This window comes from Streptomyces physcomitrii (genome assembly GCF_012273655.1).
Classification (GTDB): Bacteria; Actinomycetota; Actinomycetes; order Streptomycetales; family Streptomycetaceae; genus Streptomyces; species Streptomyces physcomitrii.
The window spans coordinates 99,246-155,847 of the sequence record NZ_JAAWWP010000014.1; the positions used below are offsets into that span (position 1 = coordinate 99,246).

General features: G+C 74.4%; 50 protein-coding genes and 1 pseudogene (2 of these 51 only partly in view). 24 read left to right on the forward strand and 27 right to left on the reverse strand.

Going from position 1 to position 56,602, the window contains the following annotated elements; translation table 11 throughout:
• The 4 genes from HFV08_RS21750 to HFV08_RS21765 form a co-directional block, all read right to left on the reverse strand.
• Positions 1-188, reverse strand: partial view of a hypothetical protein gene (locus HFV08_RS21750; protein ID WP_168541588.1) — the 5' portion only. The gene continues 136 nt to the left of window position 1, outside the view; only the first 188 of its 324 coding nucleotides appear in the window; its start codon is at positions 186-188; its stop codon lies beyond the left edge, outside the window.
• A gap of 107 nt (positions 189-295) precedes the next feature.
• Positions 296-1,030 (reverse strand): SDR family oxidoreductase, encoded by a 735-nt coding sequence (locus tag HFV08_RS21755; protein ID WP_168541590.1) that lies wholly within the window; start codon positions 1,028-1,030, stop codon positions 296-298.
• A 121-nt stretch (positions 1,031-1,151) separates the two neighbouring features.
• Positions 1,152-2,669 (reverse strand): FAD-dependent monooxygenase, encoded by a 1,518-nt coding sequence (locus HFV08_RS21760; protein ID WP_312885775.1) that lies wholly within the window; start codon positions 2,667-2,669, stop codon positions 1,152-1,154.
• A gap of 278 nt (positions 2,670-2,947) precedes the next feature.
• Complete coding sequence (locus HFV08_RS21765) at positions 2,948-3,724, reverse strand: alpha/beta fold hydrolase (RefSeq protein ID WP_168541592.1); 777 nt, start codon at positions 3,722-3,724, stop codon at positions 2,948-2,950.
• A 301-nt stretch (positions 3,725-4,025) separates the two neighbouring features.
• Here HFV08_RS21765 and HFV08_RS21770 point away from each other — a divergent pair, with 301 nt between their 5' ends.
• The 4 genes from HFV08_RS21770 to snpA all read left to right on the forward strand — a co-directional run bounded on the left by HFV08_RS21770 (position 4,026) and on the right by snpA (position 7,844).
• Positions 4,026-5,543, forward strand: a complete 1,518-nt coding sequence (locus HFV08_RS21770; RefSeq protein ID WP_312885776.1) for an FAD-dependent monooxygenase — start codon at positions 4,026-4,028, stop codon at positions 5,541-5,543.
• A 151-nt stretch (positions 5,544-5,694) separates the two neighbouring features.
• The gene (locus HFV08_RS21775) at positions 5,695-6,528 is read left to right on the forward strand and encodes an SDR family NAD(P)-dependent oxidoreductase (RefSeq protein WP_168541596.1); all 834 of its coding nucleotides are present in this window, start codon (positions 5,695-5,697) and stop codon (positions 6,526-6,528) included.
• A gap of 26 nt (positions 6,529-6,554) precedes the next feature.
• Positions 6,555-6,929, forward strand: a complete 375-nt coding sequence (locus HFV08_RS21780; protein WP_168541698.1) for a MerR family transcriptional regulator — start codon at positions 6,555-6,557, stop codon at positions 6,927-6,929.
• A gap of 255 nt (positions 6,930-7,184) precedes the next feature.
• On the forward strand, positions 7,185-7,844 hold the full coding sequence (gene snpA / locus HFV08_RS21785; protein WP_168541598.1) for a snapalysin: 660 nt from the start codon (positions 7,185-7,187) through the stop codon (positions 7,842-7,844).
• Between the two features lie 113 nt (positions 7,845-7,957).
• On the opposite strand, the gene HFV08_RS21790 is transcribed toward snpA, so the two are convergent.
• Complete coding sequence (locus tag HFV08_RS21790; protein WP_168541600.1) at positions 7,958-8,662, reverse strand: alpha/beta fold hydrolase; 705 nt, start codon at positions 8,660-8,662, stop codon at positions 7,958-7,960.
• 52 nt (positions 8,663-8,714) lie between these two features.
• Positions 8,715-8,864: a hypothetical protein gene (locus HFV08_RS21795; RefSeq protein ID WP_168541602.1), complete on the reverse strand. Its 150-nt coding sequence runs from the start codon at positions 8,862-8,864 to the stop codon at positions 8,715-8,717.
• 338 nt (positions 8,865-9,202) lie between these two features.
• Between HFV08_RS21795 and HFV08_RS32145 the strand changes: the two genes are divergently transcribed.
• Together HFV08_RS32145 and HFV08_RS21805 are read left to right on the forward strand one after the other, a co-directional pair.
• On the forward strand, positions 9,203-10,048 hold the full coding sequence (locus tag HFV08_RS32145) for a universal stress protein (protein ID WP_168541604.1): 846 nt from the start codon (positions 9,203-9,205) through the stop codon (positions 10,046-10,048).
• Between the two features lie 358 nt (positions 10,049-10,406).
• A complete protein-coding gene (locus tag HFV08_RS21805; protein WP_168541606.1) occupies positions 10,407-10,859 on the forward strand; it encodes a VOC family protein in 453 nt (150 codons plus the stop codon).
• Positions 10,860-10,938: 79 nt separating this feature from the next.
• On the opposite strand, the gene HFV08_RS21810 is transcribed toward HFV08_RS21805, so the two are convergent.
• Positions 10,939-12,177 (reverse strand): MFS transporter, encoded by a 1,239-nt coding sequence (locus HFV08_RS21810; protein WP_168541608.1) that lies wholly within the window; start codon positions 12,175-12,177, stop codon positions 10,939-10,941.
• Positions 12,178-12,277: 100 nt separating this feature from the next.
• Between HFV08_RS21810 and HFV08_RS21815 the strand changes: the two genes are divergently transcribed.
• The 3 genes from HFV08_RS21815 to HFV08_RS21825 all read left to right on the forward strand — a co-directional run bounded on the left by HFV08_RS21815 (position 12,278) and on the right by HFV08_RS21825 (position 14,484).
• Entirely contained in the window at positions 12,278-13,255 is a 978-nt protein-coding gene (locus tag HFV08_RS21815; protein ID WP_168541610.1) for a LysR family transcriptional regulator, read from the forward strand.
• Positions 13,256-13,355: 100 nt separating this feature from the next.
• The gene (locus HFV08_RS21820; RefSeq protein ID WP_168541612.1) at positions 13,356-14,093 is read left to right on the forward strand and encodes a class I SAM-dependent methyltransferase; all 738 of its coding nucleotides are present in this window, start codon (positions 13,356-13,358) and stop codon (positions 14,091-14,093) included.
• Between the two features lie 175 nt (positions 14,094-14,268).
• On the forward strand, positions 14,269-14,484 hold the full coding sequence (locus HFV08_RS21825) for a hypothetical protein (RefSeq protein WP_168541526.1): 216 nt from the start codon (positions 14,269-14,271) through the stop codon (positions 14,482-14,484).
• 101 nt (positions 14,485-14,585) lie between these two features.
• Here HFV08_RS21825 and HFV08_RS21830 read toward each other — a convergent pair whose 3' ends face one another.
• The 3 genes from HFV08_RS21830 to HFV08_RS21840 all read right to left on the reverse strand — a co-directional run bounded on the left by HFV08_RS21830 (position 14,586) and on the right by HFV08_RS21840 (position 18,150).
• On the reverse strand, positions 14,586-16,100 hold the full coding sequence (locus tag HFV08_RS21830) for an FG-GAP repeat domain-containing protein (protein WP_168541614.1): 1,515 nt from the start codon (positions 16,098-16,100) through the stop codon (positions 14,586-14,588).
• A 149-nt stretch (positions 16,101-16,249) separates the two neighbouring features.
• A complete protein-coding gene (locus HFV08_RS21835) occupies positions 16,250-17,014 on the reverse strand; it encodes a YqjF family protein (protein ID WP_376770688.1) in 765 nt (254 codons plus the stop codon).
• A 146-nt stretch (positions 17,015-17,160) separates the two neighbouring features.
• Entirely contained in the window at positions 17,161-18,150 is a 990-nt protein-coding gene (locus tag HFV08_RS21840; RefSeq protein WP_168541616.1) for a LysR family transcriptional regulator, read from the reverse strand.
• Between the two features lie 71 nt (positions 18,151-18,221).
• Between HFV08_RS21840 and HFV08_RS21845 the strand changes: the two genes are divergently transcribed.
• Positions 18,222-19,484, forward strand: coding sequence for a TDT family transporter (locus HFV08_RS21845; RefSeq protein ID WP_168541618.1), 1,263 nt, complete (start codon positions 18,222-18,224; stop codon positions 19,482-19,484).
• Here the strand turns inward: HFV08_RS21845 and HFV08_RS21850 are convergent.
• From HFV08_RS21850 to HFV08_RS21860, 3 genes are all read right to left on the reverse strand, one after another.
• Positions 19,460-20,455 carry a helix-turn-helix domain-containing protein gene (locus HFV08_RS21850; RefSeq protein ID WP_168541620.1) on the reverse strand — a complete coding sequence of 332 codons (996 nt, stop codon included), beginning with the start codon at positions 20,453-20,455 and terminating at the stop codon, positions 19,460-19,462. The genes HFV08_RS21845 and HFV08_RS21850 overlap by 25 nt on opposite strands.
• Positions 20,456-20,587: 132 nt before the next feature.
• A complete protein-coding gene (locus HFV08_RS21855; protein WP_312885777.1) occupies positions 20,588-21,610 on the reverse strand; it encodes an SMP-30/gluconolactonase/LRE family protein in 1,023 nt (340 codons plus the stop codon).
• Positions 21,611-21,748: 138 nt separating this feature from the next.
• The gene (locus tag HFV08_RS21860; protein WP_168541624.1) at positions 21,749-22,171 is read right to left on the reverse strand and encodes an ATP-binding protein; all 423 of its coding nucleotides are present in this window, start codon (positions 22,169-22,171) and stop codon (positions 21,749-21,751) included.
• 336 nt (positions 22,172-22,507) lie between these two features.
• On the opposite strand from HFV08_RS21860, the gene gntA reads away from it, so the two are divergent.
• On the forward strand, positions 22,508-23,164 hold the full coding sequence (gene gntA / locus HFV08_RS21865) for a guanitoxin biosynthesis heme-dependent pre-guanitoxin N-hydroxylase GntA (protein ID WP_168541626.1): 657 nt from the start codon (positions 22,508-22,510) through the stop codon (positions 23,162-23,164).
• Positions 23,165-23,221: 57 nt separating this feature from the next.
• On the opposite strand, the gene phzG is transcribed toward gntA, so the two are convergent.
• The 5 genes from phzG to xylA all read right to left on the reverse strand — a co-directional run bounded on the left by phzG (position 23,222) and on the right by xylA (position 29,613).
• Positions 23,222-23,866: a phenazine biosynthesis FMN-dependent oxidase PhzG gene (phzG, locus tag HFV08_RS21870; protein ID WP_168541628.1), complete on the reverse strand. Its 645-nt coding sequence runs from the start codon at positions 23,864-23,866 to the stop codon at positions 23,222-23,224.
• 42 nt (positions 23,867-23,908) lie between these two features.
• On the reverse strand, positions 23,909-24,745 hold the full coding sequence (locus HFV08_RS21875) for a PhzF family protein (protein WP_168541630.1): 837 nt from the start codon (positions 24,743-24,745) through the stop codon (positions 23,909-23,911).
• 53 nt (positions 24,746-24,798) lie between these two features.
• The gene (locus tag HFV08_RS21880) at positions 24,799-25,971 is read right to left on the reverse strand and encodes a 3-deoxy-7-phosphoheptulonate synthase (protein ID WP_168541632.1); all 1,173 of its coding nucleotides are present in this window, start codon (positions 25,969-25,971) and stop codon (positions 24,799-24,801) included.
• 450 nt (positions 25,972-26,421) lie between these two features.
• Positions 26,422-28,242, reverse strand: a complete 1,821-nt coding sequence (locus HFV08_RS21885; protein ID WP_168541634.1) for a pectate lyase-like domain-containing protein — start codon at positions 28,240-28,242, stop codon at positions 26,422-26,424.
• A 195-nt stretch (positions 28,243-28,437) separates the two neighbouring features.
• Positions 28,438-29,613 (reverse strand): xylose isomerase, encoded by a 1,176-nt coding sequence (gene xylA, locus HFV08_RS21890; protein WP_168541636.1) that lies wholly within the window; start codon positions 29,611-29,613, stop codon positions 28,438-28,440.
• Positions 29,614-29,791: 178 nt separating this feature from the next.
• Here xylA and HFV08_RS21895 point away from each other — a divergent pair, with 178 nt between their 5' ends.
• Complete coding sequence (locus HFV08_RS21895) at positions 29,792-30,985, forward strand: ROK family transcriptional regulator (protein WP_168541638.1); 1,194 nt, start codon at positions 29,792-29,794, stop codon at positions 30,983-30,985.
• A 241-nt stretch (positions 30,986-31,226) separates the two neighbouring features.
• Here the strand turns inward: HFV08_RS21895 and HFV08_RS21900 are convergent, their stop codons facing one another.
• A complete protein-coding gene (locus HFV08_RS21900) occupies positions 31,227-31,412 on the reverse strand; it encodes a hypothetical protein (protein ID WP_168541640.1) in 186 nt (61 codons plus the stop codon).
• A 164-nt stretch (positions 31,413-31,576) separates the two neighbouring features.
• Complete coding sequence (locus HFV08_RS21905; protein ID WP_168541642.1) at positions 31,577-32,416, reverse strand: GntR family transcriptional regulator; 840 nt, start codon at positions 32,414-32,416, stop codon at positions 31,577-31,579.
• Between the two features lie 527 nt (positions 32,417-32,943).
• Between HFV08_RS21905 and HFV08_RS21910 the strand changes: the two are divergent.
• From HFV08_RS21910 to HFV08_RS21945, 8 genes and pseudogenes are all read left to right on the forward strand, one after another.
• Positions 32,944-33,747: pseudogene (locus HFV08_RS21910) on the forward strand (glycoside hydrolase family 16 protein); the annotation flags it as partial.
• Between the two features lie 271 nt (positions 33,748-34,018).
• Entirely contained in the window at positions 34,019-35,284 is a 1,266-nt protein-coding gene (locus HFV08_RS21915) for an extracellular solute-binding protein (RefSeq protein WP_168541644.1), read from the forward strand.
• A gap of 48 nt (positions 35,285-35,332) precedes the next feature.
• Entirely contained in the window at positions 35,333-36,319 is a 987-nt protein-coding gene (locus tag HFV08_RS21920) for a carbohydrate ABC transporter permease (RefSeq protein WP_376770689.1), read from the forward strand.
• An 80-nt stretch (positions 36,320-36,399) separates the two neighbouring features.
• On the forward strand, positions 36,400-37,218 hold the full coding sequence (locus HFV08_RS21925; protein ID WP_168541704.1) for a carbohydrate ABC transporter permease: 819 nt from the start codon (positions 36,400-36,402) through the stop codon (positions 37,216-37,218).
• A gap of 44 nt (positions 37,219-37,262) precedes the next feature.
• The gene (locus HFV08_RS21930) at positions 37,263-38,819 is read left to right on the forward strand and encodes a beta-N-acetylhexosaminidase (RefSeq protein WP_168541646.1); all 1,557 of its coding nucleotides are present in this window, start codon (positions 37,263-37,265) and stop codon (positions 38,817-38,819) included.
• Positions 38,820-38,854: 35 nt separating this feature from the next.
• Positions 38,855-40,024, forward strand: coding sequence for a lactonase family protein (locus tag HFV08_RS21935; protein ID WP_168541648.1), 1,170 nt, complete (start codon positions 38,855-38,857; stop codon positions 40,022-40,024).
• Between the two features lie 142 nt (positions 40,025-40,166).
• Entirely contained in the window at positions 40,167-41,213 is a 1,047-nt protein-coding gene (locus tag HFV08_RS21940) for a hypothetical protein (protein ID WP_210430633.1), read from the forward strand.
• A 171-nt stretch (positions 41,214-41,384) separates the two neighbouring features.
• A complete protein-coding gene (locus HFV08_RS21945; protein ID WP_168541650.1) occupies positions 41,385-42,368 on the forward strand; it encodes an AfsA-related hotdog domain-containing protein in 984 nt (327 codons plus the stop codon).
• A 24-nt stretch (positions 42,369-42,392) separates the two neighbouring features.
• Here HFV08_RS21945 and HFV08_RS21950 read toward each other — a convergent pair whose 3' ends face one another.
• Genes HFV08_RS21950 through HFV08_RS21965 form a run of 4 tightly spaced genes read right to left on the reverse strand, consistent with a single transcriptional unit; the run spans position 42,393 to position 47,086 of the window.
• Positions 42,393-43,235, reverse strand: coding sequence for a 4'-phosphopantetheinyl transferase family protein (locus tag HFV08_RS21950; protein ID WP_312885778.1), 843 nt, complete (start codon positions 43,233-43,235; stop codon positions 42,393-42,395).
• Positions 43,229-43,519: an acyl carrier protein gene (locus HFV08_RS21955; protein ID WP_168541652.1), complete on the reverse strand. Its 291-nt coding sequence runs from the start codon at positions 43,517-43,519 to the stop codon at positions 43,229-43,231. The genes HFV08_RS21950 and HFV08_RS21955 overlap by 7 nt, the downstream gene beginning before the upstream one ends.
• A gap of 31 nt (positions 43,520-43,550) precedes the next feature.
• Positions 43,551-45,263, reverse strand: a complete 1,713-nt coding sequence (locus tag HFV08_RS21960) for an acyl-CoA dehydrogenase family protein (protein ID WP_168541654.1) — start codon at positions 45,261-45,263, stop codon at positions 43,551-43,553.
• Positions 45,257-47,086, reverse strand: a complete 1,830-nt coding sequence (locus HFV08_RS21965; RefSeq protein WP_168541656.1) for a fatty acyl-AMP ligase — start codon at positions 47,084-47,086, stop codon at positions 45,257-45,259. Before HFV08_RS21965 ends, HFV08_RS21960 begins: the two co-directional genes overlap by 7 nt.
• 288 nt (positions 47,087-47,374) lie before the next feature.
• On the opposite strand from HFV08_RS21965, the gene HFV08_RS21970 reads away from it, so the two are divergent.
• The 4 genes from HFV08_RS21970 to HFV08_RS21985 all read left to right on the forward strand — a co-directional run bounded on the left by HFV08_RS21970 (position 47,375) and on the right by HFV08_RS21985 (position 51,172).
• A complete protein-coding gene (locus tag HFV08_RS21970) occupies positions 47,375-49,939 on the forward strand; it encodes an AfsR/SARP family transcriptional regulator (RefSeq protein ID WP_168541658.1) in 2,565 nt (854 codons plus the stop codon).
• Positions 49,940-50,184: 245 nt separating this feature from the next.
• Positions 50,185-50,364 carry a DUF6400 family protein gene (locus tag HFV08_RS21975; RefSeq protein ID WP_052482967.1) on the forward strand — a complete coding sequence of 60 codons (180 nt, stop codon included), beginning with the start codon at positions 50,185-50,187 and terminating at the stop codon, positions 50,362-50,364.
• Positions 50,361-50,585: a hypothetical protein gene (locus tag HFV08_RS21980; RefSeq protein ID WP_168541660.1), complete on the forward strand. Its 225-nt coding sequence runs from the start codon at positions 50,361-50,363 to the stop codon at positions 50,583-50,585. The genes HFV08_RS21975 and HFV08_RS21980 overlap by 4 nt, the downstream gene beginning before the upstream one ends.
• Before the next feature lie 362 nt (positions 50,586-50,947).
• On the forward strand, positions 50,948-51,172 hold the full coding sequence (locus HFV08_RS21985; RefSeq protein WP_210430635.1) for a DUF5988 family protein: 225 nt from the start codon (positions 50,948-50,950) through the stop codon (positions 51,170-51,172).
• A 52-nt stretch (positions 51,173-51,224) separates the two neighbouring features.
• Here HFV08_RS21985 and HFV08_RS21990 read toward each other — a convergent pair whose 3' ends face one another.
• From HFV08_RS21990 to HFV08_RS32395, 3 genes are all read right to left on the reverse strand, one after another.
• The gene (locus HFV08_RS21990; protein ID WP_168541662.1) at positions 51,225-53,015 is read right to left on the reverse strand and encodes a condensation domain-containing protein; all 1,791 of its coding nucleotides are present in this window, start codon (positions 53,013-53,015) and stop codon (positions 51,225-51,227) included.
• A gap of 147 nt (positions 53,016-53,162) precedes the next feature.
• Complete coding sequence (locus HFV08_RS21995) at positions 53,163-53,924, reverse strand: thioesterase II family protein (protein WP_168541664.1); 762 nt, start codon at positions 53,922-53,924, stop codon at positions 53,163-53,165.
• Between the two features lie 227 nt (positions 53,925-54,151).
• On the reverse strand, positions 54,152-56,602 hold the 3' portion of the coding sequence (locus HFV08_RS32395) for a helix-turn-helix transcriptional regulator (protein ID WP_168541666.1). It continues 273 nt past the right edge of the window; the window shows 2,451 of its 2,724 coding nt (coding positions 274-2,724); its start codon lies beyond the right edge, outside the window; its stop codon occupies positions 54,152-54,154.

Here is a 56,602-nt window from a genome sequence, read left to right on the forward strand (position 1 = left end):
GGCACCTCCCGCTCCCACACCATCACCGCACCCCACCGGTTGCCCACCGGATCGGCCACCCACAGCTTGAGGCACAGTCCCTCGACCCGCTCCCAGGACGCGGCCCCCTCCGCCTCCAGCGAGTCCCGCAGGGCGGAGAGGGTCTGGCCCGACCCGTCCAGATCCCACCAGACGACGACAGCTCTCACAGTCCCGGCACCTCCACGCTCCGACGGGCGAGAGCACTCGGCTCCCCTTGCCTACGCCTCGGGGACCTCACGCCCTGCCGCCCCCGCACCCCCGCGGCTCCACGCCGTCACCAAGGAACCGTGCCGTTGTCGTCCTGCGAGGTGCCGGTCGGGCCGTCGGGGCCGAGCGTCGCCAGGCGGACCGCGATACGGGCGCCCTCCTCGACCGTGCGGTGCCCGCGATGCCCGTTGATGTCCGTGGCCGTGAACCCGGGGTTCGCCGAATTCACCTTGATCCCCGTGCCTCGCAACTCCTTCGCGTAGGCGACCGTCAGGGCGTTCAGCGCCGTCTTCGAGGACTGATACGTCATCAGGTTGTAGCCGCGGAAAGGGGATTGCTCATCCGCGTTCAGCGTGAGCGAACCCGCGTCGCTCGACAGGTTCACGATGCGGCCCGCGGGAGAGCGACGGAGCAGCGGCAGCATCGCGTTGGTCACCGTGACCACGCCGAAGACATTGGTCTCGAAGACCTCCCGCATGTCCTCGCCGCCCGCCTCGCTCGGCGGACCGCTGAAACTCCCCACGATTCCGGCGTTGTTGACCAGCACGTCCAGCCGCCCGTACTCCCGCTCCACCCACTTCGCGAGCGCGGCCACCGACACGGGGTCGGTCACGTCCAGCCGCACCGCCCGCACCCGCAGACCCGCGGCGGCCAACTCCCCCTCGGCCCGTTTGCCCCGCACCTCCGCCCGCGCCCCGAGGAGGCACTCCACCCCGAACCCCGCGAGCTGCCGCACCACCTCCAGCCCGATCCCCTTGTTCGCCCCCGTCACCAGGGCAACTCGCCCATCCGACACGCTCATCACCCCTCATCGCCACGGACCACAGACCCCACACACCCGCACACCCGCACACCGTGCCCATCGCGTCGGCCGCACCGGAGTCGGCAGCCGCCGCACCCCTCAGCCGACGTCGCGCCCGGCCTCAGGCCGCGGCCGGGACTCCGAACCACCGGGCAAGGGCCTCGGTCAGCCCCTCCAGGGGCTCTCCCTCCCGGCCCACCCAGGCCACGTATCCGTCCGGGCGCACCAGGACCGCCCCCACGCCCGCGAACAACTCCCGCGCGGCCGTGTCCGTGCACCGGACGGCAACGGTGTCCACCCGGTCCGCCCAGTCAGCACCCCCGGTCGCGGTGGAGCCGGTGAAGTCGAGGAGGACGCCCCGCGCCCGGTGCAGCAGGGTGAACGCCTCGACCGGCGTACCGTCCGGGCCGGTCAACTGCCGTGCGGGCAGGCGCCGTCCGAGCAGGGGATGGTCGCCCGGCCCGACCTCGTAGCGGATGTCCAGGCCCGTCACCATGCCGATCAGGTGGGTCCGTACCTCCTCGTACGCGGTCAGCTCCTCGAAGACCTCGCGCATCGGGTCCATCGCATCGTCCGAGAGGTAGAGGGTGCGCTGCGCCAAGGTGTTGGTGAGCACCCGTGCGCCCACCGGATGCCGTTCCTCGTGATAGCTGTCGAGGAGGCCCCCCGGCGCCCAGCCCTGCACCTCGGCCGCCAGCTTCCATCCGAGGTTCACCGCGTCCTGCACCCCGGCGCTCATGCCCTGGCCGCCGATCGGCAGATGCACATGGGCCGCGTCCCCCGCGAGCAGCACCCGCCCCCGCCGGTACGTCACCGCCTGGCGGCTCGCATCCGTGAACCGCCCGACCCACAGCGGCCGTCCCGCGCTGATGTCCTCACCGGTCAACCGCAGCCAGGCCTCCGCCACTTCCTCGAAGGACGGGCGGACGACCTCGCGCTGCGGTACCGCGGCACGGTCGTAGTAGGTCACCCTGAAGCGCTCGGGGCCCTGCTGGAAGCAGAGGACCATTCCGCCGGCTACGCGTTCGCCGTTGGGGCGGGGGCGCACCCGTACGCCCTCCACCTCGGCGAAGGACATCTCCACGCCCGCGTCCGAACCGGGGAATTCCACCCCGGCCCGTTTGCGCACCAGGCTTCTGCCTCCGTCGCATCCGACCACAAAAGCCCCGCGCACCCGGACCTGAGCGCCCTCCGCGGAACGCGCCTCGACCACCACCCCCTTGTCCTCCTCGGTGAATTCCGTGACCTCCCACCCGCGGCGTATGCGCGCCCCGAGTTCCTCGGCCCATTTCTCCAGGACCGCCACCGTCAAGGACTGGGGTACGGCCTTCGCCCCGTACGAACCGCCTTCCACCTCGCGGTAGTCGAGGCCGACCCCGCCGAAATGCCCCATGTCGATCGTGCCGAATCCCCCGAAACGGGGCAGCAGGCCCCGCTGGTCGAAGACCTCGATCGTCCGGGCGGTGAACCCCAGCGCGCGCGACTGGTCGACCGGTACGGCCTCGCGTTCCAGCACCACGCAGTCCACGCCGCCCAGCCGCAGCTCCCCGGCGAGCATCAGCCCGACCGGGCCCGCGCCCACGATGACCACGTCGGTCTCCCACACACCCGAGCCATCGCGCTCGCCGAACTCACCCACACCGATCAGCCCTTCCCACACACCGCAACGCGACCCCAACCCCACGACGGGGAAGGGAAGAAACCCGGGAATTGGTAACCAACAGACGACAGAAGAAGCAGACCACAGAAGACGGAGGAACAGAGGAATAGAGAGACCGCAGAGCGCGGAGGAAGGTCAGGAGAGAACAAGGCGAAAGGAGGCGGGCGGCATGAGAAGCGGGAGAGCGGAGGTTCAGGGAGCCGCTCTCCCGGGAATTGCTGCCGTGCCGGACCGGACGCCCCGCCGCGGAGAGCGGATCAGTCCGTGTAGAACTCGATCAGCGCCGGGCACAGCACCTCGGGCGGTACGCGATGCCAGACCCCGGGCAGTTCCAGATGCCGGCCCCGCCCGAGCGCCTTCGCCGTCTCCTGGGAGGCCGCCCGCAGCCAGTCGCCGGTCTGCGTACTGCTGACCACCAGCGTCTCCACCTGCGTCCGGGCCAGCCGTTCGACCGGCAGGCGTCCGTCGCCGCAGACCGCCGTGTCGTAGGGCAGGGTGTGCGCCACCGCCTCGTTCGCCGCCCACATCGGCGAGTTCTTCCACTCCTCGACCATCTCGGGGGTGAAACCCACCAGTTCGAGCAGGAACATCTCGGCGGCGTCACCATGGCGCCCCTGCTCCAGCAGGCTGTCCAGGCGTTCCGCGAAACCCGGCGGGGGGCCCACATGGCCCGCCACCCGGTACGGCGGTTCCAGCAGCGCCAGTTTCCTCATCGGCGCGCCCACCATCGCCGCTTCCAGGGTCAGCAGGGCACCGCTCGATCCCCCGAAGACGAAAGGCTCGCCGCCCGCCGCCTCCATCACGGCGGCCAGGTCCTCCACCTCGCGCTCCACCGCGTATTTCTCGGCGTCACCGCTTTCCCCGCGGCCCCGGCGGTCATAGGCAAAGGTCGTGAAATTCGCCTCCAGTTCGGTGACGATCGAATCGAAGATGTGATGGTCCCGGAATCCGCCGCCGAGCAGCACCAAGGGAGGGCCTTCTCCCTTTCGCTCGTAAGCAATGGCGGTCCCGTCCGCCGACACCACATGTTCCATCACAACCCCCTCGACATCGAAAACCACACCCCGAATCCAGCCCCCACAACCAAGCAACCCACCCGCCCCGCCGTCAACGCGTACCCGGACCGCACACCGAGCCGCGCCACCTGCCCGTTCAACCGCGGAAACACCGCACTCGCACGGGCGCACCCGACCGGCTACCCTCACGAAAAATCCGCCCCACCCCGCCCGCCGCAGCACACCGCACCGCTCAATTCACGTCACACCGAACCGAATTGACCGGTGCCCGCAGTCGCGCACCTCAGGCAGAATTCACTTCACACGGGAGAGCCGCAACGTGGAGAATCGCGTCATCATCGTCGGGGCCGGGCCCGTCGGACTCATGCTCGCCGGGGAAATCCGCCTCGGCGGGGCGGACGTCGTCGTCTACGACAAGCTTCCGGCACCGTCGGGGGAATCGCGGGCGCTCGGATTCACCAAACGCGTCGCCGAGATATTCGACCAGCGCGGACTCCTCAGCCGTCTCGGCACCATCCGCTGGGGCCAGAACGGGCACTTCGGCGGTGTGGGCATCGACCTCAGCGCGCTGGCGGAGAACCACCGGGGCGTGCTGGGTCTGCCCCAGTCGCGTACCGAGGAGCTGCTGACCGAGTGGATCACCGGACTCGGCGTCACCATCCGGCGCGGCTACGCGGCGACGCGCCTCACCGAGGACCCCGACCACGTCACCGTCCACTTCGACGGACCGGAGGGCGCCTTCGAGGACACCGCCGCGTACGTGGTCGGCTGCGACGGCGGCGGCAGCACCATCCGCACCGCGGCCGGCATCAAGGCTCCCGGCTGGGAGGCGACCCGGGGCATGTTCATGGCCGACATCACCGGCGCCGAGGTCGGCCAGCGCCCCACCGGGCAGCGCATTCCCGGCGGCAACATGATCCTCTCCGTCAGCCTCGGCGACGGGTACTACCGCATCCTCATCCACGACAAGTCGCTCCCGCCCCGGCTGGAGCGGCCCCTCACCTACGAGGATGTCGCCGACGCCTGGCAGCGCATGACCGGCGAGTCCCTGCACCACGCGCAGGCACGGTGGATCTGCCACTTCGACAACGCGGCCGGGCTCGCCACCCACTACCGCAAGGACCGGGTGCTGCTCGCCGGGGACGCCGCGCACCACACGCCGCCGCTCGCGGGCTGGGGGCTGAGCGCCGGTATCCAGGACGCCGCCAACCTCGGCTGGAAGCTCGCGGCAGTGCTCGGCGGCCGGGCCCCGGAGACCCTGCTCGACAGCTACCACGCCGAACGCCACCCCATCGGGCAGCAGTTGCTCCGCGACACCCACGCCGCCTCCACGCTCTACCTGACCGGCGACGAACTCGAACCCCTGCGCGCCACCCTGCGGGAGCTGCTCGCCTACCCGGAGGCCGCGCACCATCTGGCCGGTCACGTCAGCGGGTTGACCGTCCGCTACGACATGGAGACCGGCCAGGAGCAGCCGCATCCCCTCCTCGGCTGCCGCATCGACCCCGGGACCGAGTTCACCCTGGAGGACGGCACCCGTACCCGGATCGCCGAACTGCTGCTCGACGGCAGGCCGCTGCACCTCACCGCGCCCGGCTCCGCCTCGGCGCAACAGCTTCCCGACGGGTGGGCGGACCGCGTCACCGCGGTCTCCGCCACGCACACTCCGGGCGAGGGCAGCTCGGCCGCGCCGCTTCCCGAGACCCTTCTCATCCGGCCCGACGGCTACCTCGCCTGGGCACCGCCCGCCACCGGAACCACCGACGGGCAGGCGGACGCGGAGGGCCTCGGCAGGGCGCTGACCCGCTGGTTCGGACCGGCGTCCGTCAGGGCCTGAACCACCGGGCGGGGCGGGCATGTCGAGCCCATCGGGCTCACCGTCTGCCCCGCCCTCCGCTCGTACCACCGTCACCGAAGAGCCGAGGTGGACGACACCGGCGACACGGACTTGACCCTGTCACTGGCGGCAGGGTCGGACCCTCTTCGCCATGGGACACCACAGCGGCGTACGAGATGACGGTGGCAGGCAGCGGCACGGGGACGGGGAGCAGCGCGGCGGTGAGGACGGCGGTCGCGGTCCGCGGGGCGGCCGGACCGTTCTCGTCACCGGGGGCGGAACCGGGATCGGGCGGGCCACCGCCCTTGCCTTCGCGGCCGAAGGGGCGGAGGTCGTCGTGGTGGGGCGGCGCCTCGGCCCGCTCCGGGAGACCTCGGCGGCCGATCCCCGGATCACCGCCCTGGCCGGGGACCTCACCGTCGAGGGGGAGCCCGAGCGGATCGTCCGCCGGGTCCTGGAGACGCACGGGCGGCTCGACGTCCTGGTCAACAACGCCGCCGTCGTCCGCGGTGGCCCTCTCGGCTCGCTCGGTGCGGAGACGATCGGCCCCCAGCTCGCGACCAATCTGGTGGCGCCCGTCCTGCTGACCGGGGCCGCGCTGCCCGCCCTGGAGGCCTCCGGCGGGGTGATCGTCAACGTCAGCACATCGGTGGACCGGCGGGCCTGGCCCGGCAGCTCCGTCTACGCGGCGACCAAGGCGGCACTGGAATCGCTCACCCGCAGCTGGGCGGTCGAACTGGCGCCCCGGGGTGTCCGGGTGGTGGCGGTGGCCCCCGGCGCCGTCGACACCCCGATCGGCGACCATCAAGGGCTCAGCGCCGAGCGGCAGGCGGCGGTGCGCGCGTGGCAGCTGGCGCACACCCCGCTGGGCCGGATCGGGCGGCCGGCGGAGGTGGCCTGGGCGATCACCCGACTCGCCGGTGCGGGGGCCTCGTTCGTGACCGGAGCGGTGCTCGCGGTGGACGGGGGTGCCGTGGTGGCGTGATAGGCATGGCGGCCGGAGGTGGGCGGATGCGGATCGGCGAACTGGCGGCTGCCGCGGGGACCACGGCACGGGCCCTGCGCCACTACGAGCAGGCCGGGCTGCTCTCCTCGACGCGCGCCGCCAACGGCTACCGGCACTACGCGGACTCGGCGGTGGTCCGGGTCCGCAATATCCGCTACTTTCTGGCCGCGGGGCTGACCCTGGAGGATGTCCGGGTCTTCCTGCCCTGCCTGGACGGTGATGTCGCCGCGGCGCGTCCCAGCGGCCGCGGGCTGGAAGTCGCCCGGGAGCGGCTCGCCGTGCTCGACGCCCGGCTGTCCGCCCAGACCGAGATCCGCGACCGGCTGGCGGGGGCCCTGCGCCAGGCGGAGGCGGCCGGAGTGCAAGGGGCGGGTTCCTGACGCCCGGGTGAGAGGGCGGGCCCGGTCCCGGCTTCCGCGTGACGGATGCCTCCCCGGGACCTGCCTCCCGACCGTTGCCCGTGACGGCTCGTCTCGCCAACTCGCGCGCCAACTGCCGTGCAGGGCAAGCCCGTTGACCCAGGGGGATAGCCGGCCCCTATCCCCCTTTGGCATCATCCGGCGGCTTCGCTCCTCCATGACACTCCTTGTGCCAACCGTTCTCGCCCCCACAGAACGAGTAGGAGTCCCCCCACCATGAAGCTTTCCCGTCGTTTCGTCTCCGCTTCCGCCGGTATCGCGCTGACCGCCGGTGCCCTCGCCGCCTTCGGTGCCGCCCCCGCCGGTGCCGCCCAGGCGCCGACCGCCACCACCTCGGCCGCCGCCTACCAGGGCTCGAAGGCGGAGGCGAAGGCGAACACGGCCTTCTTCGAGGCCGTGATGAAGTCGGTCGCCGAGAAGCGCGCCGAGAACCCGGGCATCAAGGCCGTCACCGTCACCTACGACGCCTCAGGCGCCCCCGCCTTCGCCGAGCAGATCGCCGACTCCGTGGGCATCTGGAACAGCGCCGTCGCCAACGTCCAGCTCCAGGAAGGTTCCAACGCCGACTTCGAGTACCGCGAGGGCAACGACCCCCGCGGCTCGTACGCCTCGACCGACGGCCATGGCAGCGGGTACATCTTCCTCGACTACGCGCAGAACGAGGAGTACGACTCCACGCGCGTCACCGCCCACGAGACCGGTCACGTCCTCGGCCTCCCCGACACCTACGACGGCCCGTGCAGCCAGCTGATGTCCGGTCACGGCCCCGGGACCTCCTGCACCAACTCGCAGCCCGACTCCGCCGAGCGCGCCAAGGTCGAGCAGCTGTGGGCCAACGGCTTCGAGAAGGCGCTGCACAAGAGCGCCGCCCGCTGACCCGAGGGTCGCCGACTCCCGTACCGTGCCGGGCCGTTCAGGAAGAACCTGGGCGGCCCGGCGCCGTTTCTCCGCCTCTCTGCGGTACGCCCCCTCCCCGTGGCCCCGGGCCCTCAGGCCGCCGGTGCCGAGTGCAGCAGGATCTGGGCCAGCTCCCCGGGCCGGGAGAACATCGGCCAGTGGCCGGTGTCGAGTTCGACCAGCTCCCAGTGCGGGCTGGTCAGCAGGGCGGCCACGGTCGGATTCGGCTCGGGGCCGTCCAGCAGGCACTTGAGGTAGGTGGCGGGGAGTTCGCCGAGCGGGCGGTCGAGGACGGCGGGCTCGGTGAGGCTCGCGCCGGGATGCGGGGTCGCAGCGCCGACGAACCGGGTGATCTGCTCGTCCGTGAGCCCCTGGCCCTCGAAGTCGGGGGCGGTGGGCAGCGCCCACTCGCCGCCGTTCTTCGCGAGGGCGGCCTCCAGCTCGGCGGGGCCCTGCCACCAGCCGGAGGCGAAGGACTCGCCGTCCACCGGAACCTCGGAGTCGACGAAGACCACACGGGCGAGCCGCTCACCGATCCGTTCCGCGGCCTGGCCCACCGGGATGCCCGAGTAGCTGTGCCCGACCAGGACGACCTCGCTCAGGCCGCCTCTCTCCACCGCCTCGACGATCTCCCGTACATGGGCCTGCTGGCCCACGGCGGTCTCCTCGCGCTTCTCGGCGAGACCGGGCAGCGTCACCGGATGGACGCCGTGGCCCGCGGCTCTCAGCCCGGGCGCCACCTCGTCCCACGCCCAGCCACCCAGCCATGCCCCTGCTACCAGTACGAATTCAGCCATGCCCGCAAGGTAGCGGAGGGGTCTGACAACGGGGTCCGGGCGCGGCCTCCGGTCAGACGGCCGCCGACCGGAAGTCCACGGCGAGTTCGACCTCGCGCCACACTTCCTCGGCAGTCTCGCGTGCCTCGGCGGGCACATCGCCGCGCTCCTCGACGAGGCTCTCGTAGATCGGCGCGGAAGCCGGTTCGGTGGCAGTCGGCATTGCGGTCCCCCTGAGGATCTCGGTGCTGGTCCTGGTACTTGTGCTCGTGATGGTGCGATACATGCATGCGTGCTCGCGCTGGTCATGCGGTACGGATCGACGGGTGTTGATCAATGACGAGCGGCGCCGAGTGTAGATCGGGATCCGCCGGGGCGAAGTGACGGCGGCCACGCCGGGTGGGTGAGCAGCCGCACATCCTCCCCGGCGCGGGGCCGGTCCGCACCGGGAGCGTGACCAGGGATGCTGGCCGCCGCGCCCCGCCGGTGCTCTCCTGGGAGGGGGGAACCGACGGCGACGGGCGCGGCGGCGGACGTGGCGTCCGGGTGCGGAGGCAGATCATGGTCCTGCCCGTGACGGTGGGGGCCGCGCGGTCCCCGGAAGGTTTGACGGCGGCGGACTGGGCCGCGCGCGAGGCGGTCCTGCGGGCGGCTCCGCTGAGGCTCCTCCGGGCCCGGCGGCGGCCCGCAGCCGGGTCCCACCCGCCGGAGCCGGACGGCTCCTGGCTCTCCGCGAAGGTCTCCGAACTGAGCACCCGCCACCCGCAGTTGGAGATCACCGTCGAGGAGGCCGCCGACGATCCGGCGAAGGCGCTCGCGGCGAGCACCGAGAAGTCGCAGCTGGTGGTGATCGGCTCGCGCCCCGCGCACGCCGTGACCACCCGGCTCACCGGCTCGCTCGCGCTCGGCCTGGTCGCGCACGCCCGCGGTCCGGTGGTCGTGGTGCCCGAGGGCAGCGCCCACGGTGCGGACACGGAACGCCCCGTGGTGGCCGGTCTCGACCTGCGGACGGTGCCCGACCCGGTCCTCGCCTACGCGCTCCAGGCCGCCCGGCGCGAGCACCACCCGCTGCGGGCGGTCCACGTCTGGAGTCTCCAGGGGGTCTACTCCTACCCCTCCGCGCTGCCGAATCCGAAGGTGGGGGCCAACGCCAAGTCGGCGGCCTCCCCCGCGCTGCGCGCGGCGCTCGCGGCGGCCGGGGCCGGGGAGGCGGAGGTCCCCGTGGAGGGGGTGCTGCGCTCCGGGGCCGTCGGTCCGCGGCTGCTGCACTCCGCCGCCGGGGCCGGGCTCCTCGTCGTCGGCCACCGCGCGCGGCGGCATCTGCCGCTGGGTTCCCGGATCGGCCCGGTGACCCATGCGGCGCTGCAGCACGCGGTGGCGCCGGTCGCGGTCGTGCCCTGCGAGTGAGCGGGCGTACGGCGCCGGGCCCGACCGGGTCCGCACCGGCACGTACGAGTGGGCACGCAGGCGGCGGTGCGGATCGGCACGTACGAGCGCGTACGAGCACGTACGCGGCGGTGCGCGGAGCTTGACCGCCCCGGGGCGGCCCCGGGGCCGGACCGCGCACCGCCCGACTTTCGCATCGGGCCACCCGGACCCACCATGGAGGGGCATCAGGGCACGAGTGCGGCCCGGGTGCGGCCCGCGGAGTGAGGCCCGGGCAGCCGAGCGGCCGGTCCGGCCTCCCCCCGGGGTCGTGCCCCTTCGGCGATCCGCCCGGCCGCGGCCACGCCCGCATCCGCCATCCGGCGAGGGAGAGCACGACATGCGCCGAGACGATCTTCCGGCCCCGGACACGGGACTGCTCGTCACCCACTTCCTGACGGTCGCGGACGTACCGCGGTCGCGGGCGTTCTATACGGAGATCCTGGGCGGGGAGGTGGTGCTCGCCGAGAACCCGTGCATCGTCAAGCTCGCCAACAGCTGGATCCTGATGAACCCCGGTGGCGGCCCCACCCCCGACAAGCCCGATGTCAGCCTGCGCCCGCCCACCGATCCGGGGACCGCGACGAGCTTCCTCAACCTCCGCGTGGCCGACATCGCGGACTGCTACGAGCGGTGGTCGGCGAAGGGCGCGGAGTTCCTCACCCCGCCGCTCGACCGCAAGGCCGAACTCCGCTGCTATCTGCGGGACCCGGACGGCTACCTCATCGAGGTGGGCCAGTCCACGGGGCTGCTGGTGGGCATCCTGGCCGATCCGCCCGCCGGGAACGCCTAGGAATCAGCCGCCGCCGGTCGGGACCGCCGCCGACCTGGCTCCGTCCCTCCGCCCGACGTGGCCGGTGGTGCCCCGCGGGTCACAGCCCGGCCCCCTGCCGCGGGCACCCGGCAGGCGCGGTGCCCTCGCCGCGGGTGGCACGCAGGCGCGCGGTCAGTGCCGCGAGGGTGGCCGCCGCGCAGGGGATCCAGTAGCCGGAGCCCGGCCTCAGGTGCTCGGCGGTCCAGCCGGCCACGGCCGCTCCGGCCGAGACGCCGGTGAGGATGCCGGTCACCGCGAGCGTCATGCCCTCGTTGAGCCGGTCCTCGGGCACCAGGGACTGTACGAGCGTGATCCCGGTGACCATCGCGGGGGCAGTGGCGCAACCGGCGAGGAAGAGGCAGCAGGCGAGCACGGGCAGGTCCCGGGCCGACAGCGGCAGTGCCGTCAGCGCGGCCATCGCCGCCGTGCACCGGGCGAACCTCCGCGGCAGCGAGGCGGCCGGGGCCCGCAGCCCCAGGAGGAGCCCCGCCGCGCACGAACCGGCCGCCTGCAGGCCGAGCAGCGCGCCCGCCGCGCCCGGGTGCCCCCGTGCCTCGGCGAAGGCGAGGGTGGTGACCTCCAGGGCGCCGAAGACCACGCCCGTGCACACGAAGGTGAGCAGCACTCCCGGCATGCCCGCGGTCCGCAGCGGTGCCCGCCCCCGCGCCGTACCGGAGCCCGCCGGTGGCTGTGTGCCGCGCTGGGCGCAGAACAGCAGGACGCCGCTGAGCAGCAGGACGGCGCCGACGAGGGTGCCCGCCTCCGGGAAGAGCGCCGTGCACAGGAAGGCGGCGAGCACCGGGCCGAGCATGAAGCAGACCTCGTCCGCGACCTGTTCGAAGGAGTTGGCCACGTGCCGTGCGGCCGGGTCGTGCCGGTACAGGTGGGTCCAGCGGGCGCGGGCCATGCCGCCGGTGTTGGGGGCGCAGGAGGTGGCCGCGTAGGAGGCGAAGAGGGTCCAGTCGGGTGCCTCGCGGCGCACGCACAGGACCAGGACCGCGGAGGCCGAGACGGAGAGGACGACCGCGGGTATCGCGATCCGCGCCTGGCCGTGGCGGTCGACGAGCCGGGCGATCAGCGGCGCGACGACGGCCGTCACCCCGAGGCCGACCGCGGAGACGGCCCCGGCGAGGGCGTAGGAGCCCCGCGTGCCCGCGACCATGAGGACGAGGCTCACGCCGGACATCCCCATGGGCAGCCGGGCGAGCAGGCTGCCCGCGGTGAAGGCGGTGGCGCCCGAGGCGGAGAAGAGCCGGCGGTAGGGGCCCGGGGCGGGCCGCAGAAGGTGGTTGCCCATGGCGGACAGCCTCCGGCCGAGCGGTCCCGGGCGTCCAACACCTGTTGAGGGGCCATTGACGCACGGGAGTTGTCAATCGCCGCGATGCTTCAATGGCGTGGTGCCGCACGACATCGACCCCCGCCTCCTGCGGGCCTTTCTCGCCGTCGCCGAGGAGCTGCACTTCTCGCGTGCGGCGGCCCGGCTGCACCTCGCCCAGCAGGCCCTGAGCCGCGATATCGCCCGGCTGGAGCGGCAGTTGGGCGCCGCGCTGTTCCTGCGCACCACCCGGCGGGTCGAACTGACCGAGGCGGGCGAGCGGCTCCTTCCGTACGCGCGCCGCCTGGCCGAGGCCCAGGAGGCGCTGCTCGCGGCCTTCGCCCCCGACGCGGAGAGGCCCCTGCTCGTCGACATCCGCGCCCAGGCGGCCACCGGCAACCGCGTACTGGAGGAGGCCCGAAGGGCGTCGCCCGAGACCGAGTTGACCGCGCGTTTCCACAGCGGACTGACCGGGGCGGCCGACGAGATCCTCGCGGGCCGCCTCGATGTCTCCTTCGGCCGCGTCGCGGGGCTCTCCGCCGCCGCGCGCAGCGGACTGGAGCACCGGCTGATCCGCTACGAGGCGATGGCGGTGCTGCTGCCCGAGGACCATCCGCTGGCGGCGCTGCCCGCGATCCCGCTCGACCGGCTCGCGGGCGAGACCCTCTACACCGGGGCCGGGAACCCGGCGACGGCCGAGTGGACGGCGCTGGCCGAGCAGCTCTTCGCCGCGCGCGGCATCCGCTCCGCCGCCCCCTTCCCCTCGATCGACGGCGAGCGGGAGTTCGCCCGGCTGATGCGCAAGCAGGGCTGGTCCGTCCTCGCCACCACCCAGTTCCTCACCCTCGACGGGACGGTGCTGCGCCCGCTCACCGACCCCGTGCCGCTCGCCGCGGTCTCGCTGGTGTGGCGCCGGGGGCTGCGTCATCCGGGGCTCGACGCGCTGCTGTCGGCCGCCGCCGGTCTCGCCGGGCGGTACGGGTGGCTGGCGCGTCCGCCGGGCAGCTGGCTGCCGGACCTCGACGCGCGGCTCGCGGGGGGCGAATCCGCTGACCGGTAATGGTGTGGCCCAAGGGCACGATGTTCACGTATCGGTGAGCGCGTGGGTACCGTACGCTCACTTCGCGAATCCCGCCGCCGCGTTCGGAAAGGAATCTGGCATGCCGGAAACTCCGTCGTTCTCCGTCGAGGATGTCGACTTCGAGGCCACCTACCAGGGGGCGCCGCCGGTCAGGGGCTCGGAGGTCACCTTCGCCGTCACCCCGTGGGACATCGGCGAGGCGCAGCACTTCGTGGCCCGTCTGGAGGGCGAGGGCAAGCTCGCCGGGGAGATCCTCGACGCGGGCAGCGGGCTCGGGGAGAACGCGCTCTTCCTCGCGGGCAAGGGCCACCGGGTGACCGGCGTCGACGCCTCGGCGACCGCGCTGGGCCGGGCGCGGCAGCGGGCCCAAGAGCTGGGCGTGCGCGCCGAGTTCGTGCAGTCGGACGCGACGCGGCTGGCCGAGCTGGAGGACGGGCGGTTCACCACCGTCCTGGACAGCGCGCTCTACCACTGCCTGAGCGAGCAGCAGCAGCGCGCGTACGCCGAGGCCCTGCACCGCGTCACGGCGCCCGGCGCGCAGCTGCACCTCTTCTGCTTCGCGGACCGGGCCACCGGGTTCGTGCTGCCGCAGTTCCAGGTGAGCCAGGAGAACCTGCGCGCCAACCTGGGCCCCTGGTGGGACATCCAGGACATCCGGCCGGACTTCTACACCATGGCCCTGACCAAGGAGAAGCTGGCGGAGGCCACCGAGGGCTTTGTGCGGCTGGGCCTGCACGTCGACCCGGACGAGGTGCAGTGGGACGAGCAGGGCCGGGCCACCGGGATGATCTGGCACCTGCACGCGATGCGCCGCTGAGGCGGCGGGAGTTCGAGGAGTTCCGGGGAGTCTCCGGGAGTCCACGTCCTCCGAGCGGCGGTGCGCCCCGCGCGGGGCCGTGCGGGTGGCGGGGGCGTCGCGGCCGTGTCCGGTGCGTGTCACCGACCCGCAACAGCCGGTGAACTACCGCTGGGACCAGGCTGGTTTGCCGATCATGAGTCCTTACGCGCACCTCGTCCTCGCCGCCGGCGGCTCCCGTGGCGGCTCCTCGGGTTCCCGTGGCGGTGGTTACCGGGGCGGCGGCCATCACGGCGGCACGACCGGGGGCGGCGGCCTGAGCAGCGGCACCATGCTCGCTCTGCTCTTCGGCCTCCTGTTCGTGGTGGGCGTCTTCGCCTGGATCCGCCACGCGAACAACTCCCGGGACTGACCGGGAAGTTCAAGCCCGCCAGGGGCGTACGGCCGGGGAGCGGCCCCTCCCCCGCAGGACCGGCACGCTGCCGGGCGGCGGACCGCCCGGCAGCCGCGGACTCAGCGCAGGTGGCTGCCGAGCAGCGCCTTGGTCACCGGAGCGCCGAGGTCCCCGGGCCCGAAGGCGGTCGCACCCGTGGTGGTCACCCCCTCGGCGGTGCCGCGCAGGGACCACAGCGCACCGGCCGAGGCGTTCTCCGCGGTGGAGGAGACCGCGAGGTCGCGGTGGCCGTCACCGTTCACGTCGAGCAGCGCGCAGGCCGCCCCGAACTTGTCGCCCTTCTCGGCGACTCCGGGCACCCCGGGGCTGTTCTGGTGGAAGACCTGGCTGCCCTCGCCGGTGACGCCGGAGGGGCTCCCGTGGAGCAGGGCGGCCGAACCGGCGTCGGTCAGGCCGCTGAAGTCCTCGCCGCTGATGCCGAGCGCGACCTCCGCGCGGCCGTCGCCGGTCACATCGGCCACCGCGACACAGGAGCCCGTACGGTCGCCCTCCTCCTCGGCCCCGTAGAAGCCGGGCAGGCTCTGGTCGAAGGACTGGACGCGCTCGGCGGAGGGGCCCTCGGCGGAGCCGTGCACGACGGTGACCTTGCCGGTGGCCTCGCCCGCGCCGATGACCACGTCGCCGTAGCCGTCGCCGTCGACATCGCCCACGGCGGTCGCCCCGTCGTCGCCGACGCTGCCGATCTCGCCGAGGGTGCCGCTGTTCTTGAAGCCGGTGGCGCCGCCGAGCAGGACGTGGTTGCCCCAGACTCCGTCGCCCTCGTACTCCCAGACAGCGATGTCATCGCGCCGGTCGCCGTCGACGTCGCCGACCGCCTTGGCCTCGACCGGGCCGCCGAGCGAGTGGGGTCCGTCGACGCAGGAGTCGTCGGTGTCGCAGCCGGGGCCCTCGTCGCCGTAGCCCCACCACTGCGACTTGTCGAGGAAGTCGAGCACTTGGGCGGGCTTCCCGGCGCGGGTGAGCGGGCCCTTCCAGAGGTTGGCCTGCTGGGTGACGGGGTCGTCGCCCTCGACCTCGGCGTCGCCGAAGAGGGCGAGGTCGGCCTGGCCGTCACCGTCGAAGTCGCCGATCTGCGGGGCCTGTCCGAACCCGGCGAGCGCGGTGCCGCCGCTCAGGCCCGAGGGCGAGCCCCAGAGCACCACACCGCCCGGCGATCCGGCGGCGGAGCCGACCACCAGGTCGCTGTACCCGTCGCCGTCCAGGTCGCCCTTGCTGAAGCTCTGGCCGAAGTGCTGCTTCGCGACGGCCGAGCCGGGCACCCCGCCGGTCGAGCGGCTGACCAGGGTGCGTTCGGCGGGGTCGAGTCCGTCCGCCGAGCCGTACGTCACGGCCAGATACCCGGCTCCCGCCTTGCCGGAGACGGTGCCGCCGGGGGCGCCGGAGACCAGGTCCGCGTATCCGTCGCCGTTGAAGTCGTCGGCCGGGGCGGCCTTGCCCTCCGCGGCGTGCGCCTGCTCGGGGGCGAGCGACCAGATGCTCAGGCCGCCCGCCACCAGGAGCGCGGCGGCCAGCGGCGCCGCCGCACGGGCGCGGCGCCGGGTGCCGCGGGAACCGGAGTGTCGTATCAGGGGCATACAGGAGTTCCTTCGCTCGTCATGCGATGTCCACCTGGGTGGACGGCGAAGGGGGGCCGATGGTTGTGCACTCTGCGGGATCCGGGAAACGTGCCGGGGCGGCCGGCTCCGGGCGCGGGGCGGCGCCGTGCGGTGCGGCGGCCCGGGGCTCAGGGGGTCGGGATGCCGCCGGGCCGGGCCGGGCGGCCGAAGCGCACCGGTACGCCGGGCGAGTAGAGCACGCTCACCGGCGGGCCGACGGGACTCGGCAGACCCGCGGCGGCGACCAGGTCCTCCTCGCAGGACAGGAGTTCGGCCCGGTGCAGCGGCCAGCGCGGGTGGGTGTTCGGCAGGTAGAGGGAGCGGCCGAGGAAGGTGTTGTGCATGCCCCAGCGGGCGGTCAGGAAGTGCTCCAGCGCGGTGGGCTCCGCGAGGCGCGGGCCGCGCCGTACGACGATCCTGCTTCCGGCGCCGCGCGGTCCCGGCCAGCGCCGCCTGCTGGTGTAGGTGAGGAGGTCGCCCTCCTGCCGTACGGACATCTTCGACCACAGGTACGGCAGCCGGAAGGCGGACCGGGCCACGGCGACGGGTATCAGCCGGGAGGCGTCCAGCGAGCGGAAGACCACTCCGCGCCGCCCCCGCTCGTCCACGGAGTACAGGCGCACATTGGTCTCCGGGAAGGTGCCGAGGTACGGGATGCCGGGGAGCCGGAACCAGCCGACGCGGTGCATGCGGAAGGCGACCAGGCCCACATAGGTCAGGCCGTCGAGGGTGTCGGGCACCGTGCCCTCGGGGAGCAGCGGGGCCACGTCCTCGGGCGGGTAGGCCCAGTGCAGGAAGGCGAGGTCCAGCCAGGACTGGGTGAGCAGCGGGCCGGTGGCGGGTCCGGGCGGCGGGTCGGCCGTGATGGGCTCGGGCTCCTGGATCAGGGACACCGGAGCAGCATCGCAGTGCGCGCGCGGGGCGCGGTAGGGCCGCGGGTCCGCGCGCGGTGTGACGTTCGTCCCGCCGGGGGCGGGCTGGGGCGGCGCCGGGGGCGCGCTGTGCTCCGCCGATGGGACGGTCGACTCGGTGGGCGGTGTCACTGTGCCGGGCGAGGTCCGCCCTGGCTGAGCGGGGCAGCCTGCCCGCCGGTTCCCTCCGCGCGGGTGGCGGCCTCGAAGGACCGGCGGGCGAGGGCGGCCAAGTCCCGTGCCGCGCCGACCAGTTGGTGGCCCCTGCGGTGGACGGCGCGCAGCCGCCGATGGAGGTCGAGTCCGGTCACCGGGACGGCGACGAGGCTGCCCGCGGCGACGTCCCGGGCCACCGCGAGGCTGCTGAGGACGGCGGGCGCGACGCCCTCGGCGACCGCGGTCTTGATCGCGGTGGTGGAGGAGAGCTCCAGGAGGGGTTCGGCGAGGGGCGCCTCGGTGCCCCGGCCGAGCGCGCGCTCCAGGGAGAGCCGGGTGCCCGAGCCGCGCTCCCGGCTCACCAGCGGTGTCGCGGCCAGTTCCGCGGGGGTGATCCCGGTGCGGACGCGGCGGCTCCAGGGGTGCCCGGGGGCCACGATCAGGGTCAGCTCGTCGCGGCCCACGAGTTGTGACCGCAGTGCTCCGGGGACGCGCGGGCTCTCCACGAAGCCGATCCGGGCGCTGCCGTCCAGGACGGCGGCCACCACCTCGTCGGAGTTGCCGGTGGTCAGGGCGATGGTGGTGCCGGGCACGGTGGCGTGGAACCGTACCAGCCAGTGCGGGAGCAGGTACTCCGCGATGGTCATGCTGGCGGCGACCGGGAGCCGGGACTCGGCGCCGTGGTGCAGGGAGGCGATGCCCGCTTCGAGAGTGGCGGCGGCCTCGACGGCGGTGCGGGCCCAGTCGGTGACCAGGGCGCCGTGCTCGGTCAGCCGGGAGCCGGTGGGCGAGCGGGTGAGCAGTTCGAGGCCGAGGCGGCGCTCCAGGTGCCGCAGCCGGGAGCTGGCGGCGGGCTGGCTGATGCCGTGCGCCCGGGCGGCCGCCCCGACGCTGCCGAGGCGGGCGACGGAGAGCAGCAGGTCGAAGGGGCCGAGGTCGCCGACCCGGCTGGGTAGAGGCATAAGCCCAGTCTATGACCCCATGCCGTACCGGCCCCTACCGGAGCGGCGGCGGACCTTCGAGAGTGGACCCCATGAGCACCCCTGCCGCCGTCCGGGACCGGAACCCGATCCCGCCGAAGGACCCCAGGACGGGTCCGCAGACTTCCGCCCGCTCCGCGCTGGACGAAAAGACCCCCCGGACGCGATCCGGGTACGCCCGGCCACCGGGCCGGGTGCTGAGCGCGCTGGACCGCCCGGCCGACCTCTTCCGGCATCTGGGCCCGAACTGGTTCGCCTGTGTGATGGGCACCGGCATCGTGGCGAACGCGGCGGCCGGGCTGCCCGTCCACGCCCCGGGTCTGCGCCCCCTCGCCACCGCGGTCTGGGCGCTCGCGGCGCTGCTGCTGCTCGCGCTCACCGCGGCCTGGGCCGTGCACTGGACCCGCCACCGGGAAGAGGCCCTCGGCCATGCCCGCCACCCGGTGACGGCGCACTACTGGGGCGCCCCGGCGATGGCCCTGGTGACGGTGGGCGCCGGGACCCTGTCCCTCGGCCGGGACTGGATCGGCGCCGGGGCCGCGCTCGGCGTCGACGCGGTCCTGTGGTCCGCCGGGACCCTGCTCGGCCTCGCCACCTGCGTCTGGATTCCGTACCGCGCGATCACCGGGCGCCCGGCGGCGGCCGGTTCCGCCTTCGGGGGCTGGCTGATGCCGGTGGTCCCGCCGATGGTCTCGGCGGCCGGGGGCGCCGCGCTCGTCCCGCATCTGCCGCCGGGGCAGGGGCGGCTCGCGCTGCTGCTCGCCTGCTACGCGATGTTCGGGATCAGCCTCTTCGCCGCGCTGCTCGTGCTGACCCAGGTCTGGGGCAGGCTGGTCCACCACGGCCCCGGACCGGCCGCCCTGGTGCCGACGCTCTGGCTCGTGCTCGGCCCCCTCGGGCAGTCGGTGACCGCCGCGAACCTCCTCGGCGGAGCCGCACCGCTCGCGCTGCCGGGGCCCTACGCCACCGGCGCGGAGGTCTTCGGCTTCCTCTACGGGGTGCCGGTCTGGGGGTTCGCCATGCTGTGGCTGACGCTCGCCGCGGCCCTCACGGTGCGCACCGCACGGGGCGGGCTGCCCTTCTCGCTGAGCTGGTGGAGCTTCACCTTCCCGCTCGGCACCTGTGTCACCGGCAGCAGCGCCCTGGCGCTCCGGCTGGACTCCGCGCTGTTCACCGGGGCCGCCCTCGCTCTCTACGCCCTGCTCGTGGCCGCCTGGGCGACGGTGGCCTGGCGGACCGCGCGGGGCGCCCTGTCGGGGCGGCTCTTCCTGCCCCCGGCGCCCGCGCCCGCTCAGTCGGTGTCCGCCGGGTCCTGACCGCTGAGCACGCTCCCCCGGAAGTCCCGGGGCGAGGTGCCGAAGGCGGTACGGAAGGCGCGGGTGAAGTCGGAGGCGTTGGCGAAGCACCAGCGGGCGGCGATCGCGTGGATGCGGGTGGCCGCCTGGGCCGGGTCGGCAAGATCGCGCCGGGCCCGCTCCAGGCGTCTGCGGCGGATCCACGCGGCGACCGTCGCCTCCTCGTTCTCGAAGAGGCGGTGCAGATAGCTGACGGAGATGTGGTGTGCCTCGGCGATCGCGGACGGGGTCAGCTCGGCCTCGTGCAGGTTCTCCAGGATGAAGGCCTTGATCCGCAGGACCAGCGAGCGCCGGTGGGACTCCGGGCTGAGCGCGCTCTCGGCGTCGAAGGCCTGGGCGAGGAGCCCGGAGAAGAGGTCGATCACCAGCATCCCGAGGCGGGGCGCGTCCGCGGGCCGGTACTGGCGGGCGGGTCCGGCCAGCTGGGTCAGCAACTGGCCGAGCAGCGCGCCGTATCCGGTGCGTGCGCCGGGGCGCAGCCGTCCCGCCTCCTGGATCTGGCGGCGGGGCAGCGGCACCAGCGCCTTGGGGATCTCCACCGCCCCGCAGGCGTAGAGCCCGGTGCCGGAGCCCACCCGCACGACGCTCGGCCGGGAGCTGTCGGCAACGACGAGTTCACGCGAGCCGACCGTGTACTGCTCCTCGCCCCGGCTGATCCGCAGCGAACCGCACAACGGCACCGAGACATGCAGGAGTTCGGGGTCCGAGCGCCGGACGTGCCGGGCCGTGCGCCGGAAGACCAGCGGCTTGCACTGCGCGGGCCAGGCCGTGACGACGCCCAGGTCGATGAAGCGGTAGCGCGCCCAGAAGTCGTCCCGGTGCTCGCTGAACAGCTCCCCTTCGGCATGTCTCTCGCCGACCAGCTCCTGCCAGTATTCGAGTCGCTCGACTTCCGCCACGTCCCCGCACTGCAGCACCCTCTCGGTGAGCATCCGCGCCTCCGTCCGCGTTCCGAGCGCCTTGCCGTGTCAAGGCGTGCACGGAGTACACAGGGCGGCGATATACGTCTGCTGAACGTCCGCACAGCGCCCCGGTCAGGGGGCTGCGCCGCGCGGCGGAGGAGGTCAGGGAACGTACGTGGTGGCGAGGGCGCTCTCGTGGAGGCTGCCGAGGTAGAGGCGGCCCTGGCGTTCCCGGACGCTGGTGACCATCGCGTAGGAGCCCTCGCTCTGGAGGTCGTGGACGAGGCGCCCGTCGAGGGAGACGGCGAGGACCCAGGTGGTGCGGTCGGGGCCGGGGCTCGCCCACTCCGGCAGCGCCCACACCAGCCGCCGCAGCAGCCCGGGCAGCGGCAGCAGCCGGTCGAGCAGCGGATTGCGCGAGGTGGGGAGGGCCACCCAGATCAGTCCGTCGCTGCCGAGGGCGAGGTTGTCCGGGAATCCCGGCAGATTGCCGAGGAGCTCCTCGCGGGTGCCCGCCTTCGGCCCGGTCAGCCAGTAGCGGGTGAGGCAGTAGCCGCCGGTCTCGGCGAGGACGAGGAAGGAGCGGTCCGGCGCCAGGACCAGGCCGTTGGCGAAGTGCAGCCCGTCCAGGAGGGTGTCCACCCGGCCGTCGGGGCGGCGGCGCAGCAGCCGCCCGGTCCCGGAGTGCTCGATGAGGTCGCCGAGGTAGTGCTCCAGGTCGAAGCGGCGGCTGGAGGCGGTGAAGTAGACGGTGCCGTCGGCCGGGTCGAGGACGACATTGCTGGCGAAGGTCAGCGGCTCGCCCTCGACCCGGTCGACCAGCACCTCGACGCTGCCGGGCGCGGGGCCCGTATCACCGGCATCCGGGTCGCCGGTGGCCGCTTGCCCGGGGTCTCCGCCGTCCCCGGAGCCCCCGCTCTCCCGGGCGTCCGCGGGCGTGACGCGCAGCAGTCCGCGGCGGCTGTCGCAGACCAGCAGGGTGCCGTCCGGGCAGAGCTCCAGGCCGAGGGGTCTGCCGCCGGTGCGGGCCAGGGTGGCGACCTCCCCCGTGTCCGGGTCGACCCGCAGCAGCCGCCCGTCGGCCACCCCGGTGAGGATCCGGCCCTCGGCGTCCAGGACGACGTCCTCGGGGCCTGCGGCGGGGAGGGCGAGCCGGTGCACCGGGGGCAGCGGGGGCGTGCTCACGCGCTGCCGGGCCCGCTCCGGCGCGGCGGGCGGTCTCCACTTCCGCGGGCGCATCGCGTCCCCCTTCGGCTCGCGGCGGCCTCTCGTCCTCCGTACGGAAGGGGCACTCGGGGTGCCGGGGCGAAAGGGCGCCGGATCTCAGCGTAGAGGTACGAGCAGGCTGATGCGCTTGCCGCCGCCCGGGAGCAGGGCGACCTCGATCTCCCGGGCCAGGCGGCGGATCAGGGGCCAGCCGTAGCCGCCGGGGGTCATGGCGCGGCCCCGGGGCAGCACTCGGGGGAAGCTGCTGCTGCGGTCGCTCACCGAGAGTCGCAGTCCGCCCGCCGTCACGGCGGTGCGGAATTCGGCCACGCCGCCGCCGTGGCGCAGCGCGTTGGTGACCAGTTCGGTGGCGACCAGGACGGCGTCGCTCACCGGGGAGACCTCCCCCGGCCGGGCACGTTCCGCCAGCAGGTCCTCCACCGCGCGGCGAGCCTCCGCCGCGCTCTGCGGTTCGGCGAACCGCAGCTCCTGGCCGACCGGTTTCCCGGCGCCGTCCTCGGGCCTCGTCCGGCACTCCATCGCACATCACTCCCCGTAGCACTGATGCTCGGCTGCCCGCAGCTTCGGGCATTACACCCGGGCATCCGGCGGGGCCCGCGGGGCGACCGGACACGAGGGCGGCGCACGGCCGGAGGCGAAGATCGGCGGCGGCCCGGCGCGGGGTCGTCGAGGGGCTCCGGGGCACGATGATCGACTGGACCGGAGGCACCCTCGTGACCTGCGAAAAGACGGAAAGGGCAGTCGGCCTCGGGAGTCGGGGCCGAAGGTCACTTGACGGGTGGGCCACCCGCGTTCTTCACTGCCTGAGGCCACATTCCGGCCCGGGACCTCACCTTCACAAGAAAGTCGCACAACATGCTGGTTGACGCCGCTGCCGCCGAAGTCGGGCAGTTCCTGCTCGGAGACTCCTTTCCGTGCCTCGCCGGCCGTTCGGCCTGGCGACAGGGCGGCATCACCCATCATCACTACACCTGGCTCGGGGAGGATTCCGCGGCCCGCCTGATGGCGGCCGATCTGGAGCGGTACGTGAAGTCCGTGGACTGGGAGGCCAAGCCCTTCACCAGCTTCGTCGCCACCTTCTCCGGCCCGCTGGACCTGAGCGACGTCGACTTCGAGTGCCGGATGTGGGAGCACCTCCAGGCCCTGCACGACCACGACAGCGTGGCGCACACCTGGGCCGAGGGCTACGAGTCCGACCCCGCCTCCGGGCGCTTCGCCTACAGCGTCGCCGGGCACCCCTTCTTCGTCATCGGACTGCACGAGACGCACAGCAGGGTCGGCCGCCGCCCGCCCTTCCCGATGCTGGCCTTCAACTCGCACGCGCAGTTCGACCGGATCAAGGCGGCCGGCCTCTGGGACCGCCTCCAGGAGAAGATACGCAAGCAGGACGTGCAGCTGTCCGGCAGCATCAACCCGAACCTGGTGGAGTACGAGGAGCTGTCCGAGGCCCGCCGCTACTCCGGGCGGCGCAAGCCCTCGGACTGGGCCTGCCCCTTCAGCGCCCGGAGCTGAACCCGCGGCGGTCCGCGCCGGGCGGCACCGGCCCGGCGCGGCACCGCGCACCCCGGCTCAGGGCTGGAGCCGGGTGACCTCCCAGCCGTCGGCGCCGCTCTCGTAGCGGAGCCGTTCGTGCAGCCGGTCGGCGCCGTCCGCCCAGAACTCGACGGACTCGGGCACGAGCAGGAAGCCGACGTACGAGGCGGGGCGGGGCAGCGGGGCCTGAGGAACCGCGAGCCCCCGGGCCCTCGCCCGCAGCTCCTCGGCGTGCGCGAGGTCGCGCAGCGGCTCGCTCTGCCGGGAGGCCGTGGTCATGGCGTGGGTGAACACCGGCCGGGCCTGCCACAGGGCATCGGAGTCCGCCGCGGGCAGCGGGCGCGCCGGGCCCGCGACGGTGATCTGCCGGCTGCTCTCCCGCCAGTACAGGACGCCGGAGGCCCAGGGGTTGGCGGCGATCTCGCGGCCCTTGCGGCTCCCGGCGTGCGAGGCGAAGACCAGGCCCTCGTCGGTGACCTGGTTCAGGACGACGGTCCGCGAGGAGGTCCGTCCCCGGGCGTCCGCGGTGGCCAGGGCCAGGGCCCGGGGCTCCCGGACGCCGAGGCGGGTGGCCTCGTCCAGCCACTCGCGCAGCAGCCCGAGCGGCTGCGCGGGGGGCTCCGCGTACTCGGGGAACGCGGTTCTCAGCGTCCCGGTCAGCGACTCCGACCTGCTGCTCATACCCACTCCTCGCTGCTCGTCCCGGCCCGCGGCGGGGGCCGGTCACACCGTCAGGGTGCCCTCGATCACCACGACGCCGTCCCCCGCGACCTCGACGGTGTCCACCCGCTCCCCCTGCCCCAGGGCGAGGGCCCGCATCGGGGAGGGGCGGCCGATCTCCACGCCCTGGGTGATCTCGATCCGGGTGCCGTAGGGGGCGAGTCCGTGCCGGGCCAGGTGGATCGCCAGCGGGCCGGCCGCGGATCCGGTGGCCGCGTCCTCGACGACGCCGTAGGCCGGGGAGAACATCCGGCTGCGCCACTGGCCGCCCGCCCCGGCGAAGCAGTTGGTGGCCATGTCGGGGAAGGCCCCGAGCGCCCGGTGGTCCGGGTCGAGGGCGGAGAGCGCCGCCACGCTGTCGAGGCCGACGAAGACGTGCCGGGGGCCGTTGCGGTAGATCTCCACCGGCAGGGTGGAGCCGTCGAGGCCGAGGGCGGCGAGCAGTTCGGGGGCCCGGTCGAAGGGCTCCCAGGTGGGGACCGGCTGCCGCATGCGCGCGGCCCGCACCACCGGGCCCTCGCGCTCCAGCTCGAAGGGGATGACGCCCATGGCGGTCTCCAGGCGCAGCCGCGCCGCCTCGGTACGGGTGCCGAGCGCGATCGCGGTGCCGAGCAACGGGTGCCCGGCGAACGGCAGTTCGTTGACCGGGGTGAAGATGCGCACCCGGGCGTCGCCGCCCTCCCGGGGCTGGAGGACGAAGGTGGTCTCGGAGAGGTTCATCTCGCGGGCGATGCGCTGCATGCGGGCGGCGGGCAGGTCGTCGCCGTCGAAGAACACGGCGACCGGATTGCCGGTGAGCGGTTTTCTCGCGAACGCGTCGACGACGACATAGGCGTACATGGAACCTCCAGCGGGTCAGCGGTCGGTGCCGGGCGGGCGCGGTCCCCGGATCGTCAGGTCCCCCAGGCCTGGACCACGGACAGCGCCTGCCAGGGGGTGAGTCTCGGATCGCACAGGCTGGTGTAGCGGTCGCCGACGTGGTCGAGTGCCGCGTCCCCGGACACGCACTCGGTGACCTCGTCCGGGGTGGTCTCCAGGTGCAGGCCGCCGGGCACGCCGCCCTCACCGCGGACCGCCGCGCAGAAGCGGGACACCTCCTGGGCGAGGGTGCGCACCCGCCGGGTCTTGTGGCCGCCGGGCGCGGTGAGGGTGTTGCCGTGCATCGGGTCGCTGAGCCAGATCACCGGGTGCCCGGCCGCGCGTACCGCGGCGACCAGCCGGGGCAGCAGCTCGGCGACCTTCTCGGCGCCCATCCGGGCGATCAGGGTGAGCCGTCCCGCCTCCCGTTCCGGGTCCAACCGGGCGCACAGCGCGAGGAGTTCGGCGGGGGTCGTCCCCGGTCCTACCTTGCAGGCCACCGGGTTGCCGACCTCCGCGAGCAGGGCGACATGGGCGCCGGTGACCTGCCGGGTGCGCTCCCCGATCCACGGCCAGTGGGTGGAGCCGAGGAAGGGGGTGCCGTCCTCGGCGGTGCGGACCAGGGGCACTTCGTAGTCCATCAGGAGCGCCTCGTGGCTGGTCCACACCGCGGCCTCGGGCGGGGCGGTCCCGGCGCCGGGGCGCCAGCCGAGGTGGCCGAGGAGTTCGGCGGCGGCCATGTAGCCGGTGAGGATGCGCAGCGGGTCGGGGCGTCTGCTGTCCGCGTCGGGTTCGGGCGCGTTGACCAAGTGGCCGCGGTAGGAGGGGAGTTCGCAGTCGCCCACCCGCTCGGTCGGCCGGGAGCGCGGCTTGGCGAACTGCCCGGCGATACGGCCCACCCGGATCACCGGGCGGTGCGCGGTCGCCCGCAGGGCCCCGGCGAGCAGGTCGAGCACCGCACGCTTGCGGTCGGCGTCCACCCGGGTGCACTCCCGGGGGTCCTCCGCGCAGTCCCCCGCCTGGACGACGAGCGCCTCGCCGCGGGCGACCGCGGCGAGCCGGGTCCGCAGCCGGGCGATGTCCTCGGCGCGCACCAGCGGCGGCCGGGCCGCCAGCGCCTCCCGGACCCGGCGCACCTGGCGGGCATCGCCCCACCGAGGCTGCTGCAGCGCCTCGGTGACACGGATCTCGCGGACGGCCTCTTCCATCGGGACTCCGATCCTGCGGCGGGCATGGCGTCTTCGCTCGGGCGGCGCTCGGTCCCGGACCACGGCCCGGCGCCGGGTCGGGCTGCTTCTCCGGGTACGTGCACAGTCGTACGGCGCGCGGTGCTCCCCGCCCCGCGAGCAGGGCAGGGCGGAGCAGGGCAGAGCAGGGCAGGACAAGGCGGAACAAGGGCGGCTCGGATCCCGGTGCGCGGAGGCTGGAGCGAGGTGCCCTCCCCGGGGCCGTCGCACTCTCCCAGAAAGCACCGCCCCACGGGAGGAGCGGTACTCCGCTGTTGCACACCAACCCGCTTGCCACACAAGGGAGTTGGGGTCGCATGCCGCCGGTGCGGGGCCCCGGACGCGGGTGCGCCCGCCACGCGGGGAGCGTGGCGGGCGCACCGGGGACCGCGAGCACGGCTCACGGGGTACGGCTCAGGAGAACCGGTGGTCTCAGGGGTACTGGACGATCTTCGACGGCACGGTGTCCTCGCCGGAGGTGGGGTCGCCGAGGTCGTTGATGACGTGGTCGTACTGGCCCTTGCCGCCGAGCGAGACGACGAGCAGGTGGTGGAACTTCACCCCGGGGGCGTTGGGCGCCGCGAAGCCGTGGCCCTGGCGGATGGTGGGGTCGACGTTGTAGAAGCAGTAGCTGCCGAGTCCCCAGCCCTCGTGGGTGGTGACCGAGTCGGCGACCTTGTAGGCGGCGAAGCCCTTCAGGTCGCCGTTCTGGATGGCGGCCTGGTCGGGGGCGTCGTAGGCCTTCTCGTTCTGGTAGAAGATCGTGCGGCCGCGTTCGCCGTTCCACTGGACGTCGTACTTGTTGAAGTGCTCGACGAAGAGCCCGGTGGCGAGCACGTCGTCGCCCTCGACCCGGACGCCGTAGTCGGCGCGGTTGGTCTCCCAGCCGACGCCGTCGCCGTGGTCCGCGCGCCAGACCCAGGTGTGGTCGACGACGGTGTGCCTGCTGTTGATCACCATGCTGGTGGTGGCCTTGCCGGGCCCGGCGCCGCCGATGCGGATGAAGACGTCCTGGACGGTGATCGGGTTCTCGGCGTGGTCGGCGGAGGCGCCGTCGGGGCCGACCTCCAGCAGTGTCTCCGAGTTGGTGCTGCCCGCGTCGAGGAGCAGACCGGCGAGGCGTACGCCGTCGACATCGGCCACCTTCAGCGCGGTGACACCGTTGTCGGGGATCAGGGTGGCGTAGCCGAGGCCGAGGACCACGGTGTTCGCGCGGGTGACCTCGATGGCCCGGTCGACGTGGTAGATGCCGGGCGTGAAGAGGAGGTTGAGGCCCTGCCCGAGCGCGTCGTTGATGGCCGCGGCGTCGGCGCCCTCCTTGACCACGTAGAACTCGCTGAGCGGCAGCGAGGTGCCGCGCGGGGTGCCGCTGCCCCAGGTGGTGCCCCGGGCGTCGGTCCGCTTCTCGGGGACGAAGACCTTGAACTCCTCGCCGTCCAGGTAGAGGAAGGGCTTCTCACGGGAGACGGGGGTGGTCTGCAGGGTGGTGTACGGGGGCTCCGGGAAGCTGTCCCCGGGGGCGCCCTCGACGCCGGAGAAGACCATGTTCCAGACCGCGTTCTCCCAGCCGCCGACCGAGCTGTCGCGGGTGTACCACTGCTGCTGCGAGTACGGGGTCACCTTGCCGTCGATGCGGCTGTCGGCGATGTAGCCGCCGCTGGCCCAGCCGTAGCCGTCGGGGGCCAGGTTGAGGTCGCCCCTGACATGCATCCGGCGGAAGGGCGCGGCCTGCGAGACGGCCCAGCGGTTGCTGCCGCTCACCGGGACCAGGGCGAGGTTCTCGGCGGAGCGCCAGAAGTTCTGGGTGGCGTTGCCGTCGAACCAGCCCGCGTCCACCGTGACGTCCCCGTTGATGGTGGTGTCGTCGGGGACCAGGCCGAGACCGGCGATGGCGGTGTAGAAGCCGAGTTGGGCGTTGAGGCCGTTGTAGGTGCCCGGCTTGAAGAAGAGGGCGTAGCGGCCGGTGCCGAACTGGGCCTTCTCCTGCTTGCTGAAGATCTCGTCCAGCTTGGCCTGGATGTCCGGGGTGGCGGGGTCGAAGACCACGACGTTGGGCCCGAGGTCGGGGTCGGCCGCGCGGCCCGCCCCGGCGCCGCCCGGGGTGGCGGAGGCGGGGGCCGCGGCGGCGCTCTGGGCGGAGAGCAGTCCCGCGGCGGGGACGGCCGCGGCGGCGGCCGCCAGGATCGTCCGGCGGGCGGGCCGGCCTTCCGCCGGGGTGGGACGGCCCGTCGGCTCGGTGGGGGGTGTAGGCATGGGCGCTTTCTCCTACTTCACTAAATGAACGGTGGAAGACTCATAGCGCGCTCGCTGCCCAGTCATGGTTCTGACTTGTGAACACGGCGTCAAGACTCGTGCCGCAACTCCTTCAAGCAGCAGAGGAATTGCGCCCCGCCGACCGCTGCCCCGCTCCCCCGCGCTCCCTCTGCCCCACGGGGGCTCGGCGCGTGCTCAGCGGGCGCCCATCAGATGCTCGACGGCGAGCTGGTCGAGGTGTTCGAAGGCCATGCCGCGGGCGCCCGCGGCCTCGGCGTCGAAGTCCTCGAAGGCGCTGCGGTCGGCGAGGAGTTCGGCCGGGCTCTCGCCGAAGTGCAGGGTGGGGAGGGCGAGTTCGTCGAGGCGGGCGGCCTTCAGCGCGGACTGCACCTCGGGGTCGGCGCGGAAGGCGGCGGCGCGCTCCTTGAGCAGCAGGTAGGTGCGCATACAGCCCGCGGCGGAGGCCCACACCCCCTCGGCGTCCTCGGTGCGCGGCGGCTTGAAGTCGAAGTGCCGGGGGCCTTCGTACCCCGCGCTCTCCAGGAGGTCCACGAGCCAGAAGGCGTCGCGCAGATTGCCCGCGCCGAAGCGGAGGTCCTGGTCGTACTTGATCCCGCTCTGGCCGTTGAGGTCGAGATGGAAGAGCTTGCCCGCCCACAGGGCCTGGGCGATGCCGTGGGTGTAGTTGAGCCCGGCCATCTGCTCGTGCCCGGTCTCCGGGTTGACGCCGAAGAGATCGGGGCGCTCCAGGCGTTCGATGAAGGCGAGGGCGTGGCCGACGGTGGGCAGCAGGATGTCGCCGCGCGGCTCGTTCGGCTTCGGCTCCAGGGCGAAGCGCAGCGGGTAGCCCTGCTCCACCACGTGGTCGGCGAGCAGGTCGAAGGCCTCCTTGAGGCGGTCGAGGGCGAGGCGGACGTCCTTGGCGGCACCGGACTCGGCGCCCTCGCGCCCGCCCCAGGCGACATAGGTGCGGGCGCCGAGCGAGGCGGCGAGGTCGATGTTGCGCAGGGTCTTGCGCAGCGCGAAGCGGCGTACGTCGCGGTCGTTGGCGGTGAAGGCGCCGTCCTTGAAGACGGGGTGGGTGAAGAGGTTGGTGGTGGCCATCGGGACGGTCAGGCCGGTCTCGTCCAGGGCACGGCGGAAGCGGGCCACCGCCGCCTCGCGGGCGGCCTCGCCGGAGCCGAAGGGGATCAGGTCGTCGTCGTGGAAGGTGACCCCGTAGGCGCCGAGTCCGGCGAGCCGGTGCACGGTCTCCACCGGGTCGAGCGCCTCGCGGGTGCTGTCGCCGAAGGGGTCCCGGCCCTGCCAGCCCACGGTCCACAGTCCGAAGGAGAACTTGTGGGCGGGTACCGGGGTGAGGCTGTCGGGCATGGAGCGGCTCCTCGGGGGTGCGCGGGCGGTGCGGAGGGCACCGGGGCTATTGGTAAGCCCGTTTTACAAATTAGGATGCGGGAGCCGGGGAGGGGAACCCCTCGTACGGTTGTACGGCTCCCCCGTACGGCAGTTGACAGGTGCACGAGCGGCGCGTTCCGGCCGGAAGGGGCAGCGGATGTACGGCGAGGAGCCGCCCGGGGCGGGGCCTGCCTCGCAGCGGGATGTGCGGCGGCGCAATCTCTCGCTGGTGCTGCGCACGGTGCGGGAGCGGGGCCCGCTCTCCCGGGCCGCGATCGCCGCCGCGACCGGGCTCACCCGCCCCACCGCGGCCAGCCTGGCGGACGAACTGCGCGCCGACGGCCTCCTCGTGGAGCAGGGGACCGTCAGCAGCGGCCGGGCCGGGCGGCCCGGGCGGGCCCTCGCCCTCAACGACCGCGGCCCGGCCGGCTGCGGCCTGGAGGTCGGCGTCGGCCATCTGGGCGCCTGCGTCAGCGACCTGCGGGGCGAGGTGCGCGTCCGGGTGCGGCGCCCGGCCGCCAACCGGGGGCGGTCCGCGCCAGAGGTGCTCGCCGAGCTGACGGCGGTCGCCGAGGAGGCGCTCGGCCGGGCCGCGGCGCTCGGGCTGCGTCCGGTGGCCGCGGTCCTCGCGGTGCCGGGTCTGGTGGGGCCGCGGCCCGGCACCGTGGTCCGGGCGCCCAATCTGGGCTGGCAGGAGGTGAACCTCGACCGGCTGTGGCGGCTCCCGCTGCCGCTGACCGTGGAGAACGAGGCCAACCTCGGCGCCCTCGCCGAGCTGCCGCTGACGCCCGCCCGGCACTTCGTGCACGTCTCCGCGGAGGCGGGCATCGGCGCGGCGCTCGTGGTGGACGGCCAACTGCTGCGCGGCGCCCTCGGTTTCGCCGGGGAGCTGGGCCATGTGCCGGTCCGGCCCGGCGGCCGGGCCTGCCCCTGCGGGGCGCGCGGCTGCCTGGAGCAGTACGCGGGCGAGGCCGCCGTGCTGCGCGCCGCCGGGCACCGGAACACCGACGGGGACGCGGTCGCCGAGCTGGCGCGGCGGGCGGCGGCGGGCGAGGAGCGGGTGCGCGCGGCCGTCCTCGGGGCCGGTACCGCGCTCGGCATCGCGCTCGCGGGCGCCGTCAACCTGCTGGACCCGCAGGCCGTGGTCCTCGGCGGCGCCTACGCCGAACTCGCCGACTGGCTGCTGCCCGCCATGCGCCGGGAACTTGCCGGCCGGGTCACCGTGCGCCCCTGGTCCCCCGAGGCCCTCACCGCCTCGACCCTCGGCAGACGCGGCCCCCTCACCGGCGCCGCCGCCCTGACGGTGGGGCGGATCCTGGAGGACCCGGGGCTCGTACGGGGTGGGGGCTGAGGTTCCGGCGGACCGCCGCCGAGCGGCGGTGGGAGCGGGCGCGCGGGGCCGATCCGGCGGGAGACCGGACCGGCGCGCACGGCGAACGGGTCGCCTCGGAGGGCAGGTCGCCTCGGAGGGCAGGTCGCCTCGGAAGGCAGCTGCCTCGGAGGGCAGGTCACCGCGCGGGGCCGACGCCAGGCAGGGCCGACCCCAGGCGGACCGGGCCCGCGCGCGCGAGGCGGTCCTCCCGCGGTGGGGCTCAGCCCCAGCCGTCGTCCGCGGGGCCGGTGTCCGTGGTGACACCTTCCGCGGACGTCACCGGCACCGCCTGATCCGCACCCGCGTGCGCCTCGGACGCCTGGGCGAAGCCGCCGCCCAGGACCACGGACAGACCTGCCGCGGCGACCGCCACGATCACCGTCTTGCCTCCACCGGCCGAGCCCATGAGACGTCCCCCTGTCGAAGAGTGTGCAGTCCTGGGGACCCTTGCACTGTGCGGGCGGGCGGCCAATGCCCCGGCCGTGGCGTCAAGTTGTCAGGCAGCAAGTGCGGGGCACCGGTCAGGGGGCGGACAGCCGGGCGGCGGACGAGGCGTACCGAACGCGGGCCTCAGCCGTCCTGCACCACGCCGTGCGCCGAGAATGACACAGGCCGGTCGGGGGCGAAATCCCCGGGCGGGATACCGGGATGGTGCGCCTCGGGCGGCTGCGGGGCGCCGGAGGGGCTGAGGGTGAGCCGGGAGCGGATGCGGTAGCGGTCGCCGCGGTAGAGCGAGTGCACGTACTCGACCAGGCGTCCCGCGCGGTCCGAGGTGAGGCGTTCGAAGAGGAGTGCCGGGGAGAGCACCGGGACCTCCAGGAGCGCGGCCTCGGCCTCGGTGGTGACGGTGGGCTCGATGGACTGGTCGGCCTCCGCGACCTCGACGCCGTGCCGTTCGCGCAGGTGGGCGTAGAGGTCGCCGTCCTCCAACTCCGCCTCGGTGAGCGCGGGGACGAGCTCGGCGGGCAGGTGCAGGTACTCGATCGCCATGGGCGCGCCGTCGACGAGGCGCAGCCGGGTGAGGTGCCGGATCGGCGCGGCGGGCGAGAGGTGCAGCTTGCGGCCCACCCGCGCCCCGGCCGGGCGGACCGCCGTCTCCAGGAGCCTGCTGGTCCAGACGCCCGCGGCGGGCGGGACGCTCAGCACCTCGGCGCCGGGGACCAGCTCCTGGGTGATCTTCTCCGCGGCGACGAAGACGCCCCTGCCGTGTTCGCGCACCAGCCGTCCGGCGCGGACGAACTCGTCGACGGCAGCGCGCAGGGTGGGCCGCGAGACGCCGAGCCGGGCGCACAGGACGCGCTCCGAGGGGATCACCGCCCCGGGGTGCCGCTCCTCGATGATCTCCAGGATCGCGGCGCGCACCCGCTCCCGTTTCAGGACGGCCCCGGAGGTGGTCTCGGGGATCTCCATGGCGCACTCTCGTTCCTCGCCGGACGCTGCACTGACGCCTCGTCATCCAAACAGCTGACCACTGGTAAAGCAAGGCGGGCGGACGGCGGTGAGGGCGGGGCACAGAGGGCCAACTCGACGTCTTTTCCGGTCAGTTACGGGCCACTCGGCCGCCCGACGCGGAGTCTTGACGGCGCCACTGGTCCATGCCACCTTCGATCTGCCCGACTGGTAAAGCCCGGCGCAGGCAACTGGTCAAGTACGCGAACGCCCCGCCCTGCGCCCTGCCCCGCCCTCCGTTCACAAGCGCGGGCGCCGCCCCCGGTGGCACTCCCCCACGCTCCCGTCCCTTCCGCCCCCGCCGTCCGCCGCGCACCCCGGCGGACGTACCGAAAGGACCCCGTATGCCGACTCGCCCACGAAGGCCCCACCCGCGTACCGCCGCGACCCTGTCCGCGCTGGCCGCGGGCACCGCCCTGCTCTGCCTGCCGGCCGCCGCCACGGCGGCCCCCGCGCTCCCCCGCGGCGCCGCCCCGGCGGCGGAGGCACCCGCCCTCTTCGACGACTTCGCCTACACCGGCTCGGCCGACCCCGCCCTCGCGGACCACGGCTGGAGCGTGCGCGGCGGCTCCGGCGGCCCGGGGGTGCCGGGCGCCGTCTGGGACCCGGCGCAGGTCACCTTCCGTACGGCGGAGGGGAGTTCGGTGCTCGACCTGGAGACCTCGACGGCCGGGACGCCCGAGTCCACCCGGCAGACCGAGATCCTCACCCGGAGCCAGAAGTTCCAGAACGGCACCTATGCGGCGCGGGTGCACTTCAGCGACGCCCCGGAGTCCGGGCCCGACGGCGACCGGGTGGTGCAGACCTTCTTCACCATCAACGACCTCAAGGCCCCGATGGCCGACGACTACGCCGAGTACGACTTCGAGTACCTGCCCAACGGCGGCTGGGGCGAGCCCTCCAGCACCCTCTTCACCACCTCCTGGGAGACCTACAACCCCGAGCCCTGGGAGGCCGTCAACCAGCACAGCGAGAGCCGGACCTCCTTCGCGGGCTGGCACGACCTGGTGATGACCATCGACGGCGGGGCCATCACGTACTGGATCGACGGCAGCGTCTTCGCCACGCACGACGCCGCGTACCTGCCCGAGCGCCCGATGTCGATCAACTTCAACCAGTGGCTCATCGACCTCGAAGGGCAGCCGGACACCGGCCCGCGCTCCTACCACCAGCAGGTCGACTACGTCCTGCACGTCAAGGACGAGAACCTGACGCCGGATCAGGTCGCGGCGAAGGTCGGGGCCTACCGTGCGGCCGGGACCTCCTTCGTGGACGAGGTCCCGGCGCCCTGATCGGTGCGGGCGGGGGGTCGACAGGACGCGTGCGCGGGCCTGTTGACCTGCCCGCCTGCCACCCGCCGCCCGGCCGCCGATCCGGCACGGCTCGGCGCGATAGGGGCGTTTCCTCCGCTGAAGTCCGCTCGAAGCGCAGGGCGCAACGGCTCTTGACGCCCACATTGGTCTATGCCAACTTCATGCCTCACGGTCGGCGAGTACGCACTTACCCGACTCCCGCCGTTCACAGGGTCGTGCTCTGTCCGCCCCAGGCATCTTGAGGTGAACCATGTCGTATCGCCCGCTCGTCCTGCTCGGAGCCGCCGCACTGAGCCTTTCACTGGCCGCCTGCTCCTCCTCCGGTGACTCCGGCGGCGGGGAGGGCGGCAGGACCGGAGTGGATGTGTGGCTGATGCGCGGCAGCGTCTCGGCCGCCTTCCAGAAGCAGTTCGAGACCGGCTTCGAGAAGGCGCATCCGGACCTCGACCTGAAGATCCAGATCCAGGAGTGGAACGGCATCGGCGAGAAGGTCACCGCCGCGCTGGCCAGCAACGACGCCCCGGACGTCATCGAGGTCGGCAACACCCAGGTCGCCCAGTACGCCCAGAGCGAGGGCCTGACCGACCTCTCGGACAAGGTCGCCGAACTCGGCGGCGACGCCTGGGTCAAGGGCCTCGCCGAGCCGGGTACGTACGAGAAGAAGCAGTACGGGATCCCGTACTACGCGGCCAACCGGGTCGTGGTCTACCGCAAGGACCTCTTCGAGAAGGCCGGGGTGGACGCCTCGAAGATCACCACCCGGGAGCAGTGGATCAAGGCCACCGAGAAGGTCGACAAGGGGGCCACGCAGGGCATCTACCTGCCGGGGCAGAACTGGTACGCCCTGGCCGGGTTCATCTGGGACGAGGGCGGCGACCTCGCGGTGAACCGCAACGGCAAGTGGCAGGGCGGCCTGGACAGCCCGCAGGCGCTCAAGGGCATGGAGTTCTACGAGCGGCTCCAGGCACTCGGCAAGGGTCCCAAGGACTCCGACGAGGCGCAGCCGCCGCAGGCCGAGGTGATGGCCAAGGGCGACACCGCGCAGATCATCGCGGTGCCCGGGGCCGCCGACATCGTCACCGAGAACAACCCCGAGCTCAAGGACAAGCTGGGCTTCTTCCCGATCCCGGGCAAGAGCGCCGACAAGCCGGGGGCCGTCTTCACCGGCGGCTCCGACCTGGTCGTCCCGGCCGCCGCCGCGCACCAGGACGAGGCGTACACCATGATCAAGGAACTCACCGGCGACGCCTGGCAGAAGAAGCTGGCGCGGACCATGAGCTACGTGCCCAACAAGGTCACCCTCGCCGAGGCGGTCAACTCCGAACCGGGCGCGGCGGCGATGGCGATCGGCGCCGTCAACGGCCGGGCCACGCCCAACACCCCGGAGTGGGCCGCGGTCGAGGCGAAGAACCCGATCAAGAACTACATGACCGCGGTGCTCACCGGCGGCAACGCCAAGAGCGAGGCGGCGAAGGCCTCCCGCACCATCACCGGCGCGCTCGCCGGCGGCTCCTGACCCCGGCCCCGACCGGTACACCCCCACCGCAGACGACGAGGAGCCGCCGTGTCCATCGTCCACGAGCCGGGCACCCCGCCGCCGGCCGCCGCCCCCGCGGCCCGGCGGCGGCCCCGGCCCCCGGCGGGCCGGCCCCGCGCGAGCGACCGGAACTCGCCCTGGGCCTACCTGCTGATCGCCCCCGCCGTGGCGGGCATGCTCTACCTGCTCCTGTATCCGCTGGCGCGGGCCGTGGTGATCTCCTTCCAGGACTTCCGGCTGCGGCAGCTGATCGTCGGCGACGCCTCCTTCGTGGGGCTGCGTAACTATCGGGAGCTGCTAGGCGACGCCCGCTTCTGGGAGGTCGTCCGCCGGACCTTCCTCTTCATGGCCGTCAACGTCGTCCTCATCATGGTGCTCGCGATGCTGGTGGCGCTGATGATCGAGCGTCTCGGCCGCTTCGGGCGGACGGTGGTGCTCGGCTCGCTGGTGCTGGTCTGGGCGATGCCGGTGATCGCCGCGACCACCGTCTTCCAGTGGCTCTTCCACTCCCGCTTCGGCATCGTCAACGAGGTCCTGGTCAGCCTCGGCTTCAGCTCCTACGAGGGCTACGCCTGGCTCGCGCACGACAAGGCGGCCTTCGCCATCATCGTGACGCTGATCGTCTGGCAGTCGGTGCCCTTCGCCGCGATCACCCTCTACTCGGCGCTGACCACCGTGCCGCGCGAGCTGTACGAGTCGGCGCGGATCGACGGGGCGGGCGCGGGGCGGCTGTTCCGCTCGGTGACCTTCCCGCTGATCCGGCCGCTGTTCATGCTGGTGCTGTCCCTGGAGGTGATCTGGACCTTCAAGGCCTTCGTGCAGATCTGGGTGATGACCAAGGGCGGCCCCGGCGACGCCACCACCATCCTGCCCGTCTACGCGGTGCAGACCGCCCTGTCCAACCAGCGCTACGACCTCAGCTCCGCGGCCTCCATGGTCACCGTGCTGCTCATGAGCGGCGTCCTCGTCTTCTACTTCCGCCAGCTGTTCCGTCAGGAGGGCGAGCACCTGTGACCACCGCACCCGTCAAGACGGCCGCGCCCGCGGCCGGTTCGCGGGCCCCGCGCGCGGGCCGCGGCCGGCCGGTCCGCTGGATACGCCGCTCGCCGCTGTACCTGGCGGCGACGGTGACCGTGGTGCTGTGCCTGTTCCCCGTCTACTGGATGGTCACCACCGCCTTCAAGCCCTCCCAGGACATCCAGTCCTACGACCCCCGGCTCGTCCCCGGCAGCTGGACCCTCCGCCACTTCCAGGACGCGGTCTCCGCCGACGGCTTCGGGCTGTTCTGGCGCAACAGCATCCTGGTCACGCTCAGCGCGGTGCTGCTCGCCCTGCTGGTCGCGCTGGGGGCCGCCTACGCGGTGGCCCGGCTGCGCTGGCGCGGGCGCAGGCAGTTCATGCTGGCGGTCTTCCTCGCGCAGATGGCGCCCTGGGAGTCGCTGATCATCCCGATCTACATCATCTCCCGGGACACCGACATGCTCGACCGGCTGCCCACCCTGACCCTGATCTACTTCATGATCACGCTGCCGTTCACCGTGGTCGTGCTGCGCGGCTTCCTCGCGAGCATCCCGCCGGAGCTGGAGGAGGCCGCCCAGGTCGACGGCTGCACCCGCCTCGGCGCCTTCCGCAGGGTGGCCTTCCCACTGCTCGCGCCCGGCCTGATGGCCACCTCGCTCTTCGGCTTCATCACCGCCTGGAACGAGTTCACCTACGCCAACTTCCTCATCATCAAGGAGCAGGACAGCCGGACCCTGCCGGTCTGGCTCTCCTCCTTCCAGTCCACCTTCGGCACCGACTGGGGAGCGACCATGGCCGCCTCCACCCTCTTCGCGCTCCCGGCGCTGATCATCTTCCTCGTCCTCCAGCGGCATGTGACCTCCGGTCTCGCCGCGGGCAGCGTCAAGGGCTGATCCCCCGGCACCCCGTCCCGCGGCACCCGACCCTGGAGACCCCCGTGCACCTGCACCGCCCGGAACTCGCCCTGGTCCCCCGCCCCCGCTTCCTCAGCGCCCACCGCACCGGCGCCTTCCGCCTGGACAACGGCACCGGGCTGCGCCTGGGCCCCGGCACCGAACCGGCCGCGCGGCTGCTGCGCACCCTGCTCGCCCCGGCCACCGGGCTGCCGCTCCCCGCCGCCACGGACGGCACCTTCGTCCTCGTCCTCGATCCCGCGCTCAGCGGACTGGGCGAGGAGGGGTACGGGCTGACCGTCAGCCCGCACCGGGTGCTGCTGCGCGCGGCGCGGCCGGCCGGGCTGCTGCGCGGGGTGCAGACGGTGCGGCAGCTGCTGCCGCCGCGGGCGCTGGCCGGAGATCCGCAGCCGGGCGTGGAGTGGGCGCTGCCGTGTGTGGAGATCTCCGATGTGCCCCGGCACCCCTGGCGCGGCGCGATGCTCGATGTCGCCCGCCACTTCCAGCCCGTCTCCTATCTGCGGCGCTACGTCGACCTGCTCGCCCTGCACAAGCTGAACGTCTTCCACTTGCACCTCACCGACGACCAGGGCTGGCGGATGCCCATCGCCGCCCACCCCCGGCTCACCGAGATCGGCGGCCACCGCGCCGAGTCGATGATCGGGCCCTCCCGCAGCACCCGCTACGACGGGACACCGCACGGCGGGGCCTACACCGCGGCCGAGCTGCGGGAGCTGGTGGCCTATGCGGCGGCCCGCGGGGTGACCGTGGTCCCCGAGATCGAGATGCCCGGCCATGTGCGCGCCGCCCTCGCCGCCTACCCCGAACTGGGCAACGACCCGGGCCGCACCCTCGACGTCTGGACCCGCTGGGGCGTCTGCGAGAACACCCTCGGCGTCTCGGACCACGTACTCGACTTCTTCCGTACCGTCCTGGACGAGACCATGGAGATCTTCCCCTCCGCGCATGTGCACATCGGCGGGGACGAGTGCCCGACCACCGAATGGGAGCGCAGCCCCACCGCGCTCGACCGGGTCCGCCGGGAGGGCCTCGCGGGTCCCGGGGCGCTGCACCCCTGGTTCATGCAGCAGATGACCGACCACCTGGTAAGGGCCGGGCGGCGGCCGGTGGCCTGGGCCGAGACCGGGACCACGCTGCCCGAGGAGTGCACGGTGATGAGCTGGCGCGAGCCCGCGCACGCCTGGGCGGCCGCCCGGCGCGGCCAGCACGTCGTCTTCGCCGACCACCGCGCCACCTACTTCGACTACGCCCGCGAAGAGGGCGATCCGGGGCTGCTCGCCCAGTCCGGCCTGGTGGTCGACCTGCCCGCCGTGCACGGACTCGACCTGACCCCGCCCGGGGACGGGGCCGCCGCCGCGGACCGGGTCCTCGGCGCCTCCGGCCAGTTGTGGACCGAACTGGTCGCCACCCCCGCGCACATCGAGTACCTGGTCTACCCCCGGCTGTGCGCCCTGGCCGACCGGATCTGGGGCGGCGCGGGCGACTACGCGGACTTCACCGCCCGCCTGGACGGGCACCGCACCCGGCTCGACGCGCTCGGCGTCCCGCACGCCCGGCCGCCCTTCGCCACCGCCGCCTGACCGCTCCCCCCACCGACCGGAAGGACCCCCACACCATGACAGGCACCCCGCACCGCCCCTCGGGGACGGGCCGTCTCAGCCGCCGGACGCTGTTCGCCGCGACCGGCGCCGCCGCCGCGCTCGCCCTCACCGCCGGCCCGGCCCGCGCCGCGCGCGCGGCCGCCACCGTGCCGCTCTACCTCGGGACCTACACCTCCTCGGGCGGCGGCGAGGGCATAGGCATCGCCGCCTTCGACCAGGCCACCGGGGCGATCACCGGGAAGGGCAGCCTGACCGGGGTGAGCGACCCCTCCTTCCTCGCCTCGGCGCCCGGACACCTCTACGCGGTCGACGAGGGGCAGGGCTCGGTCACCGCGATCGCCGTGCGGGACGGCGAGTTGAGCGTCCTCAACAGCAGCCCCACCGGCGGCGAGGGGCCCTGCCATCTGCTGGTCCACGGCGAGGGCGGCCATGTCCTGAGCGCCAACTACACCTCGGGCAGCGTGAGCGTCCACCCCCTCGCGGCGGACGGGAGCCTGGCGGAGGCCAGCGACCTCGTCCAGCACACCGGCTCGGGTCCGGACCCGGACCGCCAGGAGGGCCCGCACGCGCACATGGTCCTGGGCACGCCCTCCGGCCGGTTCGTCCTCGCGGTCGACCTGGGCACGGACAGCGTCTACACCTACCGCCTGGACACCGGCACCGGGAAGCTCGAAGCCGTCGTCCAGAACCGGGTGACCCCCGGGCTCGGCCCCCGGCACGCGGCCTTCCACCCCGGCGGCAGCCACCTCTACGTGGCCAATGAACTGGGCGATTCCCTCTCGGTGTGCTCCTACGACGACGCGAGCGGCGAGATCACCGTCCTGGACTCCCTGCCGACCGTGCCGTCCGGCGATCCCGCCGGGGAGCGCAACTACCCGGCCGAGGTCCTGCTCTCTCCCGACGGTGCCTACGTCTATGTCTCCAACCGGGGCCACGACAGCATCGCGCGCTTCGCGGTGGGCGGCGGCGGAGGTGAGCTGACCCTGCTCGACACGGTGCCCGCCCAGGGCTCCTACCCGCGCCACATCTCGCTGGACCCGACCGGCCGCTGGCTGTTCGCCGCGAACCAGAAGTCGGGCAACGTCGGCGTCTTCGCCCGGGACGAGGCCACCGGCGCCCTCAAGGGCACCGGTACGCCCTTCGCGACTCCGACGCCGGTGTGCGTCCTGCCTGTTGCGGACTGATCCGGTCCGGGGGCGGGCCGGGCGGTGAGCCTCTAGGATCTCAGCGCTCGTCCCAACCGCCCTTGCGCGTACGGCACTTGACCGGCGCCCGAGCCCCGTGCCCGGGCGCCGGCGCGCGCACCCCACATCGAGGAGCTGGTCCATGCCCGCCACCCGAGGAAGCCTCGGCCGCCTGACCGGGGCAGCCCTGCTGACGGCCGCCTTCACCGCCCCGCTCGCGGCGCACGCCAGCACCGGCGAGGACGGCACCGGGGCGAACGCCCCGGCCGCCGCCGAGGACCGGACGCTGCGGGTCTACTCGAACAACATCGAGAACCTGGTGCGCAACAACTCCGACGGGAGCTGCACCCGGGTCTCCGGCCCGGACCACCTCTCCTCCCTCCTCGTCGACGACAGCGGCAAGACCGGCACGGCGGGGGTCAAGGCGCCCGATCTGCTGATCGTCCAGCAGATCCGCGGGCGCGGTCAGGCCGACGCCTACGCCGACCAGCTCTCCGCCAAGTTCGGCCTGCCCAAGGGGACGTACAAGACGGTGCTCGCGAACGAGGACCCCGAGGAGTGGGGCGGTTCGCACCACTGCTCCTCGCAGGACCTCGGGAACCTGAAGAAGAAGCAGACCAACGGCATCCTCTACAACTCCCAGCGCCTGAGCCTCGCCTCCGGTGACGTGGCGGACTACTGGAGCGCGGGCTGGCTCAAGCCGGGTACCTCCTACGCGGACGGCCAGGGCTGCACCCTCTACAAGCCGCCGAACGCCGACGAGGGCGCGACCAACGCGCACAAGTGGCGGCGCACCAGCGCCATCGCGGCCCGGTTCACCGTGAAGACCACCGGTACCAGCGTCTTCGCCGCCACCATGCACCTGCCGCAGGAGAACTCCGCGCACGCCTGCGCCGGGGACAAGGACAAGGGCATCGGCTCCACCGGCATCCACCTCGGCACGGACGCCACCCGCCTGATGAACGCCTCCACCCTCCGGGTCGTCGGCATGGACGCCAACCGCTCCGGCATCCCGGCCGGCACCCTCTCCGCCCAGGGCATGACCGGCTACGGCGCCAAGCCCACCCACGGCACCCGCAAGATCGACTACCTCTTCGTCCGCGGCACCGTGGCCCCCTCCCCCGTCGACCACACCGTGAACAGCACCAAGTCCAACCACCTGGGGCTGTACGCGATGCTCTCGTACTGAGGCCCGCGCACCGAGGGCTCCGAGCCGGGGCCGGCGGCCGGTGCCGGGGCGCCGCAGTAGCTGACCAGCAGCAAACTGCCATCCGCGCGCCCTGGTACCGGCCCGGCCGGTGACCCAGTCTTGGTCTGCACAGCTCTGTCCGGCAGCCGAGACCCCCGGGGAGGCCCCTTGGTGAGCGACTACACGGCCGGTGCGGCGGTCCGCGCCCTACCGACGCGCCACCTCATCCACCGGCCGCGGTCGACCGCGCCCGGGCCCGCCGAGGAGTTCGTGCTCACCGGTGAACTCCCGCGCGCCCACCCGCTGTTCAACGACGGCCCGGGCAGCTGGCACGAGCCGGCAGCGGCCGCGGAGATGGTGCGCGAGGCCGCGGAGTTCATCGGCCCGCAGCACTTCGGGATCGCCCCGCGGCGCACCGGGCTCTTCTACCGGTTCGGCATCGAGGCGGGCGACCTCGGCGCCTGGCGGACCGCGGCGGGCCCCGGACTGCTGACGGCGGCCATGACGGTCACCCCCGACAAGGTCATCGACCATGTGCCGCGCGCCCTGGAGTTCCGCGCCGCACTCGACATCGACGACCGCCCCGCGGGCACGGCCACCGCCCGGCTGATCTTCCTGGCGCCCCTGCTCGGCGAGCGGCACCGCAGCACCAGCCGCCGGGAAGCCCTCGACGGCCACGAGAGCGCCGCGTACGGGGACTCGGACCGGGCCCCGGCGGACCGGGATCCGGCGGCGCCTGCCGTGGAGCCCGCCTCGGTGGGCCGCTTCCGGCCGGACAACGTCCTGCTCCAGGACGCCGAGTTCGCCTCCAGCGGGCGGCTCTCGGCGCGGGTCCTGATCCCCCCGGCACACCCGCTGCGGCCCCCGGCCGGGCATCCGGTCCCCTCCGCCCTGCTGCTCGAGGCGGTGCGCCAGTCCTCGCTGCTCGCCGCCCACCGCACCCACCGGCTCCCCCTGGCCGGGCTGCTGCTCTCCTCGCTCGACGCACAGGTACGCGGCTACGCGGAACCCGAACTCCCCCTGCGCTGCACGGCGATCGCGGGGGCCCCGCACCGGGCGGCCGACGGCAGCCGCCGGGCGCCCCTGACGCTGACCCTCAGCCAGCAGCGGCGCACCGTCATCGAGGCCACCGCCACGGTGACCCACCTGCCGTGACCGGGCCCGGCGGCTCCCCGCCCCTCAGGGCCCGGGGCCGCCGCCGTACAGCGCGGCGGTGACGGCTCCGGCCACCTCCGCGTCGAGGACAAGACCGGGCGCGGAGGCGCGGCCCTCGTCGCGCAGGGCGGCGCTCACCCGGTAGGCCTCGCCGCCGCTGACCAGGCCGAAGCTGCCGAAGGACCACGCGGTGTCCGCGGCGGGGCGCCCGTCCGGGAGCAACAGCCGCACGGGCCCGTCCCCGAAGCCGAAGCCGAACGCGGTGAAGGGGAACTGCATGCCCTGCCCGATCGCCTTGGTGTACGCCTCCTTCAGGGTCCACAGCCGGACCAGTCCCGCATGGCCCGCGGCCTGCGGGAGAAGGGCGAGTTCGCCGAGCTCCCAGGGTGTGCACAGCTGTCCGACCAGGCTCCGGGAGCGCAGCGCCCGGTCGGCGGCCTCGGCGTCGACGCCGAGGAGCCCCCGGGTGCTGAGCCCGGCGAGGAGGAGCCGCCCGGTGTGGCTGAGGCTGAGGCAGATCTCGTCGAGGCCGCGGATTCGGGGCCGCCCGGTGGGGTCGTGGCCGAGCTCCAACTCCCCGGGCCGGGTGTCCAGCGCGGCGGCCACCAGGTGGGCGAGCAGGCGGCGCGAGGCGGCGAAGCGGGCGCGCGCCGCGCCGGGCAGGGCGAGGTGGCGGTCCCGGTCCCGGCCGCGCAGCGCTCGTAGGACAGGGCTGTCCGGGTCCGCGGTCTCCCAGTCGGCGAGGCAGCCGTGCACCAGCGCGGTGCCGTGCCGCGCCAGGGCCTCGCGGATGGCCTCCTGCCCGCCCTCGGCCGGGGTGACGGCGAGCGAGCGGCCGAGGCCGGGGGCGGCCGGGGTGCTCACCACGGCCGCCCCTCGGGCCGGTCGAGGTGCGCGCCCCGTGCGGTCAGATATCCGGCGAGGGCGGTCACGGTGGGGAGTTCGCGGGCGAGGCGGGGGTCGACGGCGAGGCCGAAGTCGTCCTCGATGTCGCCGCACAGGCTCAGCGCGCCCACCGAGTCGAGTCCGTACTCGACGAGGGGCACCGTGGGGTCGATACGGACCGGGGGCCGCTCCAGGTAGACCGAGAGCCGGTGGGCCAGCCAGCCGTGCAGCGGGGCGCTCTCGTACCAGGGGGTGGGGCGGGTCATCCGGTACTCCTCGGCGTACGGGGGCGGCGGGTCATCCGGCGAGGGCGGTGCGGTACAGGTCGAGGCTCTCCCGGCGGGCGCAGCGGGCGAGGACCTCGGTGTGCAGGCGGGCGGTGCAGGAGGCGGGCAGGTCCACGGCGGGGGTGCCGAGCCGGGTGGCGAGTCGGTGCAGGGCGGCGGCGGCCCAGTCGGGGTCGGCGAGGAAGGGGTCGCCCGCGGCACGCCGGAGGCGCCAGACGCCGAGGACTGCCGCGGCGGCGAGCAGCAGTACGTAGCGGTCGGCGAGCGCGAACCAGGCCGGGGCGGCGGCGTGGCCGGGGCGGGGTGTGGGCAGGGCGCGGACCGTGTCTCTCAAGTCGAGGAAGTCCGCGCGCAGTTGGCGGGTCAGGGTGGCCAGGGTGCGCCCGGCGGGGTCGTCCGGGAAGGGCTGCTCGGCGGTGGCGAGGAGGACGGCGCCCAGTGGGTCCCGGCGGGCTGCCGTGGTGAGGGGCGCGTGGGCGAAGGGCGGCAAGGGGCCGCCGGGGTGGAAGAGTTCGCCGGGGGGCTCCGGCTCGCTCGACCAGGACTCCCGTGCCAGCAGCGGCAGTTGGGGGATGAGCGCGGCCCGGCAGCTCGCGGCGGCGTCGAGGGCGGGCAGCTCGCGCAGGTGCTTGGCGACGATGCCCGCGCCGCCCTCCTCGGCGAGGATCCGGGCGCCGAGCAGGGTGGAGAGGTCCTGGAGGGTCCCGCGCAGCAGCCGGGGCAGGAGGCTCGCCGCGGCCGTCGAGCAGAGCGCGGATTCGGCGGGGCGCAGGTGCAGGGCGCGGGTGGCGGTGAGGGCGAGGCTGTCGCAGAGCAGCAGATCGGCGAAGGCTGCGCCGAGGACGGCGGCGGTGTGCCGGGGGTCGAGCCGTTCCGAACCGGCTTGTCTGCCATGGGAGTTGCCCTCCGGGCGTCCGGCGAGGGCGGCGGTGCGCAGGGCGGTGTCGGCGGCGCCCACGCACAGGGCCGCGGTCTGGGTCCGGGCGGTGCGCAGCGAGCGCAGGGCGAGCGGCATCCCGTCCCCGGGGTCGCCGAGCAGGCTTCCGCCGGGTACCGGGCAGTCGGTGAACTCCAGGTCTCCGTAGGGGATATGGCGCAGTCCGGGCCCGGGTGCGCGGGGGCGCAGGCGGGCGCGGTCCGGGGGCAGGGCGGCCGGGTCGAGCAGCAGGGCGGTGTGGCCGGTGCGCTCCGGTTCCCGGCGGGGGAAGGCCACCAGTGCCCGGGCGCGCGGGAGTTGGGCGATCCCGGCTGCCGTGCCGTGGAGGCCGGGTCCGCGTATCTGGAGGGTGTGGTCCGCGAGTCCGGCCGGGGCCACGAGGGCGGCGCGCTCCCCGGAGCGCAACAGGGCGGCCAGGGCCTCGCGTTGGTCCGGACGCCCGGCCGCCCACACCGGCGAGGCCGCCGCGAAGGAGTTCAAGACCCCGGCGCCCAGGGCGAGATCGCGCCGGGCCGCCGGGCGCAGTATCCGCAGCAAGCCCTCGGCGGAGTCGAAGTGGCCGCCGAGCGCGCGGGGGACGAGTTCCGCGCCGATCCCGAAGTCGTCGAGCAGGGCCTCGGCCTCCGCCGGTGGCCGCCCCCGGCGGTCGGCGGCGAGCAGCGCCCGGTGACCGGCGGGCCGGTACGCGGCCGGGTCGCCGAGCAGGTCCTCCAGGCGGGCGGCGCGCACCGGGGGCGGCTCGGGGCGGCGGGCGACGCCGGTGCCCGGGGCGCCGGTGCTCACCACGCGAGGTCCGCTTCGGCGAGCACCGGGCGCTGGAGCAGGTCGTGCCCGAGCGCGGTGTGCTCGGGGCGGACCAGGGCGCGGACATCGGGGGTGAGCGTCTCGTACAGGCTCTCCGTCTCGCCGGTGAGGAAGCAGGCGCGGGTGCGGTCGCGCCGCACCTTGCCCCCGGCGGTGCGGGAGACGGTGCCGGGGGCGACGAGGAGGATGTTCTCGGCGGGCACCTCGAACTCCTCGGCGATCAGCAGGCGGATCCGGGCGGCGAGGGCGGGCAGGCGGCCCGGGTCGGTGCGGTCGGCGCGGATCTCGTGGACGAGGACGAGGCGGGGGCGGTCCGCCTCCACGGTGAAGGCGGCGCCGACCCCGGTGCCGAGGGCGGGGCTCAGCTCGCGCGGGGCCGCCTCGAGGTCCGCCGGGTGGATCGTGCGCCCCTCCAGGAAGAGGAGGTCCTTCAGGCGGCCGGTGACATAGAGCTGCCCGGCCTCCAGGGCGCCGAGGTCGCCGGTGCGCAGATAGCCGCCCTCGCCGCTGTCGAGGGTGGCGTCGAAGGTGTCCGCGCCGTCCCGGGTGTCGAAGGTGCCCGGGGTGTCCGGGGAGCGGTTCCAGTGGCCGCGGGCGACGCCCTCGCCGCGGACCCAGATCTCCCCGACCCGGCCGGGGGCGAGTTCGCTGCCGTCGGCCGGGTCCACGATCCGCAGCTCGCAGCCCGCGGGGCGGCCCAGGGCGACCAGGGCGCGGCTCGCGGCGCCGGGCGCGGCGGGCCGCAGTTCGCCCGCGGTGAGGCGGGCGGCGTCGAAGTCCCGTACGGCATGAGGGAGTCCGGGCCGTCCGCAGCTCACGGCGGGGGCGGCCGCGGCGAGTCCGTAGCCGGGGCAGAGGGCCTCGGCACGGAATCCGGCGGGCGCGAAGCGGCGGGCGAAGGCGGCGAGCCCCGCGGGGCGCACCGGTTCCCCGCCGTCGAGGGCCAGCCGCCAGCCGGAGAGGTCGAGTCCCGCGGCCTGCTCCTCGGTGACCGCCTCGACGCACCGCTCGTAGGCGAAGTGGGGCGCACCGCCGATGGTGATGCCGTGCTCGCCGATCGCCTCCAGCCAGCGCACCGGGCTCTTGCGGAAGGACTCCGGGGGGAGTTGGACGCACCGGGTGCCCAGCCACAGGGCGTGCAGCAGGTGCGCGATCAGGCCCAGGTCGTGGAAGTGCGGCAGCCAGCCGCCGAGCCGGTCCACGGGGGTGGAGCGGAGCATGTTCTGCAGGGTGGACTGCTGGGCGAGGAGGTTGCGGTGGCTGAGCAGGACGCCGCGCGGGCGGGTGGTGGAGCCGGAGGTGTACTGCACCAGGGCGAGGTCGCCGCCGGACCGCGCGGGGGGTTCCCCGTCGCCGGGGGCGGTCGCCTCCGGCCGGTCCGCGGCCAGGCAGACCGTGTCGCCGAGACCCGCCATCGCCAGCCGGAGCGAGAGCTTGGGGGCGTGCTCCTCGTCGGTGAGGACGAGGCGGGCGCCGCTGTCGCGCAGCACCCCCGTGAGCCGGTGCAGGCGTTCGCCGCGGGGTCCCGGCAGCGGTACGGGCACCGCGACGGCACCCGCGTAGAAGCAACCGGCCAGCGCCTTCAGGAAGTCGGGGCCCGGCGGGTGGGCGAGGAGGACGGGCCGGCCGGGGGCGCCGAGTGCGCGCAGGCGGTGGGCCAGGTCCCGGGCGGCGGCGTCGAGCGTGCCGTAGTCGAGGCGTTCGGGGGCGCCGCCGGAGGCGGGCAGGAAGACCAGGGCCTCGCGGCCCGGATGTGCGGCGGCCCGTTCGCGCAGCACCTCGGTGAACGTCGTGAACCCTGTCAACGCCTGCCCCCTCGCTGTCGCGACCGGCGGATCGGGGATGCCGGTGTGCTGCCGCCGCAGCCCCTCGCATGCTGCGGCCGGTGACTAAAGCGGTGCTTGCGGGTGGGCCGGAGTACGCCCGCCACCGGAACGTACGCCTCCGGCGGGCCCCCGGAGCCCGGGCAGGGGTGGCGGCCGCCGGAACAGGGGCGGCCCGGGTGCCGTTCGGGGTGTGCGGGCTCCTACGGTGGAGGCAGGGGCGAGTGCGGCCGGGTGGGGGCCGGGGTCGCAAGGGGGACGGGGGCTCGGATGCGGTTCCAGGTACTGGGTCCCCTGGCGGTGCGGGCCGCCGAGCCGGGGCGGAGCACCCTCACCCCGCGCGCCGCCAAGCTCCGCGTGGTCCTCGCCACGCTCCTGGTGCGCCGCGGCGAGATCGTCTCGGTGGCCGGGCTGATCGACGAGCTGTGGGGCGACCGGCCGCCGCGCACCGCGAAGACGACCCTCCAGGTGTACGTCTCCCAGCTGCGCAAGCGGCTCTTCGGCGGCGCCCCCGGCACCGGGACGCTGGAGACGCGGATGCCCGGCTACCTGCTCCAGGTGGACCCGGAGCAGCTGGACCTGAGCGCCTTCGAGTCCCTGCACGCGCGCGGGCGCGAGGCGATGGAGGTGCGGGACTGGGACCGGGCGGCGGACCGGCAGCGCCGTGCCCTGGCGCTCTGGCGCGGCCCGCTGCTCTCGGACACCCCGCACGGCGCCCTCCTGGGCACCGCCGCGACCCGGCTCGCCGAGCTGCGGACCAGCGCCCTGGAGCAGCGGGTGCGCGCCGAGCTGCACCAGGGCCGCCACCACGACCTGGTCGGTGAACTCCAGGGCCTGACCGCGGAGTTCCCGCTGCGCGAGGAGTTCCACGCGCATCTCATGGTGGCGCTCTACCGCACCGGGCGGCAGGCCGAGGCGCTGCGCGCCTTCGCCGCCCTGCGCCGCACCCTGGTCGAGGAGCTGGCGATCGAGCCGGGCCGGGCGCTCCAGGAGCTGCACCGCCGGATCCTCGCCGCCGACGAGACCCTGCTCGGCCCGCCGGAGCAACCGGTGGTGCTCACGGAGGCACCGGAGACCGCGCCGGGACCCGCACCGGTGTGCCTCCCGGACCGGGTGGCGGACGAACTCCCGCCGCCGGAACCGCTGTTCACCGGACGGACCGCCGCTCTGGACGCCCTCGGCGAGGAGCTGGCCGCGAGCGCGGGCGGCTGCGTCCTGGTGACCGGCGGGCCCGGGACCGGCAAGACGGCGCTGGCGCTCGCGGCGGCCCACGCGGCGGGCTTCCCGGACGGCCGGGTGCTGGTGGAGTGCGGGGCCGAGGGGGCGCCCCGCGACGAGGCCGGCCTGCTCGCCGAGGTACTGCGCCGCTGCGGGGTCACCGGCACCCTGCCGGAGCGCGGCGCCGAGCTGGCCGCGCTGCTGCGGAGGCTCACCGCCGGGCGGCGGCTGCTCCTCGTCCTGGACGGGGCCGAGCGGGCGGAGCTGGTCCTGCGGGTGCGCGCGGCCGCCCCCGGCAGCGTGGTCCTCGCGACCTGCCGCCGGGGCCCGGCGGGCGTCGAGGGCCGTACCCTCCGGCTCGGCGAGCTGGACCCGGCCGAGGCACGGGAGCTGCTGCTCGCCGCCCGCAGCGCGCAGCAGGGCCCGGAGGCCTCCGAGGCACCGGATCCGGGGGTCCTGGACCGGATCCTGCGCCGGTGCGGGGCGCTGCCGGGCGCGCTGCGCGCCGCGGCCGGGCTGCTCCCGCTCCACCCGCACTGGGACGCCGACCGCCTCGCCGAGCGGCTGCGCCCGGAGGACACCCGGCTCGGACTGCTGCGCCGCGGCAGCGCCCGCTTCGCCCGGTCCCTGGAGTCCGCGTACGAGACCGCCGCGGACCCGGCGGGCTTCCGGCTGCTCGGGCTGCTGCCGCCGGGGCCCTTCACGGTGCCCGCCGCCGCGGCGCTCTTCGGCGGCGGACCGGGGGCCGCGGAGGACCGCCTCGGCGCGCTGCTCGCGGAGGGCCTGCTCACCACCGTGCCCGCCACCGCAGCGGACGGGGCCCGCTTCCGGCTGCCCGAGCCCCTGCGGCTGCTCGCCCTGGAGCGGCTGCGCGCGGAAGACGAGGCGCCGGTGCTGCGGGCCGCGACCGCTCGGCTCTGCGACCACCTGTCCGCCCGGCTGACGGCGGCGTACCGCGGCGGCGGCCCGCAGAGCGGGGCGCACCCGGATCTCGTACGGCTCCTGGAGCGGGCCCATGACCTGGGGCTGTGGGCCCCGGTGGTGCGGCTCGCCGAGGCGCTCACCCCCTCCTTCGAGGAGCAGGCCGACTGGGGGCCCTGGCGGGAGGGGCACACCCGCGCCCTGGACGCGGCCCGGCGCGCGGGCGACCGGCGGGCCGAGGCGCGTCTGCGCCGCTCGCTGGGCGACCTGGCCTGGCAGCGGCGGGAGCACACCGACGCCCGCGCGCACTACGCGGCCGCCCTCACGCTGGCGCGCGAGGTCCCGGACGCCGAGGAGACGGGCCGCTGTCTCGCCGGGCTCGCCGAACTCAGCCTGGACGCGGGCGGGTTCACCGAGGCGGACCGGCTGCTCGACCTCGCGCTCGCGGCGAGCGGGGACGGCGGGCGCGGCCGGTACGAGGCGCGGCGGGTGGGCGCGCTGCTCGCCCTGGACCGCGGCCGGCCCGAGGCGGCCGAGCGGCATTTCACGGAGTGCCTGCGGCTGGCCGCGGCGCTCGGCGAGCCCCGCCTGGAGGCCCACGCCCGGCGCTGCCTGGCCGGGGTGCGGGACGCCCCCGGGGGCCCGGGCGGACTCGAACTGCGGCCCGGCGTCTGGCGGTTGCGCTCGGCCCACTGAACCGGGGCCCGGGTGACCGCCCGGCGGCGGGTTCCGGGGCGCGGCGGCAGTCACGGCCCCCGGCGAGCAAATACGCAGCGGGACCGCACGCGGACCATCCGTGTCCCGCCACCTCCTACGTGACCTGCGTCATTGCACGGACGGACGAGGTGGGGCGAGCCTTGGAGGTCAGCCCTGTGTTCCCGGTAGTGAAGGTGATCCCCGTGAGCGAGTTCGCGTTCGGCGTCGACCTGACGGAGGCCGAGATGCGGCGCCGTGCCGCGGTCGTCGAGGCGCTCGGCTCCGACTGGGACCCGGTGGCCGTACTGGAGGGCGAGCGCGCCGCCCACGACCTGCTCTACTCCGGTCTCGACGCGGAGCAGCAGAAGACCTACGAGCTGCTCGTGGCCGCGGGTGTCCTGGAGGACCGGCAGGCCCGGCCGTGATGCCGCTCGACCCGATGGCGGACATCGGGCGCCGCGCCTGGCTGCCCTGCCCGAACTGCGCTCACGGCGCGGACTGCGGTACCTGCGGCGCGGGCCGCAGCTGCACCCGGCACTGGCAGTACCTGCTGAGCAACAAGGGCCCGCGGGTCTTCCTCCAGTGCCCCGACTGCACCCACCTCTGGGACACCGACCCGCGCGGCGACGGCACCCGGGGCCGATGAGCCGCTGAGCCGCCGACGCCGGAGAGCCGCGGGGGGCTCCCCGCTCACCGGTGTCCGCCGTACGGAAGTGTGACGCAGGCCGCACTTTAGCGGGCCATGGCTTCATCGGTGCCATGTCCGCCCGGGGCGGGCCGGACGGCCGGGGCGCGGCCCGCGCGAGCAAGCGCGGCCTCCCCGCGGCCGTCGGGCCCCGGATCCGAGGGGACCGGACTCGCGAGCACCGCCGTGACAGGGGTGCGCGCGGGCCGGCGCGCAGGCCACCGGAGCCGGGCGCGCGGCCCCGGAGCGGGTCGCGGTCCACCGCGGTGCCGGGGCGGACCCGGCAGGTTCCGACCCCGATCCGCACAAGGGAGCGCCCGCACATGACGCAGACCGAGCAGCAGACCAATGTGATCCTCCGCGGTGGCCCGGCCGAGAACTACCCGCTGCACGAGCGGGAGCACTTCGTGGCCGACCCCGGCAGCAGGTTCAAGCTCCTGCGCGGCAACCGCTACGACCACTTCGAGGCGAGCGGCGAGACCGTGCGGCAGGGCGGCCGTGAACTCCTCGTCCTGGACTGGAGCGCCACCACGTACGTCGCCGAGTGAGCGGGCGGCGCCGCGGTCCGCCCGCGGCGCCCCCGACGTGCGGGGAGGGACCTCAGGCGCGGGGGCCCTCCCCGCACGGCTGCCGTCCGGGCGGCTCCTCGCCCCGCTCGTCGTCGTCGGCGTCCTGCTCGGCGCGGGTGAAGGCCTCGGCGAGACCGGTGGCGGTCGGGGCGTCGAAGAGGGCGCAGACGCCCAGTTCGATGCCGAGCCGGGCGCGGACCCGGCTGAGGACGCGCATGCCGAGCAGGGAGTCCCCGCCCAGCTCGAAGAAGTCGTCCTCGGGTGCCACCTCCGCCACGGCGAGCACCTCGGCGAGGATCCGGCACAGGCTCGACTCCAGCGGGGTCGCCGGGGGTCTGGCCCGGGCCGCCGCCGCGGCGCGGAGATCCTCGCCGGGCCCCTCCCCCGGCGCCGCGGCGACCTCCTCCCTGCGGTGGCCGAGGCGCTCGCGTCGGCTGCGGCGCATCCGTGAACCGGGCCCCTCCGCCTCGGCGGCGGCGACGGGACCGCGCTGCTCGGGGCCGAGGAGCTCCTCGGTGCCGGGAGGCGGGAGCGGCTCGCGTACGACGGTGCGCAGCAGGGTGTGCAGCTCGCCCGCGAGGGACTGGGCGGTCGGGTGGTCGAAGCGGTCGGCGGCGTAGGTGAGCACCGCGGTCATGCCCTGCGGGGTGCCGTCCCCGGCGCGGCGCTGGGTGAAGGCGAGGTCCAGTTCGGCCGGGGCGGTGCGGCGGGCGGGCTCCTCGCGGGTGAACTCCGGTTCACCGGCGGGCTCCTGGGCGCGTTCGGTGCGCAGCGACAGCAGGACCTGGACGAGCGGGGCGCGGGCGGCGGCCGAGGCCGGGGCGATCTCCTCGGCGAGCAGGCCGAAGGGGACGTCGCCGTGGGCGTAGGCGAACAGGACGCGTTCGCGGACCCGGGCGAGCAGTTCCCGGAAGGACGGCTTGTCGGCGGTGTCGGAGCGGATCACCAGGGTGTTGGTGAAGCAGCCGACGACCCCTTCGAGGACCTCGTCGGCGCGGCCGGTCACGGGTGAGCCGACCGGGATGTCCTCGCCCGCGCCGAGTTGGGTCAGCAGGGCGGCCAGGGCGGCGTGCAGCACCATGAAGAGGGTGGCCCTGCTGCCGCGCCCCAGGTCGAGGAGGTCCCGGTGCAGGGCGGCCCCGACCTTGAAGCGCACGCTGCCCGCCGGACTGTGCCACCGGGCGGGCCCCGGCCGGTCCGCGGGCAGGGCGAGCCGCTGCGGCAGCCCGGCGAGGGCCGCGCTCCACTCGCCGAGCTGCCGGCTGAGCAGGCTGTCCGGGTCGCGCAGATCGCCGAGGACCTCGCGCTGCCACAGCGCGAAGTCGGCGTACTGCACCGGCAGCGGCTTCCAGCACGGCGGTGCGCCGTCGCGGCGGGCCGCGTACGCCTCGCGGAGCCCGGTGAGCAGCAGGGAGAGGGAGTCCTCGTCGGCGGCGATGCGGTGCAGCACCACCAGGAGTACGTGGCTTCCGCCGGGGAGGCTGAACAGGCGGGCCCGCAGCGGGATGCCGGTCCGCAGGTCGAAGGGTTCGGCGCTCACCCGCCGCAGGTCCTCGGTCAGCCGCTCCTCGCCGCTCTCCTCGACCGGCAGCGGGAGCGAGGCCTCGGTGAGGATCTGCTGGTAGGGCACCCCGGCGCGTTCGGGGAAGACGGTGCGGAGGATCTCGTGCCGGGCGACGAGGTCGGTCAGCGCGAGGCGCAGGGCGCGCACGTCGAGCGGGCCCACGTGCCGCAGCACCAGCGGCAGATGGCAGGCCTCGTGGCCGGTGCCCAGCCGGTCGGCCGGCCACAGCCGGTTCTGGGCATGGGACAGCGGGATCACGGTTCCTCCTCCGGGCCGGCGGCTTGCGCCCACGCGGCCCGCTGCGGCTCGCGCGTTCCGGCGGCTGAGCGGCGGCCGGGCGGGGGCATGCCTCGCCGCGGCTCGCCGCTCAGCGGGTGGGGTCCGGTGGCGCGGCGTACGGGCTGGTCAGTGGGTGAGTCCGGCCGTCGCGGTCCGCAGCGCCGCGGCGACGTAGGACCGCACGCGGTCCAGGTGGTCCTGGAAGGCGAAGTGGCCGCCGGAGAGCACCATCAATTCGCAGGGTCCGGTGGTGACCTCGCTCCATTCGGAGAGCGCCTCGACGGGGACGTACGGGTCGGCGTCGCCGCCGATCGCGGTCACCGGACAGGACAGCGGGGCGCCGCCGCGCTCCCGGTAGACGTCGCAGAGTTCGAAGTCGGCACGGAGCAACGGCGAGAGGTGGTCGAGGAGTTCGGGGTTCTGGAAGACGGCCGCGGGGGTCCCGCCGGTGGTGCGCAGCCACTCCCGGAACTCGTTCTCGGGCAGCGTGTGCAGGGCGCGGCCGGTGGTGCGGTGCCGCCGTCCGGGGATGCCGCTGCCGGACTGGAAGAGGCGGACCGGCGCGGGGTAGCCCTCGGCGGCGAGGCGCCGGGTGAGTTCCAGGCTGAGCAGGGCGCCCATGCTGTGGCCGAAGAGGGCGTAGGGGCGGTCCAGGAGCGGGGTGAGGCGGTCCAGGAGGAAGTCGACCAGGTCGTCGACCCGGCGCAGCAGCTTCTCGTCCGACTCGATGCCGCGGCCCGGGAGTTCGAGGGGCCGCACGTCCACGTCCGGCGCGAACTCCCGCTGCCAGGCCCGCTGGTAGAAGACGGCGCTGCCTCCGGCCCACGGAAGGCAGAACAGCCGCACGGGTGCGTCCGGCGCCTGAACGTCCCAGGGGTGACGGACCATCAGCTCTCTCCCAGCTCACTCTTCGGCTTGACCCCTCGACGCTACGGACGGGCAGACGGGCTCCACACCCCTGAGTAACCCCCTCAGAGCCCCAGTACGGACCCTGCTGACAAGGGGATTTGAGGGCACGCCGCCGAACGCCGTCGGACCCGGCGCTCGGGCCGGGTCCGACGGTGCCGCACATGGGCTGACGTACGGTCATATTCCGTACGCAGCAGTCGAGTCGACTAGCCCGCGTGCTCCAGGGTCTCGAAGTGCAGGTCCATCGGCAGTTCCTGGCGGCGGGTGATGTTGAGCTTGCGGTAGACGCGGGTCAGGTGCTGTTCGACGGTGCTCACGGTGATGTAGAGCTTCGCCGAGATCTCCCGGTTGGTGTAGCCGTAGGCGGCCAGCGAGACCACCCGCTTCTCCGACTCGCTGAGCTGGTCGGTGTCGCTCGCACCGGCCTCGACGGGCTCCTTCTCGGGGGTGTTCGGCTTGCGGTCCTGACCGCCCTGACCGGGGAGTATCTGCTCGGCGAGCGGGACGGCCCCGCACTGTGCGGCCAGGTGCCAGGCGCGGCGGGTGACCATGGCGGCCCGGGTCCCCTCCCCCATCATCTGCAGGGAGCGGCCCAAGTCGGCGAGGGCGCGGGCGAGTTCGAAGCGGTCGCCGGAGCGGCGGAGTTCGTCGACCGCGCGGGTGAGCAGCTTGGGGCGCTGGCGCAGCGGGGTGGTGGCCGCCCTCAGCCGCAGGGTGACCCCGCGCAGCCGGGGGCCGCGGGCGTCCGGGGTGGCGAGCTGTTCGAGGACGAAGCGCTCGGCCTGCCGGTGCTCCCCGAGGGCGAGCAGCGCCTCGGCGGCGTCGGTGCGCCAGGGCAGCTGCTGCGGCCGGTCCAGGCCCCAGCGGCGGGCCAGCCTGCCCGCGTCGAGGAACTCGCCGAGCGCGGCCTTGTGGCGGTGCGTGGCCAGGTAGTAGTGGCCGCGGGCGCGCAGGAAGTTGAGGGAGTAGACGCTGGTGAAGAGCTCCTCGGGCACGGAGGTCTGGAGCTGGCGGGCCACCGCGTCGTAGCTGCCCCGCGCGGTCTGCGCGAGCACCAGGGTGGCGAGCGGCCCGAACTGGAAGAGGCCGCCGCGGTCGGCGACCGCCTCCATCGCGGCCTCGGCCTGCTGCTCCGCGCCCGCGAGGTCGCCGAGGCGCAGCTGCGCCTCGGCCTGGAGGTAGCCGAAGACGGCGTTCCAGCCGGGGGCGGCGCTGCCCTCGGGGCGCAGCGTCCGGCACCAGGTCACCGCGCGGTCGGCGTGGTCGGTGTGCACCAGGGTGCGGACCGCCTGGACCATCGGGTCGAAGGTGCTCTGGGCCAGCGGGGTGCCCTCGAGGAGCTTGTCGATGGCCTGTTCGTCTGCCTGGGTGCCCGGGTGGGTCCACAGCGAGGCCGAGGAGCGCAGCTCGGCGGAGACCGTGCGCACCGGCTCGGCGGGCTGCTCGGCGCCGCCCTCCCCGGCGGCCGGGGCGGGCGCGGGCTTGTCCTCGGCGGGCGGCAGCGCGAAGAGTCCGCGCAGCGGGTCCTCCCGGGTGCACTGGGCCCCGCCGCCGGAACCGGTGGCGCGGGCCAGGTACTCCAGCGCCTCGGCGGCCTCCTCGATCCGGCCCTGGGTGACCAGGAGCCGGGCGAGGTGCCCGGCGGCGGCCGCGCCGAGGCGTGCGGCGCGCAGCGCGGCGAGCGGGCCCTTCAGGTGCCCCTCGGCGGCTGCCGGGTCGAAGCGCCAGGTGACGGCGGCGAGCCGCAGGTCGAGGTCCCAGTCGGTGCTCTCGTCCGCGCAGCCGCTGCGGGCCAGTTCCAGGCAGGCCACCGCGTGCCGGGAGTCGTCGCCGGTGACCAGGGACTGCCGGGCGGCCTCGTGCAGCACCCGCACAGCCCGGGGGCCTTCGGCCGTCCCGGCGGCGAGCAGGTGCCGGGCGACGGAGGCGGCCCGTACCCCGGCCTCGTCGAGGATGTGCGCGGCGCGGCCGTGCAGGGCGGTGCGTTCGGCCGCGGGCAGGTCGTCCAGGACGGCGGCGGCCACGGCCGGGTGACTCAGGCGGCAGTCGCGGGTCAGGCCCGCGCTCTCCAGGGCGGTCAGGCCCTGCCGGGCGCGGCTGGGGGTGGTGCCGGCCAGCCGGGCCGCCAGCTCCGGGGTGGCGTGCTCGCCGAGGACCGCGACGGCGCGGGCCAGTTCGCGTACTCCGGAGCCGCTGCGGTGCAGGCAGGTGAGCAGCGCCTTGGTGAAGGGGCCCCCGGCCTCGGGCGCGGGCCACTCGTCCGACTCCCGCTGCGGCAGGGGCTGTTCGGCGAGCAGGGCGCGCAGCAGCAGCGGATTGCCGCCGCTGAGGGCGTGCAGCCGCTCCGCGGGCGGCGCGGCCACCGGGGCACCGGCGTGTTCGGTGAGGAGCGCGGCGGTTCCGGCGGGGCTCAGATGGGTGAGCGGGATCCGTACGAAGCCGGGGTGGCGCAGCAGTTCGGTGCCGAGGACCGGGCTGTCGGTGCGCTCGTGCAGGGGGCCGGTGAGGATCAGCAGGATCCGCTGGCGGCGCACCACGCGGGCGAGGTGGAGGAGGTAGCCGAGGGAGGGCCCGTCGGCGTGCGGGAAGTCGTCGACGCACAGGACCACCGGTGCGTCCTCGGCCGCCTCGGCGAGGGTCTCGGCGAACTCCTGGTG

Coding starts and splice junctions, on each gene's coding strand:
- HFV08_RS21755 (WP_168541590.1), bottom strand. CDS start 1,030: ATGAGCGTGTCGGATGGGCGAGTTGCCCTGGTGACGGGGGCGAACAAG.
- HFV08_RS21765 (WP_168541592.1), bottom strand. CDS start 3,724: ATGGAACATGTGGTGTCGGCGGACGGGACCGCCATTGCTTACGAGCGA.
- HFV08_RS21775 (WP_168541596.1), top strand. CDS start 5,695: ATGGGACACCACAGCGGCGTACGAGATGACGGTGGCAGGCAGCGGCAC.
- HFV08_RS21780 (WP_168541698.1), top strand. CDS start 6,555: ATGCGGATCGGCGAACTGGCGGCTGCCGCGGGGACCACGGCACGGGCC.
- snpA (WP_168541598.1), top strand. CDS start 7,185: ATGAAGCTTTCCCGTCGTTTCGTCTCCGCTTCCGCCGGTATCGCGCTG.
- HFV08_RS21790 (WP_168541600.1), bottom strand. CDS start 8,662: ATGGCTGAATTCGTACTGGTAGCAGGGGCATGGCTGGGTGGCTGGGCG.
- HFV08_RS21795 (WP_168541602.1), bottom strand. CDS start 8,864: ATGCCGACTGCCACCGAACCGGCTTCCGCGCCGATCTACGAGAGCCTC.
- HFV08_RS32145 (WP_168541604.1), top strand. CDS start 9,203: ATGGTCCTGCCCGTGACGGTGGGGGCCGCGCGGTCCCCGGAAGGTTTG.
- HFV08_RS21805 (WP_168541606.1), top strand. CDS start 10,407: ATGCGCCGAGACGATCTTCCGGCCCCGGACACGGGACTGCTCGTCACC.
- HFV08_RS21810 (WP_168541608.1), bottom strand. CDS start 12,177: ATGGGCAACCACCTTCTGCGGCCCGCCCCGGGCCCCTACCGCCGGCTC.
- HFV08_RS21820 (WP_168541612.1), top strand. CDS start 13,356: ATGCCGGAAACTCCGTCGTTCTCCGTCGAGGATGTCGACTTCGAGGCC.
- HFV08_RS21825 (WP_168541526.1), top strand. CDS start 14,269: ATGAGTCCTTACGCGCACCTCGTCCTCGCCGCCGGCGGCTCCCGTGGC.
- HFV08_RS21830 (WP_168541614.1), bottom strand. CDS start 16,100: ATGCCCCTGATACGACACTCCGGTTCCCGCGGCACCCGGCGCCGCGCC.
- HFV08_RS21840 (WP_168541616.1), bottom strand. CDS start 18,150: ATGCCTCTACCCAGCCGGGTCGGCGACCTCGGCCCCTTCGACCTGCTG.
- HFV08_RS21845 (WP_168541618.1), top strand. CDS start 18,222: ATGAGCACCCCTGCCGCCGTCCGGGACCGGAACCCGATCCCGCCGAAG.
- HFV08_RS21850 (WP_168541620.1), bottom strand. CDS start 20,455: ATGCTCACCGAGAGGGTGCTGCAGTGCGGGGACGTGGCGGAAGTCGAG.
- HFV08_RS21860 (WP_168541624.1), bottom strand. CDS start 22,171: ATGGAGTGCCGGACGAGGCCCGAGGACGGCGCCGGGAAACCGGTCGGC.
- gntA (WP_168541626.1), top strand. CDS start 22,508: ATGCTGGTTGACGCCGCTGCCGCCGAAGTCGGGCAGTTCCTGCTCGGA.
- phzG (WP_168541628.1), bottom strand. CDS start 23,866: ATGAGCAGCAGGTCGGAGTCGCTGACCGGGACGCTGAGAACCGCGTTC.
- HFV08_RS21875 (WP_168541630.1), bottom strand. CDS start 24,745: ATGTACGCCTATGTCGTCGTCGACGCGTTCGCGAGAAAACCGCTCACC.
- HFV08_RS21880 (WP_168541632.1), bottom strand. CDS start 25,971: ATGGAAGAGGCCGTCCGCGAGATCCGTGTCACCGAGGCGCTGCAGCAG.
- HFV08_RS21885 (WP_168541634.1), bottom strand. CDS start 28,242: ATGCCTACACCCCCCACCGAGCCGACGGGCCGTCCCACCCCGGCGGAA.
- xylA (WP_168541636.1), bottom strand. CDS start 29,613: ATGCCCGACAGCCTCACCCCGGTACCCGCCCACAAGTTCTCCTTCGGA.
- HFV08_RS21895 (WP_168541638.1), top strand. CDS start 29,792: ATGTACGGCGAGGAGCCGCCCGGGGCGGGGCCTGCCTCGCAGCGGGAT.
- HFV08_RS21900 (WP_168541640.1), bottom strand. CDS start 31,412: ATGGGCTCGGCCGGTGGAGGCAAGACGGTGATCGTGGCGGTCGCCGCG.
- HFV08_RS21905 (WP_168541642.1), bottom strand. CDS start 32,416: ATGGAGATCCCCGAGACCACCTCCGGGGCCGTCCTGAAACGGGAGCGG.
- HFV08_RS21915 (WP_168541644.1), top strand. CDS start 34,019: ATGTCGTATCGCCCGCTCGTCCTGCTCGGAGCCGCCGCACTGAGCCTT.
- HFV08_RS21935 (WP_168541648.1), top strand. CDS start 38,855: ATGACAGGCACCCCGCACCGCCCCTCGGGGACGGGCCGTCTCAGCCGC.
- HFV08_RS21940 (WP_210430633.1), top strand. CDS start 40,167: ATGCCCGCCACCCGAGGAAGCCTCGGCCGCCTGACCGGGGCAGCCCTG.
- HFV08_RS21955 (WP_168541652.1), bottom strand. CDS start 43,519: ATGACCCGCCCCACCCCCTGGTACGAGAGCGCCCCGCTGCACGGCTGG.
- HFV08_RS21970 (WP_168541658.1), top strand. CDS start 47,375: ATGCGGTTCCAGGTACTGGGTCCCCTGGCGGTGCGGGCCGCCGAGCCG.
- HFV08_RS21975 (WP_052482967.1), top strand. CDS start 50,185: ATGCGGCGCCGTGCCGCGGTCGTCGAGGCGCTCGGCTCCGACTGGGAC.
- HFV08_RS21985 (WP_210430635.1), top strand. CDS start 50,948: ATGACGCAGACCGAGCAGCAGACCAATGTGATCCTCCGCGGTGGCCCG.
- HFV08_RS21995 (WP_168541664.1), bottom strand. CDS start 53,924: ATGGTCCGTCACCCCTGGGACGTTCAGGCGCCGGACGCACCCGTGCGG.